This is a genomic window from Amycolatopsis sp. NPDC005232, from assembly GCF_040607795.1.
In the GTDB taxonomy this organism is placed as follows: Bacteria; Actinomycetota; Actinomycetes; order Mycobacteriales; family Pseudonocardiaceae; genus Amycolatopsis.
The window spans coordinates 1-57,671 of sequence record NZ_JBEXHL010000005.1; the positions used below are offsets into that span (position 1 = coordinate 1).

Here is a 57,671-nt window from a genome sequence, read left to right on the forward strand (position 1 = left end):
CGGAAGCTAAGCCTGGTAGCGCCGATGGTACTGCAACCGAAGGGTTGTGGGAGAGTAGGACGCCGCCGAACTAAATGTCAGGGTTAGGCCCCGGTTGAGAATCTTCATGGTTCTCCCGGGGCCTATCTCTATGTCGCGTGCTGTGCGGCGCCCGTGACGGAGCGCCATGCGCGCGCGGGGTGCTCCGAACGGCCCCGTAGGATGGACAGTCGGCCCCCATAGCGGGTGGCCCGTGACAACACAAGATTTTTCTATGGCAGGAGGCCAGGTGTCCGAGTTCGGTCGACGTGACTCAGAGGATGATGGGTCCGGCCGGTCGGCTCGCCGCGACCAGGGCTCCCGCGGCAACCGGTCGGACGCGCCCCGGGGAGACCGGCGTGGCGCGCGGCAGGACCGCGGCGGGCGTGACGGCGGCTACCAGGGACGCCCCCGGCGGGACGAGCACGGTGCGCGCGGCGGTGGGTACCAGGGCCGCCCCTCGGGTGGCGACAACCCCCGTGACCAGCGCAGCGGCGGATACGCCGGCAACCGCGACGGCGGCTCGCGCGCGGGCTCTGACGACCGCGGCTCGCGCGGTGGCTACGACAACCGCTCCGGCCGGCCGCAGGGCAAGTCCGCGTCCGGGCGTCGCTGGGAGGACCGCGGTTCGAGCGGCTCGACCGGCGGCTTCCGCGACGACAACCGCTCCGGCGGCGGCTCCCGCGATTCCCGTGGCTCCGGCGGCCCCCGCGACAACCGCGGCGGCTTCCGTGACGACCGGGGCTCCGGTGGGTTCCGCCCCAACCGCGATTCGAGTGGCGACGACCGCGGTTTCCGCGGCGACCGCGACAATCGCGGTGGCGGTTTCCGCAACGATCGGGACGACCGCAATTCCGGTGGTTTCCGGAAGGACCGCGGCGGCTCCGGCTTCCGTGACGACCGCGGTGGCTCCGGCTACCGGGGCGGTAATTCAGGTGGGTCGCGTGACGACCGCGGTGGCTACCGCGGCGGCAGTGGTTCGGGCTCGCGTGACGAGCGTGGTGGCTCGAGCTACCGGGGCAGCAACTCGGGTGGGTCCCGTGACGATCGTGGTGGCTCCGGCTTCCGCAGTGGCGGCAGCGCGGGTGGGTCGCGCGACGATCGTGGTGGCTCCGGCTTCCGCAGTGGCGGTGGCGCGGGCGGCTTCCGTGGCGACCGCAGTGGCGGCAGCGCGGGTGGGTACCGCAGCGACCGCGGCAGCAGCAGTTCCGGCGGCTACCGGGGCGACCGCGATGATCGCGGCGGCTCGGGCGGCTCGGGCGGCTACCGAGGCGACCGGGACAACCGGGGCACCTCGGGTGGTTACCGGGGCGACCGCGACGACCGTGCTCCGCGCACCGGTGGGTCGCGCGACGACCGCCGGCCGGGTGGCTTCCAGAAGGACCGTGACGACCGCGGCTTCCGCAGCGGCGGCTCGCGCGATGACCGTGGTGGCTCCGGCTTCCGCAAGGACCGCGACGACCGGGGCGGCTTCCGCAACGACCGCAACTCGGGCAGCGGCTTCCGCAAGGACGACCGCGGCGGCTACCGGGGCGGCTCGGACCGCCGTGACGATCGGGGCGGTCCGCGCAGTTCCGACCGCCGCGACAACGGCCCGCGCGACAACGGCCCCCGCGACAACCGCGGCTCCTTCAACCGCGACGACCGCGGCGGCTTCCGCGACCGCCGCGACTCGGGCGACTCCCGCGGCTTCGACCGCGCCGACACCCGCGGCGCTGCCTCCGACGACGACTTCGACATCACCGACGACGGCTTCGTCGCCGGCGACACCGCCGACCGCGAGGACTTCTCGAAGCCCGGCGACAGCGGCCGCGGCGAGCGCTCTGACGTGACCGCCGACGGCGACGCCGCACGCGACCACGCGAATGGGGACGACGCCGCGCCGTGCGCCGACCGTGCGGATGACGGCGACTCCGATCGCGAGGAGCCGGCTTCGCGCGACGTCGACCGGTCGCAGGCCGACGACTCGGCCGATCGCGACGGCGAGCGGTCCGCTCGGGACAACCGAGACGACGCCCCCGAGAGCGACGGCAACGGTGACCGCAGCAGTCGCGAGCACGCTTCGTCTGAAGACAGCGGCGACGACGGCAACGGTGGCGCGCAGTCCGTTCGCGAAGACCGCGACAGCGGCAACTCGGGCAGTGACAACTCGGGCGAGGACCGCGGAGACGATGGCGACGGCACCGCGGTGTCGGCGCGCGATGACCGCGCCGAGTCGTCCTCTCGCGACAACGGCTCGAGTGACGACCGCCGAACCGGTGGCGAGCGGTCCTCTCGCGACGACCGAGGCGACCGCGGCAGCAGCAGCGACCGTCCCCGTCGTGACTTCCGCGAGGGCCGGGACAACCGCGACAGCCGGGACAGCCGTCGAGACGACCGACCCCGTCGGGACGATCGCGACGCGCGCGGGGGCCGCGACTCACGGCCGCGCCGGGACGAGCGCCCGATGCGCGGCACGCGTGCCGGCGCGGAGGCGCTGGACGACGCGGCGCTGGCGAGGGAGCTGCTCGAAGCGCCGGAACTGCCGGAGGGCATCGAGTACTCCGATCTGGACGAAGAGGTGCGGCGTGAGCTGCGGACGTTGCCGAAGGGCCTGGCCGAGACCGTCGGGAAGCACCTGGTCGCGGCGGGCGGGCTGATCGACGTCGACCCTGAGGCGGCGCTGGAGCACGCGAAGTACGCGAAGCTCAAGGCGTCGCGCGTGCCGATCGTTCGGGAGGCGCTGGGGCTGGCGGCCTACCACGCGGGCAACTGGCAGGAGGCGCTGTCGGAGCTGCGGGCCGTGCGGCGCATGACGCGCAGCGACGAGCACATCGCCATCATCGCCGACTCCGAGCGGGCCCTGGGCCGGCCGGAGCGGGCGCTGGACCTGGCGAAGGAGACCGACACGGCGAAGCTCTCGAAGGCGACGCAGGTCGAGCTCGCGATCGTCGCGGCCGGGGCGCGGCGCGACCTCGGGCAGATGGACGCGTCGGTCGTCTCGCTGCAGGGGCCGGACCTGGTGCCCAGCAAGCGGGACCCGTGGAGCGCGCGCCTGTTCTACGCCTACGCCGACAACCTCGTGGCGGCCGGGCGCAAGGACGAGGCCGTGCGCTGGTTCCTCAACGCCGCCGAGGCCGACAACGAAGACGAGACCGACGCCGCCGAGCGGGCGGCGGAGCTCTCGAATGAGTGACGCGCTCCTCGCAGGCTACGACGCGGTGCTGTTCGACCTGGACGGCACCGTGTACCACGGCTCGCAGGTGATCGAGGGCGCGCCGGAGGCGGTCGGGGCCGTGCGGGAGCACGGCACGGCCGTCCGGTATGTCACGAACAACGCGTCGAAAGCGCCGGCCGACGTGGTGGCGCATCTCGAAGCTCTGGGCCTCGACGCGACCGTCGACGAGGTGCACACGAGCGCCCAGGCCGCCGCCGCGGTGCTCGGCGAGCGCCTGCCCGCCGGTGCGCGCGTGCTGGTCGTGGGCACGGACTCGCTGGCCGCCGAAGTGGAAACGGCCGGCCTGGGCACCGTGCGGAAGGTCGACGACGACGTCGCGGCCGTCGTGCAGGGGCACTCGCCGGAGACCGCGTGGGCCGACCTCGCCGAGGCGGCGCTGGCGATCCGCGCCGGTGCTCTGTGGGTCGCGTGCAACGTCGACGCGACCCTGCCCACCGAGCGCGGCCTGTTGCCGGGCAACGGTTCCATGGTTGCCGCGCTGCGCACGGCCACCGACACCGAACCGGTCGTCGCGGGCAAACCACAGCCGCTGCTGTTCCAGACGGCCGCACGGTCGGCCGGCTCGAGCCGGCCGCTGGTGGTGGGCGACCGGCTCGACACCGACATCGCCGGTGCGGTCGCCGCGGGCATGGACGTGCTCGCGGTGCTCTCCGGCGTCGCGACGCCCGCCGGTCTCCTGACCGCGATCCCCGCCGAACGGCCGACGCACCTGGCCGCCGACCTGACCGCTCTCACTCAGCGCGCCGAGGACCTCAAGATCGGTCCCCGGCCGGGCTGGGAGATCACGTCCGGCGACGTGCTGATCGTGCGCGGCAGCGGAGAAGCCCTCGACCTGCTGCGCGCGCTGTGCCACGCGGCGTGGGCGAGCGGCGTGACCGAGGTCCGTGCCGAAGGCGACGCGGCCGAGGCGGCGCTGACCGGGCTGCGGCTGGCCTGACTGGTAGTTTGAGCTCGTGCACCCGAACGTCCCGCGGCCCGTCCCTGGCCCTCCGCCGGTACCCGGACCCGGCCCGCAGCAGATCGATCCCCGCGCGGGGATCGAGGAAGCCGTGGCGGGCATCGACGACCTGAACTCGGTGCCGCTCGCCGAGCACGTCGACCGGTTCGAAACCGTGCACACCGAGCTCACCGTGGCCCTGTCCAGCATCGACAGGGTCTGACCGGCGTGCCCAAACGGGCCCGCCTCGACGCGGAGCTGGTTCGCCGCGGCCTGGCCCGCTCACGGGAACAGGCGTCGGCCCTGATCACCGGCGGCAAGGTCTCCGTGCGCGGCATGGTCGCGACCAAACCCGCCACCGGCGTCGAGTCCGACGCGCCCATCGTGGTGAGGGACGAGGACGACCCCGGCTGGGCCTCGCGCGGCGCGCACAAACTCCTCGGCGCGCTGGAGAAGTTCGGCCCCGGAGGCCTCACGGTCGAGGGCCGCCGCTGCCTCGACGCCGGCGCGTCCACCGGCGGGTTCACCGACGTGCTGCTTCGCAACGGCGCCGCCACCGTGATCGCGGCCGACGTCGGCCGCGGCCTGCTCGACTGGCGCCTGCGGACCGACGAGCGCGTGGTCGTGCTCGACCGCACGAACGTGCGCAACCTGACGCCGGAGACGCTCGGCGGCCAGGTCGACCTCGTCGTCGGCGACCTGTCCTTCATCTCGCTCAAGCTCGTGCTGCCCGCGCTCGCCGACTGCGCGCGCGAAGGCGCCGACCTCGTGCCCATGGTCAAACCGCAGTTCGAGGTCGGCAAGGACCGCCTCGGCAGCGGCGGCGTGGTCCGCGATCCCGAGCTGCGAGTGCAGTCCGTGGTCGACGTCATCGCCGAAGCCGCGAAGCTGGGGCTCGCGCTGCGCGGAGTCGTCGCGAGCCCGCTGCCCGGCCCCTCCGGCAACGTCGAGTACTTCGTGTGGCTGCGGCGAGATCTTCGGCATCAAGATCGGGGCGAACCCGCGGCCGCCGATGGCACTGTGGACGGTGTCGAGCGGCTCGTGCGGGCCGCCGTCCAGGAAGGACCCCAGTGACCAGTGAACGTGAAGTGCTTCTCGTGGCGCACCCGGACCGGGACCACACGCGGGAGGCCGCACGCGAGGTGTCCGCGCGGTTCACGAAGGCCGGGATCCGGCTGCGCGTGACCGACGAAGAGGTGCGTCAGCTCATCGACCCCGACGGCTGTATGGACATGCCCTGCACCGTCGTGGCGCCGCAGGACGACCCCGCGCGCGGAGCGGAGCTCGTGTTCGTGCTCGGCGGCGACGGCACGCTGCTGCGCGCGGCTGAGCTCGCGCGGCCGGCGGGCGTGCCGGTGCTCGGGGTGAACCTCGGTCGCGTCGGTTTCCTGGCCGAGGCCGACTCCGACGCGCTCGCCGACGCCGTGCAGCGCGTCGTCGACCGCGAGTACCAGGTCGAGGACCGGATGACGATCGACGTCACCGTCACCCACGGCGGCGTCGAGCTCTACCGCACGTGGGCCCTCAACGAGGCCAGCGTGGAGAAGTTCTCGCGCGAGCGCGTGCTCGACGCGCTGATCGAGGTCGACGGCCGGCCGGTCTCGTCCTTCGGCTGCGACGGCGTGCTGTGCGCGACGCCGACCGGCTCCACCGCGTATGCCTTCTCCGCCGGCGGCCCGATCATGTGGCCCGACGTCGAGGCGCTGCTCGTGGTGCCCAGCAACGCCCACGCCCTGTTCGCGCGTCCGCTCGTGGTCTCGCCCGACTCCGTGATCACCGTCGGCATCGACCCGTCGGGCCATAGCGCCGTCCTGACCTGCGACGGGCTGCGCAGCTTCGACATGCCGCCGGGCTCGCTCGTGCGCGTCGTCTGCGGCCGCCGGCCGGTGCGGCTCGTGCGGCTGTGGGATGGCGTGTTCACCGACCGGCTGGTGCATAAGTTCGGCCTGCCGGTGCGCAGCTGGCGCGAACGGCGCACCGGCGGCCGCTCGGTCTGAGCGGGTGCGGGCGTGCGGTGATCGACGATGTGCGGCGCTCTCCTTCGCAACGCAGGGTGTGCGCGAGGTGACCCGTGACACGCCCGGGCCGAACCGTCCGCACAGGTGTTCGACCAGCGAAAAGAACGTTTAGCACCGGTCGAGCGCACGGAAGGTCGGTGGGGGCGGCTACCGTAGGCGTCGTGCTGGCCGAGATGCGCATCCAGGGCCTCGGAGTCATCGAGGACGCCCTGCTGGAACTGCACCCGGGTTTCACCGTCGTGACCGGTGAGACGGGCGCCGGGAAGACCATGGTCGTGACCGGGCTGCACCTGCTCTCCGGTGGGCGGGCCGAAGCGTCCAAGGTCCGGAACGGAATGCTCAAGGCCTTCGTCGAGGGGCGCTTCACCCTCGACAAGGCCGACACCGCGAGCCGCATCGTCACCGACGCGGGCGCGGACATCGACGAGGACGGCAGCGTGATCGCGCTGCGCACGGTGGCCGTCGACGGGCGGTCGAGAGCCCACCTGGGTGGCCGGTCCGTGCCGGTCGGCGTGCTGGCGGACCTGTCCGAGCAGGTGATCGCCGTGCACGGGCAGAACGACCAGCTGCGGCTGCTGCGCCCGAGCGAGCAGCGCGCGGTGATCGACCGGTTCGCCGGCCCCGCCGTCGGCGAGCCGCTCACCGCCTACCGCGAGGTGCGCGAGGAGTGGCTGGCCGTGATCGGCGAGCTCACCGAGCGCTCTACCCGCTCGCGCGAGATGGCGCAGCAGGCCGACCTGCTCAAGCACGGTCTCACCGAGATCGACGCCGTCGCGCCCGAGCCGGGCGAGGACGTGGAGCTCACCGAGCAGATCAAGCGGCTGATGGCCGTCGACGAGCTGCGCGCTTCGGCGACCGAAGCGCACGTCGCGGTCTCGGGTTCGCAGGAAGGCGACCCCGACGCGCCCGGTGCGCTCGGCCTCGTCGGCGAAGCCTTGCGACGCCTGGCCTCGGCCGAGGACTCGGCGCTGCGGGAGCTCGTGCCACGGCTGGAAGAAGCTTCGATGCTGCTCACCGATGTCGGCGCGGAGCTGGGCGGGTACATCGAGGGCCTCGACGCCGACCCTGCGCTGCTGGAGAAGGTGCTGGCGCGCCAGGCCGACCTCAAGCGGCTCACGCGCAAGTACGCGGCCGACGTCGACGGAGTGCTGGTCTGGGCCGACGACGCCCGCCGCCGGCTCGAGTCGATGGACACCTCCGAGGAGGCGCTCGCCGAGCTGGCCCGCCGCCGCGACGAGCTCGCCGTGAAGCTGGGCGACCATGCCACGGCCGTATCGGCGGCGCGCGGCAAGGCCGCGGCCGAGCTGGCATCGGCGATCACCAAGGAGCTCTCCGGTCTCGCGATGGGGCAGGCGGAGCTGGAGATCACCGTCGAGCAGAAGCCCGCTGAGCACGGCGACCGCCAGGCGCTCGCGATCGACGGCCACGCCGTCCACGCCGGATCGGACGGCATCGACGAGGTCGAGCTGCTCCTGCGCGCCCACAACGGCGCGCCGCCGCTGCCGGTGCACAAGGCCGCCTCCGGTGGTGAGCTCTCGCGCGTGATGCTGGCCATCGAGGTGGTCCTCGCTCACGCCGACACGGTGCGGACGCTGGTGTTCGACGAGGTCGACGCCGGCGTCGGCGGGCGTGCGGCGGTCGAGATCGGCCGTCGGCTCTCCCGGCTCGCGCGCACGCACCAGGTGCTCGTGGTGACGCACCTGCCGCAGGTCGCGGCCTTCGCCGACCAGCACCTGGTGGTGGACAAGGGCACCAGCGGCGGCGTCACGCGAAGCGGCGTGAAGACGCTGAAGCAGCCCGACCGCGTGAAGGAGCTGGCCCGCATGCTCGCCGGCATGGACGGCACGGAGACCGGCCGCGCCCACGCCGAGGAGCTGCTCGCCGTGGCGGAGAAGGACAAGGCCGCCGCCGAGCCGAAACGCAAGCGCGCCAAGAAGGGCTGACCACACTCCATGATCTGGGCCGCGGTGGCCGACGTCGAGGCGGAGCTCGCCCGGGCTCGGCGCGACGGCGATCTCGACCGGTTCCTCGGGCTGCTCGGCGACGAAGAGCTGTTCGTGCCGATGCTCCGGGAAGACGCGGAAAAACTCGCGAGCGAGCAGGGCTGGTCGTCGGCCAAAGCCTGCTGCCGCGAGCGTTCGCTGCGGTTGTTCACGCGCGGCGCCCTGCCCGACCTCGGCGCCGACGTGGTGTTCCTCAGCGGCGACCTCGACTGGGCCCTGCACGGGGTCGACGCCGACGAGCAGGTGGTGTTCAACGCCGGCACCCTCGGCGAGTGGCGCGTGCCCGGTTCGGCCGTGCTGCCGTGGCTCGACGCGAACCCGCACCGCGTCACGGCGGTCGAGCAGCAGGTCGAGCGGCTCAACACCGCGCGCTACGGGCACTTCGAGGGCCCGCTGGCCCACGCGCTCGCGTGTGGCGCGCACCAGGCCGTGCTCACCGCCGAGCCGTGGAACGTGCTCGACGCGCGCTACCACGACTACGTCGCCGAAGTCAGAGGCCTGCGCGACTGGTGGGGCGTGTCCGACGCGGCCGGCTGGCGCGCCGCGATGAACGACCTCGTCGGCCCCGGCTACACGCTCACGCCCGGCAACCTCGTCCTCGTGCTGCGCGCCCGCTACGGCGCGGGGCTCGATCCGTGGTCCTGGGCCGAGCTCGTGGCGCGCTGGTGCGCGGACAACGGCGCGCGGGACCAGGCGCCCGCGCTCACCGACGTCCTGCGCCGCGTCGTGCGGTACGAACAGCGCTTCCGAGCCGACGAATTGCTGCCACCCTCCGGCGTCGTCGGCACCACGATCGGGTGGGACGTCGCCCGTGCGGTGGCGATGGCGCGGTGGGGTCTGGCAGTCGGTCACTGCGATCCGCTCACGGCCGAGCTGATGGTGCTCGAGGCCGGCGCGGTGGCGCGTCGCTACCACGAGTCATGGGCCGAGCTGTCCGCGAGCTACGTCATGGGCCGGGCCCTCGCGCTGGACGAGGAGGAGTTCGGTGAGGAGTACACCTCGGCCGTGCGAGTCCATCACCTGCTGCTTCAAGATCCCGCCAGTCCTTGGCTGAACCTCTCGTTCGCCGCGGCGGAACCCACCATCCAACCCTGAACGGACGCTCACGGCGACACCGCTCACCACAATGAGTCACGTCCCCTTCGGCGCGTCGGCGCTCGTCCCACCCACAAATTTGTCACCATCAGCCACATGAAGCTCACCGGTCTGCTCGCGCGAAACCACGAAGCCCTCCCCGGCATCACCGGCGTCGCGCGGGTCGACCGCCGCACCCGGGAGCTGCTGCGCCGCGTCAGCGCCGGCGACGTGGCGGTGCTCGACCAGCTCGATCTCGACCGCGCGACGGCCGACGCTCTGGTGGAGGCCGAGGTCGCCGCCGTGGTGAACGCGTCGCCGTCGATCTCCGGCCGGTTCCCGAACCTGGGCCCGGAGATCCTGCTGGCCGCGGGCATCCCGCTCGTCGATTCGGTCGGCGGCGAGCTGCTGCGCACGGTCAAGGACGGCACGAAGCTCCGTGTGCACGAGGGCGGCATCTACATCGGGGAGCGGCAGATCGCCTCCGGCGACGAGCAGACGCCCGAGAGCGTCGCCGACCAGATGATCGAGGCCAAGGCCGGGATGTCGACGCAGCTGGAGGCGTTCTCGGCCAACACCATCGAGTTCCTCCGCCGCGAGCGCACGCTGATCCTCGACGGGGTCGGCGTGCCCGAGCTGCGGCTGCCGATGCGCGACCGCCACGTGCTGGTGGTCGCGGGCGGCAACGGCCACGCCGAAGACCTCAAGCGGCTCAAGAAGTACATCGGGGAGCACCGGCCGGTGCTCGTCGGCGTCGACGCGGGGGCCGACACGCTGCGCGCGCAGGGCTACACGCCCGACGTGATCGTGGGCGACCCGACCGGCATCGGCACGGCGACCCTGCGCAGCGGCGCCGAGGTCGTGGTGCCCGCGCAGCCCGACGGCCACGCGCCCGGTGTCGAGCGCATCCAGGACCTGGGCATCGGCGCGGTCACGTTCCCCGCGTCGGGCAACTCCGAGGACCTCGCGCTGCTGCTGGCCGACGCCCACGGCGCGAGCCTCGTGGTCACCGTCGGGTTCCAGGCCACGCTGCGGGAGTTCCTCGACCACGGCCGGTCGGGCTCGAACCCGTCGACGTTCCTCACCCGGCTCAAGCTGGGCACGAAGCTGGTCGACGGCAAGGCCGTCGCGACACTGCACCGCAGCCGGGTGTCCTTGGGCGCCGTCGCGCTGCTCGTCCTCGCCGCCGTCGTCGTGGTGGTCGCCGCGCTGCTGGTCTCCGACGTCGGCTCCGTCTACCTGGACTGGATCCAGCACACCTGGACCACGTTCACCATCTGGGTGAAGGGGCTCTTCACGTGATTTCTCTGCGGTACCACATCGTTTCCATCACGGCGTGCTTCCTCGCACTGGCCGTCGGCGTGGTCCTGGGCTCCACCGCGCTCAACGGCTCGCTGCTCTCGGGCCTGTCGGACCAGAAGAAGGACCTCGGCACGCAGGTCTCCGACCTCGAGGCGCAGCGCAACGCGCTCAACGCGCGCCTGGCCGACTCGGACGCGTTCGCCGGGTCGATGGGCCCGAAGGTCGTGGCCGGCACGCTCGACAAGCGCACGGTTGTCCTCGTGACCACCGAGGACGCGCGCCCGGCCGACCGCGACGCGATCAAGCAGCTCGTGCAGCAGTCCGGCGCCTCGGTCACGGGGGAGCTGCAGCTCACGGATTCCTTCACCGACCCGGAGAAGGCCGACCAGCTGCGCGACGTCGTCACGCGCCTGCAGCCGGCCGGCTCGCAGTTCCCGACCGCGGGCGACTCCGGCACGCTCGCCGGCGCCCTGCTCGGTTCGGTGCTGCTGCTGGACAAGTCCACGGCGAAGCCGCAGTCCACGGGCGACGAGCTGGCCGCCGCGCTCGGCGGGCTCACCGACGGCGGTTTTGTGAAGCCCAGCCAGGGTGTGCAGCCGGCGCAGCTGGCGATCGTGCTCACCGGGTCGCAGCAGACGGGGGAGGGCGCGGGCGACCGCGCGGCCACGATCGCGCGGTTCGCGACGCAGCTCGACCGCTCGGGCGCGGGCACGGTGCTCGCCGGTGATCCGGGTTCCGCCGACGGCTCCGGCCCGATCGGCGTGGTGCGCGCGGACACCTCCGCGACGTCCATTCTGTCCACTGTGGACAACGTCGACTCCGCCGCCGGCCGCGTCGCGACGCTGCTGGCCCTGCGCGAGCAGCTCGACGGCGGCTCCGGCCGCTACGGCACCGGCGGCAACGCCCAGGCGCCGGCGCCGGGCGTCGGGTCTTCGGCCGGGAACTAGCACCACGCACGTCGGCGGCGGGCCGGGATCTCTTGGAGGGTGAGAGATCCCGACCCGCCGCCGATTTGCGCTCAGCAGGAGCCGTTGTCGGCCCAGACGCCCTGGCTGCCGCCGGGGGTGTCGCCCTGGGTCCACCACTTCGCGGTCCACTTGTGCCCGTTGTAGGACACGACCGCCCCGCCGTTGTAGGCCTGCGTGGCGCTCCACGCTGCCGGGCAGGCGCCGCCCGGCGACGACGTCGGGCTACCGCCCTCGGAGCAGACGCCGTTGTCGGTCCACACGTTCTGGCTGCCGCCGGGGGTGTCGCCCTGCGTCCACCACTTGGCCGTCCACTGGTGCCCGTTGTACGAGACGACCGCACCGCCGGTGTACGCCTGCGTCGCGCTCCACGCCGCCGCCGAGCACGAGCCGCCGCCCGGGGTGGTCGGGGTCGTGGGCGGAGACGTCGGAGTGGTTGGGGTCGTCGGAGTGGTCGGGGTCGTCGGGGTGGTGGGTGTGGTCGGCGGCGTGGTGCCGCAGCCGGCCGTGGAGCTCGCCAGCCCGTTGACGACGTCGTGGAACAGCGTCGCGTTGGGATCGAGGTCGTAGAGGGAGAACATCATCGCGCCGGCCAGGTTGTTGCAGTGGATGTAGTCGGTGCGGGCCTTGATGGACTGCGCCGACGAACCGCCGTAGAAGTTCGTGCCGTCGTAGAACCACGCCGACTGCGTGGTCGGGTCGTAGAACGTGTCCGCCGGGTTGTCGACGATCCCGCTCAGTTCCTTGTACATCGCGATGCCGGGCACGTTGCCGCTGAGCGTCTTCCCGGCCGAGGGCCCGGACGCCGACTGGTACAGCCCGTGGTTCGAACCGGCGGGCACACCCGTCCAGCCGCGGTAGTAGAACGGGATGCCGAGCGTGAGCTTGTTCGCCGGGAAGCCGCCGGGGATGCCGTACGCGGACGAGCCCTGGGTGTACGCCTTGATCACCGAGTCGGTTGTGTACTTCTCGGTGCCGGGCGGGATCGTGCCCGAGGGGTCGTTGGGTGAACCGTAGAGCGGGTCCTGGAAGTTCGTCGGCCCGGTCGCGTCCCACGCGCCGTGCATGTCGTACGTCATCGCGTCGGCGAAGTCCATGTACTGGCCGATTTTGTCGGTCTGCAGCTTCGCGATCTTGTCCTGCCCGCCCGGCAGCGCGGCGGAGACGGAGTAGTGCTTGCCGCCCAACGCGTCGAGCTCGGTGCGGAACTCCTTGAGCAGGGCGGTGAAGTTGGCCGTGTCGCCTGTGCTCACGTGGTTGCCGAGGTGACCGGTGTTCGAGCCGGGGTACTCCCAGTCGATGTCGAAGCCGTCGAAGATGCCGGCCGCGGTGCCGGGGCCGCCGTAGCCGCCCTGCGAAGGCAGGTTGCCCTTGATGAACATGTCGATGCACGAACTCACGAACTTCTTGCGCGACGCGTCGGTCGCCGCCACGTCGGAGAAGTACTTCGAGTACGTCCAGCCGCCCAGCGAGAGCACCACCTTGAGGTTCGGGTGGCGCGCCTTGAGCTCCTGCAGCTGGTGGAAGTTGCCGACGATCGGCATGCCGAACGCGTCGGCCGTGCCGTCCACGCTGATGTCCGAGCCGAAGGACTTCTGGTAGTCGGCGAAGGCGTCGCCCGCTCCGTCGCCCGCGTTCGGGTTGTTCTCGCCGGCGGGGTCGGGGTCGCTCGCCTTCGTGGCCTCGAAGCACGTGAGGTTCGCCGGATCGATGTTTTCGAAGTCGTAGATCAGGTAGTCGAGGTTGCCTGCGAGCGCGTCGACGTTCTTGGGGTAGTAGGCGTTCTGGTAGATGCTCCACTGGTCGTAGTAGGCGACGCGCAGACCGCCCGAGGCGGCGGCCTGCTGGCTCGCAGCGGGTGGGACGGCCGCGCCTTCGGCGGCCGGGCCGGCCAATGTCGTGAGACCGCCGACGACCACGGCCGCGGCGGCGGCCGAAAGCCACGCGGCTCTTCTGGATACCTTGTGCTGCATGGGTTCTCCCTCGCGCAGGCGAACGGTCCTCCGCGCCCGGGGAGTGCGCGGAGGACCGACGCGACGTGTGGATCACTGCCTGAGCGGTACCGGCCCGTTGCTGAATGTGAACCAGTGCACAGGGAGAGTCAATACTTTGGACTAGACCAATTTCGAGACCGTGGGCGCTATCGGGTGTTTCGTCCGGAAAAGCCCGCCGAAGGTCGGCCCGTCACTTGAGCGGCGGGTCGAGTGGGAAACACGTGACGCGCACCGGCCACGTGTCCCCGCCGGCGGGCAGCGGCATCTGCTTGAGCGCCTTCGCCGCGTCGGTGTCGTGGGCCTCCTCGGCCGCCGCGTGGAAGATGTCCGCGGCGATCGACTGGTCCAGCGGGGCGATCTGCGGGTACGGCCACGACGGCACGCCGTGCAGCGCCGCCGGGATGAGCCGGTCGACGACCTTGCGCAGCGTCACGCCGTTGTCCGCGCGGTAGCCCCACACATCGACGCCGAGGGTGTGCCCGACCTCCGCCATCCGGCCCCACGCTGTGAGGTTGAAGTTCACGTAGTGCCACGAGATCGTGCGCGTGAGCTCGAGAGGCTGGTTGCCTTCGGCGTCGAACTGCACCGGGAACCGCTTGTGCAGCGCGTCGGTCACGATCTTGCGCGCCTGGTCCGTCTTGCCGAGATAGGCGGCGATGGTGGCGTTCTGCATGTCGAGGAACGTGCCGTGGTTGTTGGTCGCGGCCAGCTCCAGCTTCGCCTGCGGGCTGGTCTGCATCCAGGTGAGGTACTGGCCGAGCCACGCGCGGATCGCCGAGCGGTCGTGGCCGGTCCAGCCGGGCGCGCCGGAGTCGAGTAGCGCGAACGCGTCGAGCAGCTGGCTGAACGACTGCGTGGAGTCGATGATCCCCGTGCCGCTGATCGTGTTCTTGCACGGCACGATCTGCGAATAGGTCATGTTCGGGTTCATCCGCGTCGCCGGGTCGAGGAACCACGTGCGGATGTCGAGGGCGGCGCGTTGGGCGTACTTCGCGTCGCCGGTGTAGTACCAGGCCGTGCTGAGGTAGTAGATCGCGTCCCACGCCACCATGCGGTAGGTGTGGTCGGTGATCGCGTCTGCCTCGGGGTTGCGCTCGCCGTCGCGGTTCACGTACGGGCAGCCCTGCGGGTTGTCCGGCGTCTTCGGCTGGCTGGCCCACTGGTAGGGCGCCTGGCTCTGGTAGTCGTGCTTGTCGCCGCTCGGCGGGGTGGTGGGCTTGTCCATGACCGACCACGGACCGGCGGTCAGCGCCTCGTCGGCCTTGCCCAGCAACGTCTTCAGCGCGGCTTTTTGCGCCGCGGTGGCGTGCCCGCTGTGCAACTCGGCGCGGATCTGCGCCAGCTTCTTGCCGTCCGTCACGATCGTGTGCGGCACCGGCTGCGCTGCCGCCGTCGTGCCGTTCAGCGGGACCACCGCGAGGACCGCGGTGAGCACGGTCGCGCCGAGAACGCGTAACTGCCTTCGCACTGTTTCGCCCTTCGAACTACCGGGGACGCCAGGGATCCCCACGGCAACCGGGCGGCGGTGCGGCTGTGGCGACGCGAATTGTGCGGGGCCATCCGGCGCCCTGTCAATCGAGCACCGGCGCCGGCGGCCCAGCTGCGCCTCAGAACCCGATGGCTTCGCGGAGCAACACGACGGTGCCGCGGCCCGGGAAGGGTTCCGAGTTGAGGACCAGCAGCCGGTTGACGGCGCTGGGCCAGCCGTAGGCCGCGAGGGCGCGTTCGCTTTCCAGCGGGAGGCAGTGGTCTTCGACGCGGCGCAGGGCTGCGTCCAGGTCGGGCACGACCTTCTGCGCCCCGACGATCCAGATCGCGCGGGCGGCGCCGCCGGACGACGCGGGCAGCTGGCTGCCGCTGCCGGAGGCGATCACGAGCGAGCCGGTTTCGGTGACGGCGGCGACGCTGCCCACGAGGAAGTCGGGGCTGGCGCGCAGCCGGCGGATGTCGTCGGCTTCGGTGGCGCGGTCCATGGCCAGGGTTCGGGGCTTGATCGCCTCGTACCGCCCGCTGGAGTTGAGGTCGTCGTCGATGCCGGACAACCGCAGCGTTTCGCTGGCCGCGGTGAGTACGCTGGCGCCCTCGGGGATCAGGGCGGAGATGCGGGTGCGGGCGGCGGCGACGTCGTCGAGGATCTCGACGGTGAAGCCGTGGGCCGTCAGCGCGGTGGCCGCGCGTTGCAGGCGCTGCGCGGAAGCCGGGGCGGTGAACGACGGAGCCGAGGTGGTCATGGTGTCTCCTGGTGGTGGTCGAGAGTGTCACCAGCTCGACAACACACGTCCCCGAAGTGTGAGGCGGCACGCCGGCCTCACAGTTCGGGTCGCTGTCGTGTCGTACTGCTGAGGGCAGCACGAGACCGAGGGAGCCGCCGCCACGATGACCACCCCACCCGAACCGGGCCTGAGCGCGATCATGAGCGAGCGCCGGCACCTGACCAACCTCGCCTACCGGCTGCTCGGCTCCCTGGCCGAGGCCGAGGACGCCGTGCAGGAGACCTATGCCCGCTGGTACGCGCTGTCGCGGGAGCAGCAGGACGCCGTCGAGTCTCCCGGCGCGTGGCTGACGACGGTCGCCAGCCGCATCTGCCTCAACCTGCTCGGCTCGGCGCGGGCCCGGCGGGAGACCTACGTGGGCGAATGGATCCCCGAGCCGCTGCCCGGACCGGCGGAGTGGCCCGGGCGAGCCGGCAGCGCCGACCCGGCCGATCGGGTCACCCTCGACGAGTCGGTCGGCATGGCCTTCCTCGTCGTGCTCGAGTCGATGACCCCGGCCGAGCGGGTGGCGTTCATCCTGCACGACGTGTTCCGCTACTCGTTCCCCGAAGTGGCCGGGATCGTCGGCCGTACGCCGGCGGCCTGCCGGCAGCTGGCTTCCTCAGCCCGCCGCCGCGTCCGCGCGGCGCAGGCACCCGCGAGCCCGGCGGCCCGGCAGGCGAGCGTCGTCAGGGACTTCAAGCAGGCGTGGGAAGCGAAGGACATCACTGCGCTGATCGGCCTGCTCGATCCCGACGCGACGGCGATCGCCGACGGTGGCGGACGCGCCCTGACCTTCCTGCACCCCATCGAAGGCGCCGGGCAGATCGCGCGGGCCTGGATCGAGCTCGCCCACCGTGCGCTCGGGACCACGACGCTGGCGGAACGCACGGTCAACGGTCAGCCCGGTCTCGTGGCCCAGCGGGACGGAATCACGCAGACGGTGTACGCGTTCGACGTCGCGGACGATCGGATCAAGCACATCTGGGTGATCCGCAACCCCGAGAAACTCCGGCCGTGGCTGACGGACTGAGGCTCGGCCGACAGCCGGGAGTGCTTCAGCTCTTCTCCCAGACCGACACGTGCTTGGTGCTGCCCGCCGTGAGCTCAGAACGATCCCAGTCCGCCCAGCGGTACTTCGGTTTCATCCCGGCGATGCGCGCCATGAGGTCCAGCTCGGCCGGCCAGACGTACCGGAAGGGGATGCGGCGAAACCGCCCCGTTCCGTCCGGTGACACGGTGAGGTGGTTCGAGGTGAACTCCTGGGTCACGACGTCGTACTGGTCGAACCCCACGTAGCCGGCGCCTTCGTGGTCGAGCGCCACCGCGAACGGGACGGTGTCCTGCCCGGGCGGCAGGCGGCGCAGATCCGGCAGACCCACCTCGACGAGGAACAGCCCGCCCGGCCGCAGATGCGCGGCCGCGTTCCGGAACACGTCGACCTGCGCGTCCTGTGTGGTCACGTTGCCGATCGTGTTGAACACCAGGCAGACCAGCGAGAACTCACCGGCCACCCGCGCCGACGTCATGTCGCCGATCGTGACGGCGACCGCGTCGCCGCCCGGCTTGCTCGCGATCCGCTCCGCCATGGCCCGGCTCAGCTCGATGCCGCTGACTCGCACGCCGCGCGTGGCCAGCGGGGCGGCGATCCGCCCGGTCCCGACGGCGAATTCGAGCACGGGGCCGTCGGCCAGCTCCTCGAGGACGTCCACCGCGGGCGTCACCACTTCAGGCGCGTTCGCGCCACCCGGATCGTCGTATCCCGCGGCCACACTCTCCGGGAACCAGCCGTCGGCCGGATCGTCTCGATCGCCCATGGCCGTCGGACGCTACGCCTGCCGTCGTGCGCTCCGCACTCCCTTTTCGGGACCTCAGGCGCGCAGGGCTTGAGTGGTATGTACCACTGCGGTGCGGCCGCGATCCCGGTCCGTGGACGGGCGTGATCTTCGCTACGCCCGTTTTCCAGCGGTAAAGCGGGTTCTCAGCCACTTCATGGCTGCTTCACAGGCAGTGCGGCAAATGTGGTCGCATGATCCACTCCGCACCCGGGCGCCCGGCCGCACGATGACCACGACCGAGATCGCCCCCGCCCCCGCGGCGGCCCCGGCGCGGGCGGCCCACGTGTACCAGCTCGACCTGTACCGTGTGATCACCTTCGCCCTGGTGATCTTCATGCATGTGCTGGGGGCGACGACCTTCCCGCAGGACGTGGTGTCCGACGCGCTCGAGATGCCGCTGCACCTCACCCGCGAGGCGTTCTTCGCGCTGACGACGTTCGTGCTCGTGTTCTCCTACCGCTCGCGCCCGCCGCGGCCGATGGCGTTCTGGCGCCGGCGGGTGCCGCTGGTCGCGGTGCCCTACGTGGCCTGGTCGGTGCTCTACTGGGGCTATTCGCTGGTCACCGCGGAGCAGCCCGTCGGCTCCGTCGCCGCGGCCCTGCGCGCGCTCGGGATCGAGATCGCCGACGGGACAGCGTGGTACCACCTGTACTTCCTGCTCGTGACGCTGCAGGTGTACCTGCTGTTCCCGGTGCTGATGAAGCTGGTGCGCACGTTCGCGCGCCGGCCGTGGCTCGTGTTGGGGATCTCCGGCGCGGTGCAGATCGCGGTCACGTGTTTCCTGAGCTACCCGCCGGAAGGCGTGGAGTACTCGACTGTGAGCCGGTTCTTCACGACGCTGCTGCCGTACCAGTTCTACTCGGTCCTCGGCGCCGTCGCGGCCGTGCACTTCGAGGCAGTGCAGGCGTGGGTGCGGCGGCACCGGTGGTTCGTGGCCGGCGGGCTGGTGGTCAGCCTCGCCGTGGCCGAGACGGGCTACTTCGTCAGTGTCCACAACGGACTGTGGCCGGAGCTGGCGAGCGACGCGTTCCGGCCCTACCTGGTGCCGTGGTGCGTCGCGGCCATCGCGGGCCTGCTCCTCGCGGGCACGCGCTGGGCGGAGGCGGGCCGGCCCGGCGGCCGTGTGGTGTCGTGGGCGGTGGACCGGTCGTTCGCGATCTTCCTGACGCACCCGCTCGCCCTGGCGCTGCTGAGTCCCCTGATCGCGCTCGTCGGCGACGGCGTGGGGGCGCCGTGGACGACCGTGGTCGTCTACCCGGCCACAGTGGCGCTGACGCTGGTGCTTGTAGAGGTGCTCCGGCGGCTGCCGTGGAGCAAAGCACTGACGGGCCGGCCGCGCCTGGAGCTCAAGCGGGTGGCCGCCACCGCAGCCGCTTAGGCAACGGGGCCGCGGCGAACCCAGCGCGCGAGGCCTTCACGCCGCGCCTGCTGCGCGCGCAGCCCAATCCGGCACGCACCTCCCTCGACGAGCCTGCCACCCGCCGCCCCTCGCCGCCTCCGCGAGATCGCCACCTGCCCAAAGCCGACCCACCCGCGAGATCGCGCCGGTTTCCGGATGTGGGCGGTGCGATCGGCCCCCGGCCGATCCGACCGTCCACAGCCGGAGGCCGGCTCAAAGGCGATCTCGCCGCCCCGGCGGAGCCGGGGCAAAATTACAGCGGAGCCGGGGCCAACAATTCCGTCCACGTCTCGACGAACGCCGGGAACGTTTTCCCCACCGTGGCGGGGTTTTCGACGCGGATGCCGGGCACGCGCAGGCCCAGCACGGCCGCGGCCATGACGAGGCGGTGGTCGTCGTAGGTGTGGAAGACGCCGCCGTGCAGTGGGGCCGGCGTGATACGCAGGCCGTCGTCCGTTTCGGAGACGTCGCCGCCGAGCGCCGACAGCTCCGTGGCCAGTGCTGTGATCCGGTCGGTCTCGTGGCCACGCAGGTGCGCGACGCCGCTGATCACCGACGGGCTGTCGGCGAAGCAGAGCAGCGCGGCGACCACCGGGGTCAGCTCGCCGACCTCGTGCAGGTCGAGCTCGACACCCGGGATGTGCGAGCCGCCGGTGACGGCGAGGCCGCCGTCCTCGAGCCGGACCGACGCGCCGAGCGCCGGCAGGAAGCTGCGCAGCCAGTCGCCGGGCTGGGTCGTGGTGCTCGGCCAGCCCGCGACGCGCACGGTGCCGCCCGCGGCCACGGCGGCGGCCACGAACGGCGCGGCCGTGGACAGGTCCGGTTCCACGACGTACTCGGGGCACGACAGCTTCGCCGGCGCGACGTGGAACTCCGCGCCTTCGCGCTCCACTCCTGCGCCGAAGCGGTGCAGCATGTCGAGCGTCATCGCGATGTGCGGCTCGCTCGGCGGCGCGTCGCCGACCAGGCGCACGGTCACGCCGCGGTCGAAGGACGGGCCGGCCAGCAGCAGCGCGGAGAGGAACTGGCTCGAGGCCGACGAGTCGAGGTCGACCGTGCCGCCGCGGACCCCGCCGTCGCCGTGGACCGTGAAGGGCGGGGCGCCGCGGCCGTCATCGTCGATGCGCACCCCGAGGCGGCGCAGCGCGGCCAGCAGCGGGCCGATCGGGCGGCGGCGGATGGCCTCGTCGCCGTCGAAGAGCACGGGGGAGTCGCCGAGCGCGGCGAGCGCGGGCGTGAAGCGTGCGACGGTGCCGGCGTTGCCGAGCGTGACCTCGACCGGCTCGCCGTGGCTGCTGCCGCCTGCGCCGAGGGGGTGGACGAGGAAGCCGTCGGCCGTCTCCTCCGACCGGGCGCCCAGCGAGGCCAGCGCGCCGAGCATGAGCCGCGTGTCGCGCGAGTCGAGCGGCACGCGCACCCGCGTCGGCGCGCCCGCGAGGGCGGCCAGCACGTAGGCGCGGTTCGTGATCGACTTCGAGCCCGGGACGCGCACCCGCGCGTCGAGTGCCGCCGCCGCGACCGGTGCGGCCCAGTGGTCGGCGTGGTCGTCCTTGTGCGCATCCGTCACGCACCGAAGCCTAGCGTGGCGGTCTCCGTCAACGCCGCCGCGCCGGGAACGGGCTCGAACGAGCGGATCGGCGTGCGTGCGATATGCTGGCGGCCCGTGGGACATCAGTCGCGGGCTACCAAGTTTGTCTTTGTCACCGGAGGCGTCGCCTCCTCTCTGGGTAAGGGATTGACGGCCTCGAGCCTCGGCCAGCTCCTTACCGCACGCGGGCTTCGCGTCACGATGCAGAAGCTCGACCCCTATCTCAACGTCGACCCTGGGACGATGAACCCGTTCCAGCACGGTGAGGTGTTCGTCACCGACGACGGTGCGGAGACGGATCTCGACATCGGGCACTACGAGCGGTTCCTCGACCGGGACCTCGACGGCAAGGCCAACGTCACGACCGGCCAGGTCTACTCGGAGGTCATCGCCAAGGAACGCCGAGGCGAGTACCTCGGCGACACCGTGCAGGTCATCCCGCACATCACGGACGAGATCAAGTCGCGCATCACCGCCGCGGCCGGTCCGGACGAGCACGGGAACACCCCGGACGTGGTCATCACCGAGGTCGGCGGCACGGTCGGCGACATCGAGTCGCTGCCGTTCCTCGAGGCGTGCCGCCAGGTGCGCCACGACGTCGGGCGGGACCACTGCTTCTTCCTGCACGTGTCGCTCGTGCCCTACCTCGCGCCGTCGGGTGAGCTCAAGACCAAGCCGACCCAGCACTCCGTTGCCGCGCTGCGCAACATCGGCATCCAGCCCGACGCGCTGGTCTGCCGGGCCGACCGGGAGATCCCCGAGGACCTCAAGCGCAAGATCGGCCTGATGTGCGACGTCGACTCGGAGGCGGTCATCGCCTGCCCGGACGCGCGCTCGATCTACGACATCCCCAAGGTGCTGCACGGCGAGGCGCTCGACGCCTACGTGGTGCGCCGCCTGGGGCTGCCGTTCCGCGACGTCGACTGGACGGTGTGGGGCGACCTGCTCAACCGAGTGCACAACCCGAGCGAGACGGTGCGGATCGCCGTGGTGGGCAAGTACATCGACCTGCCCGACGCGTACCTCTCGGTCACCGAGGCCCTGCGCGCGGGCGGGTTCGCCCACCGCGCCAAGGTCGAGATCGTGTGGGTCGCCTCGGACGACGCGCAGACCGCGTCGGGCGCCGCTTCGGTGCTGTCCGATGTGGACGGCGTGCTGATCCCCGGCGGGTTCGGCATCCGCGGCATCGAGGGCAAGGTCGGCGCCATCGAGTACGCGCGCACGCGCGGCGTGCCGCTGCTCGGGCTGTGCCTCGGCCTGCAGTGCATGGTCATCGAAGGCGCGCGGCACCTGGCGGGCATCGCGGACGCCAACTCGGCGGAGTTCGACGAGGACACCGAGCACGCGGTGATCTCGACGATGGCCGACCAGCGTGACGTGGTCGCGGGCGAGCGGGACATGGGCGGCACGATGCGCCTTGGCGCGTACCCGGCGAAGCTCAAGCCGGGCTCGCAGGTCGCGAAGGCGTACGGCAGCACCGAGGTCTCCGAGCGCCACCGCCACCGCTACGAGGTCAACAACGCCTACCGCAAGCAGCTCTCCGACGCCGGGCTCGTGTTCTCCGGCACCTCGCCCGACGACCACCTGGTCGAGTTCGTGGAGCTGCCGGCCGACGTGCACCCGTTCTTCGTCGGCACGCAGGCGCACCCGGAGCTCAAGAGCCGCCCGACGCGGCCGCACCCGCTCTTCAGCGCGTTCGTGAAGGCCGTGGTGGACCGCAAGGTCGCCGAGCGGCTGCCGGTGGAGCTCGCCGAGGCGCCCGTGGCGGCCCGGTGACCGAGCCCGGCACGCACGAGTTCACGGTCGCCGGCACCCGGGTCGTCCACATCGGACGCGTCGTCGGCCTGCGGGTCGACGAGGTGGTGATGCCCGGCGGCGGGACGGCGAAGCGCGAGGTCGTGGAGCACCTCGGTGCCGTCGCGATCCTCACGCTCGACGGCAGTGGTGTCGATGCCGCGGTGACGATGGTCCACCAGTACCGGCACCCGCTCGGGCACCGGCTGTGGGAGCTGCCGGCGGGTCTGATCGACAAGCCGGGGGAGAACCCCGTCGACGCGGCGAAGCGCGAGCTCGTGGAAGAGGTCGGGCTGGCGGCGGACGAGTGGTCGACGCTGGTGGACGTGGCCGCCTCGCCAGGGTTCACCGACGAGGTGGTGCGGGTGTTCCTCGCCCGCGGCCTGTCCGAAGTGGACCGTGAGGTGCTCGGCGAGGAGGAGGCCGACCTCGTGGTGAAGAAGTTCCCGCTCGCCGAAGCCGTCGCCATGGCGCTCTCGGGTGAGCTGGTGAACGGCGCGACCGTCTCGGGTGTGCTGGCCGCCCACGCGGTGGTCACCGGCGCGGCGAAGGCCCGCCCGGCCGACGCGCCGTGGCGGGACCGGCCCACCCGCTTCGCCCGGCGCCGAGCGGAAGGCTGATCTACCCGTCCGTGCCCGCCGCGCGTCGGCGGGCACGGACGGCCCGGCGGCCTAGAGTGTGACCCCGTGACGGGCACGGGCGGGACGGCGGTGGCGGAAGTGATCGCCGCGTACCTGGACCACCTCGTGGTCGAGCGCGGCACCGCCCGCAACACGCTCGACAGCTACGCCCGCGACCTGCGCCGGTACGCCGCGCACCTCGCCGCCGCGGACGTCACGCGGTTCCCGGACGTGACGCCGGCGCACGTCACGTCGTTCGGCGCGGCCCTGCGCGAAGGCGACGAGGAGCACCGGCCGCTCGCCGCGTCCTCGGCCGCGCGGGCGCTGGTCGCCGTGCGCGGGCTGCACAAGTTCGCCCACGCCGACGGCAACACCGAGCACGACCCCGCGCGCGAGGTCCGCCCGCCTGCCGCGGCGAAGAGGCTGCCCAAGGCGCTGCCCGTGACCGACGTCCTCAAGCTGCTCGAGACCCCGCCGCCCGACGGCGAGCGCGCACTGCGCGACCGGGCGCTGCTCGAACTGCTCTATTCCACCGGCGCCCGGATCTCCGAAGCCGTCGGGCTCGACGTGGACGACGTCGACGACACCGACCGCACCGTGCTGCTCGACGGCAAGGGCGGCAAACAGCGGCTCGTCCCGATCGGCCGGCCCGCGGTCGAGGCGCTGCACGCGTACCTCGTGCGGGCGCGCCCGGTGCTCGCGGCGCACGGGCGCGGCACGTCCGCGATGTTCCTCAACGCCCGCGGCAGCAGGCTGTCCCGCCAGAGCGCGTGGCAGGTCCTCAAGGACACCGCCGAACGCGCGGGGATCACCGCCGACGTCTCGCCGCACACCCTGCGCCACTCGTTCGCCACGCACCTGCTCGAAGGCGGTGCCGACGTGCGCGTCGTGCAGGAGCTGCTGGGCCACGCCTCGGTGACGACGACGCAGGTCTACACGCTCGTCACGGTCAACACGCTGCGCGAGGTCTACGCCACGGCGCACCCGCGCGCGCTGGGCTGAACCGGCCTCAGAGCATCAGCCACCAGTGGTGACTTCGCGCGCCCGGCCCGGCGCGGCGCTTTGCCGGGGCTCCGACTCCGCGCATAGGCTGCCGGGGACGCCGAAACAAGGAGCTTTCCCGCCATGTCGACACCGAACCAGCCGGAGCGCCCGGCCGCGTCCGCCGGTTCGGCCGCGGCTAGCCTCTCCCAGGCGCGAATCGCCACCCCCGCCAACCACGACGGGGACGAGCCGTCCGACGGCCCGCGCCTGAGCCGCGCCGAGAGAGCCCGGCTGCGCGCGAAGGAGCGCGAAGAGAGCGGCATCGGTCCCACGGGCCGGCCGCTGCGCGAGATCCCCGAACCCGCGCCGCTCGACCACCACGGTCCGGCCAAGGTGCTCGCGATGTGCAACCAGAAGGGCGGCGTCGGCAAGACCACGTCGACCATCAACCTGGGTGCGGCGCTCGCCGAGTGCGGGCGCCGCGTGCTGCTCGTGGACTTCGACCCGCAGGGCGCCCTGTCGGTGGGTCTCGGCATCCAGCCGCACGAGCTGGACCAGACGGTCTACAACGTCATCATGGAGCGCTCCGTCGGCATCGAGGACGTGCTCCGCAAAACCCGCGTCGACGGCGTTGACCTGCTGCCGAGCAACATCGACCTGTCCGCGGCCGAGGTCCAGCTCGTCGCAGAGGTAGGGCGCGAACACACGTTGTTACGGGTCCTTCGTCCGGTCATGAACGACTACGACTATGTTCTTGTCGACTGCCAGCCCTCGCTCGGCCTGTTGACGGTGAACGCATTGACCGCTGCGGACGGTGTGATCATCCCCTTGGAGTGCGAGTTCTTCAGTCTGCGAGGCGTCGCGCTCCTGATCGACACGATCGAGAAGGTGCAGGAACGCCTCAACCCCAAACTGGACATCACGGGGATTCTCGCCACGATGTACGACCCGAGAACCCTGCACTCGAAGGAGGTCATGGCTCGCGTGGTGGAGGCATTCGGCGACATCGTGTTCGACACGGTGATCAACCGCACCGTGCGGTTCCCCGAGACGACAGTCGCGGGTGAGCCGATCACGACCTGGGCCCCCAAGTCGGCCGGCGCGGCAGCCTATCGCGCGCTGGCTCGCGAGGTGATCGCTCGGTGAGCAGGCGCGCTTCCCTGCCCGGAGCGTCGGAACTCTTCCGCCTCACCTCCAGTCCTGTCAGCCCGGCACTCGACCGCCCGGCGGCGCCCGCACCGGCCGAACCGCTCCCGAGGAAGAGCGAGGACGCCGACCAGCTCAGCCGCGCCGCGGCGCGCAGCGGCTCCGGCCGCACGAAGCACGACGCGAAGATCACGGTGTACGTCGCGGGCGACGAGCTGCTCGCGATGGAGCAGACCCGGCTGAACCTGCGGGCCAAGCACAACCTCGTGGTCGACCGCGGCCGCCTGGTGCGCGAGGCCGTGGCCGTGCTGATCGCGGACTTCGACCAGCGCGGCGAAGATTCGGTGCTGGTCCAGCGATTGCAGGCGATGGAAGAAGAAGGCGGAACCGAGGGCTGATGGACGAACCGGCATCGGCCGAGCAGCCGGAGCCGGACGCCGCGGCCCCGGGTACCGAGACGCCGATCCAGCAGGAAACTCCCAGCCCGGACGAGACTCCGAGCCAGGACGAGACGGCGGGCCAGGGCGAAACTGCGACAGCGGAGGAAACGCCGGGCCAGGAGGAGAAGCCCGTCGAGCACGAGACCGTGCACGGCGGGACGATCCCGGAGGGCTACGCCGAGGAGCTCAGCACCTCGAAGTTCAAGGTGCGCCTGAAGAACTTCGAGGGGCCGTTCGACCTGCTGCTGCAGCTGATCTCGCAGCACCAGCTCGACGTCACCGAGGTCGCGCTGCACACGGTCACCGACGATTTCATCGCCTACACGCGTGCGCTCGGGTCCGACTGGAACCTCGACGAGACCACGGAGTTCCTGGTCATCGCCGCGACCCTGCTGGACCTCAAGGCCGCGCGGCTGCTGCCCTCGGCGGAAGTGGAGAACGAGGACGACCTCGCGCTCCTGGAAGCCCGCGACCTGCTCTTCGCGCGCGTGCTGCAGTACCGCGCGTACAAGCAGGTGGCGGCGCTGTTCGGCGAGCTGGAGCAAGGCGCGCTGCGGCGCTACCCGCGCTCGGTGGCGCTGGAGGAGCGTTATGTCGGGCTGCTGCCCGAGGTGATGCTCGGCGTGACGCCGCCGAAGTTCGCGGACATCGCCGTCACGGTCTTCAAACCGAAGCCGCCGCCGACGGTGTCGCTCGCGCACTTGCACATGGGCCACGTGTCCGTGCGCGAGCACGCGGCGCTGTTGCGGCTGAAGCTCGCGGAGGCGGGACAGGCCACGTTCAAGGAGCTCGTGGAGGACTGCGAGTACACCGTGGAGATCGTCGCGCGGTTCCTCGCGCTGCTGGAGCTGTACCGCGAGTCGACGGTGCAGTTCGAGCAGCTCGAGGCGCTCGCCGAGCTCCACGTGCGCTGGACCGGCGGCAGCGTCGCGGAGGCCTCGGCCGCCGCGGCCCACGACCGCACGGCGGCCGACGAAGAGGAGTACGGGTGAGCACCGAAGACGACCGCGCCGCGACGCCGGCCGTGGAAGCGATCGACCTCGACGAGGTCGTGGCGCCGAACGCGTCGGTGTCCGAGCTGCCCGAACCCGGTGTCGCGCCGGAAGGTTCTCCGCAGGAGGACGTTGCCGAGGCTTCGCCCGGCACGACCGGCGAAGGGGCCGAAGGCGACAGGGCGCCGGAAGAGGCCGAGTCGAGCGCGGACGAGGCGAACACGGACGAGGCCGAGCCGGAGCCCGGGGCGACCGAGGCCGCGGCAGAACCCGAGCTGGAACCCGAGCCGGAACCCGAGGCCGTTGTGGCGAGCGAGGTTCGGGCCGACACCGAGGCCGAAGCCGAGGAGGAGGGCGAGGCACACCCGGAGCCCGAGTCCGCCGAGCCGATCGCGCAGCCGGAACCCGAGTCCGGCGCCGAGAGCCCCGAAGCCGAATCGGGCGAGGGGGAGCCGGTGGACGCGGCCGCCGGAGCCGACCAGCCGGGCTCGGAGGAGGGTGTCGAGCCGGTCAGCGACCTGCCCGACGTGACGTCCGACGAGGCGCTGGAGGCCGCTCTCGAGGCGCTGCTGCTCGTCGTCGACTCGCCGGCGGGCGAGCAGATGCTGGCCGAGACCGTGGGGCAGTCGGTGGCGCGGGTCACCGTCGCGCTGCGGACGATGGCGCAGCGGCTCACCGAGCGGGGGAGCGGGATCGACCTGCGGCGCGTCGGCGAAGGGTGGCGGTTCTACACTAGGGATACGTACGCCCCGTTCGTGGAGAAGCTCCTGCTCGACGGCCAGCGGTCGAAGCTGACCCGGGCCGCGCTGGAGAGCCTCGCCGTGATCGCGTACCGGCAGCCGGTGACCAGGGCCAGGGTCGCCGCGGTGCGCGGGGTCAACGTCGACGGCGTGATCCGCACCCTGCTGGCCCGCGGCCTCATCGAAGAGATGGGCACAGACCCCGAGACGACGGGCACGCTGTACGTGACGACCGAGCTGTTCCTGGAGCGACTGGGGCTGTCGTCGCTGAATGACCTGCCCCCGATCGCTCCGCTGCTACCCGAAGTGGACACCATCGATGACATCTGACCAGCACCCCGACGGCGTCCGGCTGCAAAAGGTCCTCTCCCAGGCCGGCATCGCCTCGCGGCGCGCGGCCGAGGACCTGATCGTGGAGGGCCGGGTGGAGGTGGACGGCCAGATCGTCACCGAGCTGGGCCGCCGCGTCGACCCGGTCGAGGCCGTGATCCACGTCGACGGCACGCGCGTGAACCTGCGCGACGACCTCGTGTACCTTTCCTTCAACAAGCCCAAGGGCGTGCACTCGACGATGTCGGACGACCGCGGCCGCCCGTGCGTCGGCGACTACCTGCGCGGCCGCTGGGAGGAGACCCCCGGCGTCGTGCACGTGGGCCGGCTCGACGAGAACACCGAGGGCCTGCTGCTGCTCACCAACGACGGCGACCTCGGCCACCGGCTGATGCACCCGTCGTACAACGTGCTCAAGACCTACTTCGCCGAGGTCGAGGGTCTCGTGCCGCGCGGGCTCGGCAAGGAGCTGCGGGCCGGCTGGGAGCTGCCCGACGGCATCGTGAAGGTCGACCAGTTCCGCGTGAAGGACATGCACTCGGGCCGCAGCATGATCGAGCTCGTGATCCACGAGGGCAAGAAGCACATCGTGCGCCGCCTGATGGCCTCGACCGGGCACCCGGTGCGCAAGCTCGTGCGCACCGCGGTCGGCGACGTGCAGCTGGGCGCCCAGCGGCCGGGCACCATCCGCCGGCTCAACCGCGGTGAGGTCGGTTCGCTCTACCGCAACGTCGAGCTGTAAACACCGGCGTTCCACCCTGGCGACCTGATCGACGCCCCGGCTTCGCCGGCGGCGTCGAGCCGGTCGGGTCGAAGGTGCGGCGACCGGCCGCATCGGTGGATCGCCGTGGCCCCACGACGGGCTGAACCGAAGTCGGCACGGACGAGGTCACGCCGCGGCTCGACAGCGGGCTTCGTTCAAGAGCCGCTCGTCCGCACCTGCCGCGGCGCTCAAGCCCCGGACGGGGAAAGGGTGACTCCGAGCCCGGCCCCGTCCCGCGAGTGCTGCACACCTTCCGATCGTTTCGCGCGACGCCAGCCGTCGCCGGCGACCAGACGCTGGAGCCCGATCACGTAGCCGGCCTCGCTGCGACACGCACGAGGCTCGGCGTCGAGCTGCGATCGCCCCGTCATCAGCTCTGCCGGGAGCCATGATCCCGTTGTGAGACAAGGCCACGCCGACGATTTCGTCCCGTTGGGACACCGGATCGCCGAGGCCCCGGCGCGGCCGTCCTTCTCCTTCCCACCGGACACCGCCGGACCAGTACGGCTCCGTGGCGCGCCGGCCAGACGAGGCCGGCGCCGTCGAGCCGCCGCGCCTCCCGGTCGCCGGCCGCGCAAGTGGTGGGCCTGCCGCTCGATCACCTACCGGCGTCGGGGTGCTCGCCCACCGTCGTTCCGGCAAGCGGAACGTGATCGACAGGGAAGTCAGTGATCCGACCGCGGGTGATCGCAGCGGTCGGGTCGGGCTTGCATGTGGGGATAGCCTCAATGTCTGCAGATTCGACTCGACCTCTTCAGGTGGACGCCCGTTCCGGCTACAGTCGTCGCCAGATGGAGTGTTTCTTCTGACGGAACGAGGTTCGAGTGGCTTCAGCGGCAGCTCTCGACGGACTACGCGTGCTCGACGTGTCCACGATCCTGGCGGGCCCGTTCTGCTGTCAGATCCTCGGTGACTTCGGTGCCGACGTGATCAAGATCGAGCACCCGCGCAACGGCGACAACATGCGCGGCCACGGCCGGAGCAAGAACGGCGTCCCGCTGTGGTGGAAGGAGATCAGCCGCAACAAGCGGACCGTCGCCCTCGACCTCAAGGACGAGCGCGGCGGCGAGGTGTTCCGTGCTCTGGCGAAGACGGCGGACGTCGTCGTCGAGAACTTCCGTCCGGGGACCCTCGAGCGGTGGGGCATCGGCCCCGACGCGCTGTTCGCCGAGAACCCCGGGCTGGTGCTCGTGCGGCTCACCGGCTTCGGCCAGACCGGTCCCTACGCCGGCCGGGCCGGCTTCGGCACGCTCGTCGAAGCCATGAGCGGCTTCGCTTCGCTGACCGGGCAGGCCGACGGCCCGCCGACTTTGCCGGCCTTCGGCCTGGCCGACAGCATCTGCGGAATCGCCGCGTCGTCGGCCGTGATGATGGCGCTCCGCCACCGCGACCGGACCGGCGAGGGACAGGTCGTCGACATGAGCCTGCTCGAGCCGATCATGGCAGCCGTCGGGCCGGGTCCGACGATCTATCAGCAGCTCGGCGAGGTCGAGCAGCGCCATGGCAACCGGTCGACCAACAACGCGCCGCGCAACACCTACCGGACCTCGGACGGCGGGTGGGTGGCCGTTTCCACCAGCGCCCAGCGGATCGCCGAACGGGTGCTGGAGCTGGTCGGCCATCCCGAGGTGATCAGCGAACCGTGGTTCGCCACCGGCGGCGGCCGGGCGGCGCACGTCGACCTGCTCGACGACTACGTCGGCAGCTGGATCGCGCAGCGCAGCCGCGACGAGGTCATCAGCGCCTTCACCGAGGCCGGTGCCGCCATCGCCGCCGTCTACGACGCCCGCGACCTGGTCGAGGATCCCCACGTGCGGGAGACGCAGATGCTGCTGGAGGTCGACGACGCGGACTTCGGGCCGCTGCTGCAGCACAACGTGATGTGGCGGATGAGCGCTTCGCCGGGGGCGATCAGGTTCACCGGCCGCGGGCTGGGCGAGAACACCGACGAAGTCTTGACCGAGGCCGGCCTCGAGGCCGGCCGGATCGCCGAGCTCAAGGAGAGTGGGATCATCCGATGACCGATGCATTGCTCAGCGCGGTTCAGGGCGGGCTGGACGTGGTCGACCTGGGACGACAGCTGCGGGTCGGCATGCCCCAGTCCCCGAACCACCCCCAGTTCTGGCACACCCTGCCGCGCCGCCACGGCGACATGACGCGTGCCGACGGGGGCAGCGCCGCCAATGACATGATCACGATGGGCTGCCACGTGGGCACGCACATCGACGCGCTGGCGCACGTCTCGCACGACGGGCTCATGTTCGGCGGCGTCGACGCGATGCAGGCCGGGGTCGGTGGCAAGTACGACGCGCTCGGCGTTCACTCCATCGCGCCGATGATCCGCCGGGGTGTGCTCCTCGATATCGCGGGACTGCACGGAGTCAGCTGCCTCGACGGCGGCTACGAGATCACCGTCGGCGACCTGGAAGCGGCCGCCAAGAACTCGGACGGCGGTGTCGGCGAGGGAGACGTGGTGCTCATCCGCAGCGGCTGGGGCACGAAGTTCGCCGAGGGCGGCGCCTACGTGGGCGGGCCGTCCGGGGTCCCGGGGGTCGGCGAGGCCGGCGCTCAGTGGCTCGCCGAGCGGCGCATCCACGCCGCCGGCGCCGACACCATCGCGTTCGAGCGGCTCGCCCCCGGCGGTGGGCACGCGCTGCTGCCGGCACACCGGGTCCTGCTCGTCGAGAGCGGGATCTACCTCATCGAGGCGCTCGACCTCGAGGAGCTGGCCGGCCGCGGGTGGGCGGAGTTCACGCTCGTGCTGGTGCCGCTCAACATCTACGGCGCGACCGGGTCGCCGGTGCGCCCGCTGGCGGTGCGTGCCGCGTGAGCGAGCAGACCCTGGCCCAGCAGCTCGGGGCCTTCGCGGCCGGCACGTCCTACGACGACCTCCCGGCCGAGGTCGTGGAGAGCGTGAAGATGCGGGTGCTCGACATCCTCGGCATCGCCGCCGCCGCCAGCACGCTCGAAACCAGCCGCTCCGCGCGGGAGTGGGCCGGCAGCCAGGCCGGCACGGGCGCCGCCTCGGCCGTCGGTGTGCCCGGCCGGCTGCCCGCCAACATGGCCGCCTTCGTCAACGGGGTCCTCGCGCACTCCCTCGACTATGACGACACCCATCTGCCGTCGGTCCTTCATCCGAGCGCCTCGGTCGTCCCTGCGGCACTGGCCGCCGCCGAGCGCGCCGGCGCGGACGGTCGTGAGCTCATCCGGGCGGTCGCGATCGGGATCGAGATCTGCGTCCGGCTCGGCATGGCCGGTTACGACAAGGCGAGCAACAACTCCGTCTTCTTCGAGCACGGCCAGCACGCCACGTCGATCTGCGGCGCGATGGGTGCCTCGGTTGCGGCGACGCTGCTCGCCGGCGGCGATGAGCAAGCGGTCGTCGATGCGCTCGGCGTCACGGCCTCGCTGGCCTCGGGCATCATCGAGGCCAACCGCACCGGCGGCACCGTCAAGCGGATCCACTGCGGGTGGGCGGCGCACGCGGCGGTCTCCGCGGCGGAGCTGGTCAAGCTCGGCCTGACCGGTCCGCCCACGGTGCTCGAGGGCCGGTTCGGCTTTTTCCAGGCCTGGCTGCACGGCATCTTCGACCCGGCGGCCATCGTCGACGGGCTGGGGACCGAGTGGTCGGTCCCGGGCATCTTCTTCAAGCCCTACCCGGCGAACCATTTCACGCACGCCGCCGTCGACGCCGCCGCGCAGCTGCGCGCGGACGGCGTACGGGTCGAGGACATCGTCTCGCTCCAGCTCGGCGTACCGGCGCAGAACCTGCGCACGGTGGGGGAGCCGATCGAGGTGAAGCGGACGCCGCAGACCGGCTACATGGCCCAGTTCAGCGGTCCCTACGCGGTCGTGCTCGGCCTGCTGGGCGGCTCCGGTCTCGGTGCCGGGCTCGACGACTACACCGACGAACTCGCGCAGGACCCCGAGCGAAGAGCGTTGATGGCGAAGGTGGACGTGACGGCCGACGAGCGGTGCACGGAGATCTTCCCGCACCAGTTCCCCGCGGTGCTCACGGCGCGGCTCAAGGACGGCCGCGAGGTGGTGGCCGAGGTGTTCACGAACCGCGGTGGCCCGCAGCGACCGCTCTCGTTCGAAGAGTTGGCCGCCAAGTTCCACGACAACGCCCGGCGGGTGCTGCCTCCCGATCGGGCCGACGAACTCGCGGCGGCCTGCCGCACGCTCGAGGACTGCACCGACCTCATGGAGCTGCTCGCTTCCCTGACGAGGGTCGACGACCCCGCTCGCACGTAGGACGAACAACCGAAGGATGAGGGAAAATGGCTGAATTCGACTTGGTGATCCGTAACGCCCAGGTGGTGCGCCCCGCGAGCGATGCCCCCGAGCGCCTCGACGTCGCCGTCAAGGACGGCAAGTTCGCCGCCTTCGAGCCGAGCATCGACTCCGAGCGCGGAGCCGAGACGGTCGACGCCGCCGGCAAGCACCTCTTCCCCGGTGTGGTGGACGTCCACCAGCACTGGGGCATCTACAACGAACTCGGCGAGGACGCCGGCTCGGAGAGCCAGGCGTCGGCGCAGGGCGGTGTCACGACCGGCATCACCTACATCCGCACCGGTGCTTACTACATGAACCGGACCGGGCCGTACCGCGAGGTGTTCCCCGACGTGCTGGCAGCCGCCGAGGGCCGCTCCTTCATCGACTACGCGTTCCACGTGGCGCCGATCCTCAAGGAGCACATCGACGAGATCCCCGACCTGATCGGGGAGTTCGGGGTGCCCTCGTTCAAGATCTTCATGTTCTACGGCAGCCACGGGCTGCACGGCCGCTCGAGCGACCAGAGCTCGTTCCTCATGATCCCCGAGGACGAGTCCTACGACCTGGCCCACTTCGAGTTCGTGATGCGGGGCATCGAGAAGGCGCGTCGCGACCCCCGGTTCGCTGCCGACCGCGAGCACATCTCGCTGTCGCTGCACTGCGAGACGGCGGAGATCATGCGGGCCTACACCAAGCTGGTCGAGCAGGAGGGCAAGCTGACCGGCCTCGAGGCGTACAGCGCCTCGCGGCCGCCGCACTCGGAGGGCCTGGCGATCACCATCGCTTCCTACCTGGCCCACGAGACCGAGCTGCCCAAGATCAACCTGCTGCACCTGACCTCGCGCAAGGCGATCGAGGCCGCCATGATGATGCAGGAGACCTTCCCGCACATCGACTTCCGCCGCGAGGTGACTGTCGGCCACCTGCTCGCCGACTTCACGACCGCCAACCTCGGCGGCAAGGTCAACCCGCCGCTTCGCTCCCGCGAAGACGTCGAGTCGTTGTGGGAACACCTGCTGGCCGGCCACTTCTCGTGGGTCACCTCGGATCACGCGTGCTGCCGCGACGAGACCAAGTTCGGCGAGCCCCGCGAGGACGTTTTCGTGGCCAAATCCGGCTTCGGCGGCACCGAGTACCTGCTGGCGGGCATGGTCAGTGAAGGCCGCAAGCGCGGTCTGTCCTACCCGCGCATCGCCGAACTCGTCGCCAAGAGCCCGGCCGAGCGGTTCGGGCTGCGCGGCAAGGGTGATCTCGCCGTCGGGTACGACGCCGACTTCTGCCTGCTCGACGACACGGTCGACTACACCGTGCACGCGCAGGACTCGCTCTCCACGCAGGAGTACACCCCGTTCGAGGGCTTCGAGCTGACGGCCAAGGTGACCGACAGCTGGGTCCGCGGCACCGAGGTCTTGCGTGCGGAGAAGATCGTCGGCACCCCGACGGGCCGGTTCGTGAAGCGCTCGGGTCTGGCCTGACGCACCGAGATCCAAGAGCTGACAGAGGGACCGGCCGGCGCCGTCAGGCACCGGCCGGTCCCTTCAGACCTGGTCTCAAAACTCGGCGTGTCGCTAGGTGAACCAACGGCCCGCCCCTGGCTCCGCACCGCCCGCCTGTGGGCCCGGCGCGACGGACCGCAGGTCTGTCAGAGAGACTGGGGGCCATTGCCCGCCCTCTCGACCTGGAGTCTTTGATGCCGCAAGGGACCGTCCGTTGGTTCGACGCCGAACGGGGTTTCGGCTTCCTCGCGCCCGAGGACGGCTCGCCGGACGTGTTCGTGCACGCCTCCGAGATCGTCGGGGACGGCGGCGCGAAAGTGCTCCGCGAGGGTCAGGCCGTGGTGTTCGAGGTCGGCGAGAACGACCGAGGGCCCCAGGCGCTGCGCGTTCGCGTCACCGCCGATGCGGCCACCGGCAGCGCCGTGGGCCTGCTCGGCACCGTCAACTGGTACGAGCCGGGCAAGGGGTACGGCTTCGCGTCGCCGGACGGCGGCGGCGCCGACATCTTCGTGCACAGCTCCGCCATCGTGACCGGCGGCGTGGTCACCGAGGGGCAGCGGGTGGCCTTCCTGATCGTCGAAGGCGAGCGCGGCCCGCAGGCCGGGCACGTGATCCCGCTGGGAGCAGGGGCAGGCTCACCCGCTGCGGCTGGTATCGCGGACGGTGCCGACGGCACGGTGGCCTGGTACGACGAGGACAAGGGTTTCGGCTTCATCAACCCCGACTCCGGCGCCGGGGACGTCTTCGTTCACGCCCGGGCCCTGGCCGAGGGGCTGACGTGGCTCGCGGAGGGCGACCGCGTCGCCTACGAGGTGGCCAGTGGAGACAAGGGCCCACAGGCCCGCGACGTGCACCTGGTCCGGGGCGCCGAGCCCCAGACGGCGCCGCAGCGGTCGGCACCTGCCGCGGCCGCAGGGCCGGCGGCGCGGGACGTGCCCGTACGAGGCGGCGAGGGCGTCGTCGCGCGCTACGACGACGACCGCGGCTTCGGCTTCATCACCCCGGACGCAGGCGGCGACGATCTCTTCGCTCACGCGTCCGTGATCATGGGGTCGGAGCCGCTGCGGAAGGGTGACCGGGTCCGGTACGCGGTGCGTCAGAGCGACCGGGGCCCGCAGGCCGACCGCATCGAACGCCTCTGAAGAGGCGGCCTCACCGATGGCTGATCACTTCCCGACGAGAGTGCTCGTTCATCCCCGTCGATGGTGCCGTCAGCAACGCGGCCGCAGCCTCCTCCAGGAGATCGATCTCCCTCGTGGTGACGGGGGCCCCGTGCCGACCCGAGGACGTGCTCCGCGCTCAGAAGCTCACCAGTCACCCCCACCCAACGACACAGAGCTACCGATGTATCCCCAACGAGTGAATGGATGCGTTGGACCTGGTCGCAGAGCTCGATCTTTATGAGCCGGCGGACGTTGATCACGGTGCAGGCCGGCGTGAGTAGCGCCGGCGTGGTGCGTTCGGTCCGGTCGTAGCGCAGCCCGAGGCGTTTGAACCGCAGCGGCTCGAACAGCATGCTGTCGTGGGTGTTTGCCGCCGACAACATGATGTGCAGCGGTAGCCCGTTCGCGTCGCACAGAACGTGGTACTTGGAGCCGGCTTTACCCCGGTCAGTGGGGCTGCGGCCGGTCAGCTCGCCCCCTTTTCGACCGCACCGACACCGCGTCGATGCAGCCTCTGGTCCAGTCGAGCTCGTCGATGTTGGACAGCTCGTCGAGCACGAGCTGGTGCAGCCGGTCCCACACGCCGGCGTCCTGCCACTCACGTAACCGCCGCCATGCGGTGTGCCCGGAACCGCATTCGAGCTGCTCGGGTAGGTCTCGCCAGCGGCAGCCGGTGTCGAGCACGAACAAGATCCCCTCTAGCGCGGCACGGTCATCGATCCGGGGCCGTCCACCCGGACCGCCCGGCGCTGGTCGGGACGGGATCAGGGGTTCGATCAGCTCCCAGAGCCGGTCTTCGACCCGCCGCTGCTGCGTCGTCTTCGCCACGACTGCCCACGATCGACGACCAGGACCGGCAGGTTACGCAGTGACACACCCTTGAGTATTGAGACCAGGTCTCAGTCATCCCGACGGCGGGCGAGCGTCTCCCGGGCCGATCTGATCACGGCTGCGTCGATCAACCGTCCCGCGGCGTCCAGCGTCACGCCGCCCTGGGCCGCCGAGAACCGATCGAGGACGTCACGCGCCGCGGCCACCGCCTCGGCGGTGGGGGCCAGCACCTCGTGGATCACGGCGACCTGGGTGGGATGGATGGCGGTTCGTGAGCGGAAGCCGAGGTCGGCCAGCTCCCGGGTCGTTTGCCGGAAGGCGTCGAGGTCGCGAAAGTCGACCGACGTGGGCGCGACCGGTGCGGCGAGGCCCGCGGCGGCGCAGTGGAGCACGACCTGGAGTCTGAGCTGGGTGATCGCGTCGGCGGTCGCGGTGGTGCGGGCGATCCGGAGGGCGGCGAGCAGGTCCACCTCGCCCAGGCCGAGTGTCGTGAGGCGGGGATGGGCGGCGAGCTCGCCGAGGGCAAGCACCGAAGCCGCGTCCTCGACCAGCCCGACGACGGGAACCGGGGGCAGGTCCTGCTCGGCTTCGGCTTCGTCGAGCCGCGCGGCGAGCTCGCTCATGGACATGGGGGAGCACTTGGCCAGCACGATGCCGTCGAGGCCAGGACGGACGACGGCTTCGAGATCATCGGCGAGCCGATCCGCGTCGACCCGGACCCAGGTCTGGGCGCCGGCCCCGGCTCCCGGGGCCCGGCGGTCCCGGCCCAGCCAGGCGGCGACCGCGCCGCGGGCCGCGCTCTTCTCGGCGACCGGCACCGCGTCCTCGAGGTCCAGGATGACGGCGTCGGCCGCCCCGGTCGAGGCCTTGGCGAACAGCGACGGGCGTGAGGCGGGAACGTAGAGGAACGAGCGGGGCAGCACGGTGTCTCCTGCTGGGCTGTCGGGTCAGGGGCTGGGTCAGCCGCGCAGACGCTGGGTGATGGCGCGCGACGCCTCGACCACAAGCGCCGCGTGCTCCTCGTGGTCCTCGATCGCGTAGCGGAAGGCCGGACCGGAGGAGCTTATGGAGCCCATCACGTTGCCGGCCGAGTCGAAGAACGGTGCGGCGATGGAGGCGGCGCCGGTGTTGCGCTCGTTGATGGACGTGGCATATCCGTGCTCGCGTACCCGGTCCAGGCCGTCGCGGTAGGCGTTCTCGTCCAGACCGGCGCGCCGTGCGAGCAGCTGGCGGACCGCCTCGTCGATGAGGGAGAGCGGGAGGAAGGCGAGGATCGCGCGACTCGAAGCACCGGAGTGCAGGGGGTAACGAGGCCCGATCTCGATGACCATCTTCACCTCCTCGGGAGATTCGAACTGGTCGAGGTAGATCCGCTCGTTGCCGACGAGCACCGAGAGGGTCGTGGTTTCCCGGGTGGTGTCTCGCAGCCGACGAAGGATCGGCGAGGCGATGCTGCGCACGTCGATCTGGCTCCACGCCCGCGCCGAGAGACCCAGCGCTGCCGGTCCGAGCACATAGGACGACCCACCGGGCACCACCTTGGCCAGTGAGCGGGAAACCAGGGACTGCAGGATCCGGTGGACGACGGCCTTGCTGAGCGACAGGTCACGGGCGATCTGGGATACCCCGAGCGGACTGTCGGACCGCGCGAAGAGGAGGAGGACGTCGGCGACCCGGTCCGCGGCCTCGGTACCGCCCGGAGTCTCGACCGTCCGTTCGCGAACCACAGGATCCCCTTTTCTTCCGGACAAGTTCGGCCTCACGAAACGAGGCAAGGTCGGCGCAGATCACGTTCGCCCGTCAGATCCGCGGATCGCGCCCCCGGCGCGATACCCGAGGGGCCCGGGGGCCGGCCGGTGCGGCCGGGGTCGATTTTCACGACGGCCGTCGTACGTCGAGCGTGCGCAGCACGAGGCCGAACGGGATCGGGCCGTCCTGGCCGAGAGAGGCCACGGCCGCGAGCACTGCCCGCGCCCCGCTCTCACCGACGGCGTCGGTCAGCAGCGTCGCGGCCTTTTGACCGACCACCGGGTCGTCGACCGCGTCAGGCCCGTCACCGCGGGGGGCGCCGTCGCGTGACGCGGTGAGCTGGGTGCCGTCGGTGAACCGCACGGTGACCGTGGCCGGGCGCCCCGCCGGATACCCGGCGTCGAGGGTCCGGTCGTGCTCCACCCGCACCCGAGCCGCCAGATCCCGCACCGCGGTGACGCGGAGGGTGCCGGACTCGAACGCGTGGGTCCGCAGTGTGCCCAGGACCAGACCGGCGGCCACGCTCCACGGGATGCTGAACCGGGCGGCCATCTCACTGCGGGGCAACACGTTGTCGAACGCGGCCGCCGCGGCGTAGGTGCGGACCGTGACCGCGGCGATCTCTTCGGGTCGGTAAGGACGGGTCGCGAGGTCCTCGACGGCATCGTTGACGCCGTGCAGCAGGGCGCAGGTGGGGTGGCGCTTGAGGTACCCCTGGGTAATGGTCCAGTCGCCGGCGGAGACCAGTGCGATCAGCCGCTCGGAGAATCCTTCCTGGTCGGCCGCGACCCAGCGGGCGAAGTGGCGTTCCAGCGTTCCCGGCTGCGCCCGGAGGCCCGCCGCGGCCGCCTGGCCGTGGATGACTGCGGTCTGTGCCGCGCAGGCGAGGTAGAGGTTCTGGCTGGTCCAGCCGTCGAAGACGCCCGGCGCGTCGGGCACCGTGGTCAGTGAGGCACACGAGTCGATGGCCCCGGCAATGGTCTCCGCGTCGCCACCGCTGAGCACGTGGGCAACGCCGGTCGCGGCCCCGAGCGTCGCCCAGGTCCCGATGTCGTGGACCCCGGCCGGGGTCCCGCCCATCGCGAGGCCGATCCGCACGCCCGTCTCGTAGCCGGCCAGCACGGCCGACAGCGTCGCCGGGCCATCGGCGCCGCAGGCCTCGGCGGCAGCGAGAACGGCCGGCACCACGTGGGACGCCGGATGGCCGCGAGCGCGCCGGTGCCCGTCCTGGAGCTGCTCGCGCGCGACCGGCATCGCGTTGAGGAATGCCGCCTGGGCCGGTGGGAAACCCGTCCGGTGGCCCAGCACGCTGCTGGGGCCGGCACCGATCGCGTAGGTGGCCTGGAGAACCGCGATGTCGGGCCGGCCCAGACCGGCGGCCGCCGTGGCCACCACGTCGGCGACGAGCGCCCGTACCCGGTGCCGGACCGCGTCCGGGGCCGCGGGCTCGCGGATACTTGCCGCGAAGGTGCCCAGGCGCGCGGCGAGGCCGGCGCCGGCTGTCGGCACGGGCGGTGACGCGCTCTCCACGGGGATCTCCTCGATAGCCGGGGCACAGGCGCGCGGCGGGCGCCGCACGCGGGACGGGCGCGGCCGGCCGCCACCGCCGGAAGCCACTGTAACAACTGCGTTTCTGTAGACGGAACGAGTCTGGCTGCCGTCCCGTCGGGAGTCAATGCCCAGGCGAAACCTGCGCTCTGGCCGGAGTGCGGCTCTTCGGTCGCGAAGTGCACGTGACCTCAATCATCGATGTACCACTTGACGTGAGTACGACCACATGCCACAGTCAGCGGAACTTGACGGGGGCGTTCCGATTAGCGGAACGATCACAGCGCCACTCTTCATCAAGATCAGGAGTCATCAGGATGCGTACAAGATCCTTCGTGAAGCTGGTCGCCGCGGTCGGCTCCGGGGCCGTCCTCCTCGCCGGCTGTGCGGGCGGCGGCAGCGGCGGCTCGAGCGGGGACGCCAAGGTCATCAAGATCGGCACGCTGCACCCCCTCTCGGGTGCCAACGCGGGCGACGGAACCCAGCTCGAGAACGGCGTGAAGCTCGGTATCAAGGCCATCAACGACGCCGGCGGCATCAAAGCGCTCGGTGGCGCCAAGCTCGAGCTGGACGGGGGCGACACCAAGGGCACGCCGGACACCGGCCAGAGCGAGGCCCAGCGCCTCGTCGGTGACGGCGTCGTCGCCCTGGTCGGCACCTACCAGAGCGCCGTGAGCGCCAATGTCGCCGCCGTCGCCGAGCGCAACAAGGTCCCCTTCGTCATGGACGTCTCGGGCGACGACGCGATCCTCTCGCACGGCTACAAATACTCGTTCCGCATGCAGCCGCAGAACTCGCGGTTCGGCACGACCGCGGCCCAGTACGTCAAGGCCATCTCCGAGGCGGCGAATCGCCCGGTCACCAAGGTCGCCTACCTGCACGAGGCCACGGCGTTCGGCACCGGGGTCTACCAGGCGTTCAAGGCCGAGGCCCAGAAGAGCGGCCTCCAGATGGGTCCGGAGATCACCTATGACGCGGCCAGCGTCTCCGATCTGACCACCCAGATCGCCCAGGTCAAGGCGAGCGGCGCGAACGTCCTCGTCGTCTCGGGCTACTACCGCGACGGCGTCCTCGCCGCGAAGGCGATCCAGACGGTCAAGCCGGCCCTCGATGCCGTGGTCGGCGCAGCCGACGGTGCGTTCGACCAGCCGCAGTTCCCGACCGACGCCGGTTCGGCTTCCCAGGGGTACTTCGACGTGAACTACCACTTCGACGACAAGAGCGCCGACGCGAAGGCGTTCACCGCCCTGTACAAGTCGACCTACAAAGACGAGGCGCGCACCGGCGCGGCCCTCGCCTACGACTCGGTTCGTGTCATCGCAGCAGCGCTCGAGAAGGCCGGCTCGACGGACGCGTCGAAGGTCCGCGACGCCATCGCACAGACCAGCCTGACGCCGCTGACTCTCTCCGACGGCCCGATCAAGTTCAGCGACAAGGGCGAGAACTCCACCTCGCTGCCCGTGCTGACCCAGGTCCAGAACGGTGCTCCGGTCGTGGTCTATCCGAAGTCCGCTGCGGTCAAGAGCCCCGTCTACCCCGCGAACCCGGGCCAGTGACCGGCCAGACGAAAGCCGGAGGGGCGGTTCCGTCGAAGGACGGGACCGCTCTCCGGGGCGGTAGCCGCGCCGCGTCGCGGCTGAGCCTGCGCCATTCGACGCCGCTGATCGTGACGGGCGCGTTGCTGGTCGTTCTCTTCATCGCCGCGCTGCTGCGCTCGGGCAGCATGGGCATCACCGGCCAGGCGCTGCTCACCGGCATCATTTCCGGCGGTGTCTACAGCCTGCTCGCGATGGGCCTCACCCTCGTCTTCGGCGTACTCGACATCGTCAACTTCGCGCACGGCGCCTTCCTCGCCGTTGGTCTCTACGTCACTTACGAGGTGGCGCACCAGGCCGGGCTGAACCCCTACATCGCCCTCCCGGTCGCGATCCTCGGGCTCTTCGTGCTCGGCGTCCTGATCCAGCTCCTGCTCCTCAACCGCACGATGGGCGGCACGCTCGAGCGCCAGCTGCTGATCACCCTCGGCCTGTCGCTGCTGATCAGCAATGTCCTCCTGCTGGTCTTCGGCGGCGACCCGCTGTCGGCGAACCTGAAGAGCGACCCCGGCGTGCACGTGTTCGGCGCCGTCGCCAACCTGTCCCGGGTCATCGCCCTCGGCGGCGCCCTGGTCCTGGCCGTGCTGGTCTTCGTGCTGCTCGAGCGCACCTCGTTCGGCCGGGCGATCCGCGCTGTCGCCGCCAGCCGGCAGGGGGCGGGACTGGTCGGCATCGACGTGCGGCTCGTCTACGCGGTCACCTTCGGCCTGGGCACCGCCTGTGCCGGAGCGGCCGGCATGCTCATCGCGCCGTTCACCACGATCACCCCGACCGCCGGCGACCAGTTCAACATCCTCGCCTTCGTCGTCGTCGTGATGGGCGGGCTGGGCAACGTGATGGGCGCCGTCATCAGCGGTGTGATCGTCGGCCTCGTCGAGCAGCTGGGCGGTGTCGCGATCGCCGGTCAGAGCCCCCTGCTGGGCGTGTTCATCCTGTTCCTGCTCATCCTGCTGATCCGTCCGCAGGGCATCTTCGGAGCCGCGTCATCATGACCATCACCACCGAGACGCGACCGGGATCAGCGGCGGTCCAGAATCGCCGCCAGTCGATCCAGCGGTCCGTGATCATCCTGGTCGTCATCACCGTCCTGGCCGCCTTCGCTCCTGCACTCCTGCCCGAGTCGAGCCAGACCATCGCGGTCCGGGTGCTGATCTTCGCGATCATGGCGATCGGCTGGAACCTGATGAGCGGCTACGGTGGCATGTTCAGCTTCGGGCACGCGGCGTTCTTCGGCATCGGCGCGTACACCGACGTCTACCTCCTGGTGCACTTCGGCTGGTCGCCGTGGATCGCGCTGTTCGTCGGAGCGATGCTGGCGGCACTCGTGGCCATCTGCATCGGCTACCTCGCCTTCCGCTACAAGCTGCGCAGTGCCTACTTCGCGCTCGCCACGTTCGCCTTCGCCGAGATGCTGCGGTTGCTCGCGACCAACACCAGCTGGGTCAACGGCACCACCGGGTTCCACGTCCCGCTGCTGCCCGACAACTCGTGGTCGATGCTGCAGTTCGCCGCCAACGCGCCGCAGTACTACTACATCGGCCTCGCGCTGGTCGTGATCTGCCTGCTGATCACGATGTTCTACCTTCGGTCGCGCACCGGCATCCACACGGTCGCCGTGCGCGACAACGAGGACGCGGCCGACGCGCTGGGCGTCAACGTCATGCGGGTCAAGCTGACCACGATGGCGCTCTCCGCGGCGATCACGTCCGTCGCCGGCATGTTCTACGCGCAGTACTTCATGTTCGTCGATCCCGACATCGCGTTCGGCCAGGCCCAGTCGGTCCAGGCCATCGCCCCGGCGGTCATCGGCGGCGTCGCCACCCTGTGGGGCCCGCTCGTCGGCGCACTGATCCTCGGCCCGCTCTCGGACCTGACGGCCGGCTGGCTGCGCAACCCGCCCACTTTCCTGGAATTCCTCTCAGGCCGGGGCGGGCTGGACGTGGTGCTCTACTCGATCCTGCTGATCGTGATCGCCCTCGTCCTGCCCAAAGGCATCGTCGGATCGATCCGCGATTGGTGGAAGCGTCGATGAGCACCGCTCTCGAAGTACGCGACGTGAGCAAGTCCTTCCGTGGCGTCCATGCACTCAGTGAGGTCGAGATCGACGTCGCCGAAGGTTCGATCGTCGGCATCATCGGGCCGAACGGTGCGGGCAAGACGACGTTCTTCAACGTCATCGCCGGCGCACTGCGGCCGGACACCGGCCATGTGAAGCTCTTCGGCAAGGACGTGAGCGGGATGTCGCCGCACCGGATCTCGCGGCTCGGCATGGCGCGAACGTTCCAGCTGATGCGTCCGTTCGGCTCCATGACGGTCCGGGAGAACGTCGTCGCGGCAGCACTGTCGCGGGGCGGCAATCACCGCAGCGCCCATCACCACGCGCACGAGGTCATCGAAGCGACCGGCATGGCGGCCTGGGCGGACGTGGTGTCCGACTCCCTGCACACAGCTGCGCTGAAGCGGCTCGAGCTGGCCCGGGTGCTCGCCACCCGTCCGCGGCTGCTGCTGCTCGACGAGGTCCTGGCCGGCCTCGTGCCCGCCGAACGGGCGCCCGTCGTCGAACTGCTCGCCCGCCTGCGTGAGTCGGAGGGCCTGACGCTCGTGTTCGTCGAACACATCATGCAGGCCGTCATGCAGCTCTCCGACTCCGTCGTCGTCTTCGACCGCGGACGGGTGATCGCCTCGGGCGAGCCCGCGGAAGTGGTCGCGGACCCGACGGTCGTGGAGGCCTACCTCGGACAGGAGCTGCCCGGTGCTTGAGCTCGACAACATCGCCGCCGGCTACGGCAAGCTGCAGATCCTCCACGACATGAGCCTGCGGGTCAGGCCGGGGGAACTGGTCTCCGTCGTCGGCGCCAACGGTGCCGGCAAGACCACCACGCTCCGCGTGATCAGCGGACTGATCAGTGCGCTCTCCGGTGCGGTCACCTACGAAGGCGAGTCGCTGACCGGGCTGCGGCCGCACCAGATCGTGCGGCGCGGGATCGTGCAGGTGTCCGAGGATCGCGACCTCTTCGGCCCCATGAGCGTCGAGGAGAACCTCGTCCTGGGCGCGTGGACGCGCCGCGGCGTGCGGATGGCGCAGGAGCTGGAGCGGGTCTTCGAGCTGTTCCCGATCCTGGCCGAGCGCCGCAAGCAGGCGGCCCAGAGCATGAGCGGCGGCCAGCAGCAGATGCTCGCCATCGGCCGGGCCCTCATGGCGAAGCCGCGGCTGCTGATGCTCGACGAACCGTCGACCGGCCTCTCGCCGAAGCTGACCTGGGACGTGCTGAAGGCCGTCGCGGCCATCCGCGACACGGGTGTCTCGGTTCTCCTGATCGAGCAGAACGCCGCTCAGGCGCTCTCGATCTCCGACCGGGCCTACGTGCTCGAGAGCGGCACCATCGCGCTCGAAGGCCCGGGCAAGGAGCTGGCCGGCGACGAGCGGGTCAAGAAGGCCTACCTCGGCCTGTGAACGAAACGACGGAGAAGGTGGGGAAGACGGTTACCGTTGATCCCGGTACGGATCGAGCGAACGAAGTCGGGCTCGACCCGGATCAGCAGGCGGCGCTCGAGGCCCTCGACCGGCTCGCCGGCTGGGCCGGCGCGCTGAGGTGGGACGCCGTGCCCGAGAACGTGCGAGAGCGGCTGCGTCTGGTCCTGCTCGACACCTTCGGAGTCACGTTCCTGGGTGCTCGGCTTCCCGAGCGCGCCGCACTCGTGGACGCCTGGGCGCCCTCACCCGGACCGGTACCGGTCTTCGGGACCGGGGTCGAGACCACGGTCGAGGCCGCGGCCTGGCTCAACGCCACGGCGCTGGTGAGCCTGGAGATGGACGAGGGCAACAAGTTCGCGGCCGGCCACCCCGCCGCGCACGGCTTCCCGGCGGTCCTGGCACTCGCCTGCGCGCTCGACACGGACGGTCCGGCCACCGCGACGGCCCTGCTCGTCGCCTACGAGGTCGCCGCGCGGTACGGCCGCGCCAGCCGCGGCGCGCCGGGTCTGCACCCGCACGGCAACTGGGGCGTCACCGGCGCAGCCGCGGGCTGCGCCAAGCTGCTCGGTCTCGACACCGCGGGGATCGCCGCCGCCGTCGACACCGCGAGTGGCATGCCGATCGCCGGGCCCTTCTCCGCGGCACTCGACGGCAACGTGGTGCGCAACGAGTGGATGGGCGCCAGCAACGTGGCCGGGCTCGCCGCCGCGCGGTTGGCCAAGGCCGGGCTCGCGCACGCCACCGGCATCGCCGCCCACAGCCTGGGCGGGTTGCTCGGCACGTTCGACCCGGTCGCCCTGGTCGAGCAGCTCGGCCTGCGCTGGGACATCGGGCTCGGCTACTTCAAACGGCACGCCTCGTGCGCCTTCACCCACCCCAGCGCGGATGCCACCCTCGTGTTGCGAGAACAACTGCACCGGGACGGGCTCGCCGACCGCGACATCACCCGGGTGCGGGTCACGACGTACTCGATGGCGGCGGCGCTCGGCCGCACCCGATGGAGCAACCGGCTGGCCGCCATGTTCTCGATTCCCTACGTGGTGACGACCGCCCTGCTCGATGGCCGCGTCGCTCCCGACGGCTTCGACCGCTCGCGGGAGGACCGGTTCGCCGCACTGGCCGAGCGGGTCGAGGTCGTCTCGGGCACCGAGTTCGACGCCCGCCTGCCCGACGCCCGCGGCGCGGCCGTCGAGCTGACGCTGACCGACGGCCGGGTCCTGCGGCACGAGGTCGCCAACCCGGTCGGCGACGCCGCCCACGAGCCCTTCGACCACGAGCGGACTCTCATGCTGCTGCGTGACCTGCTGGGCGATGAGGCGGCGCTCCAGCGGGCGGTCGACTGCGCCGCCGCACTGCCCGAGGCGAGGGGCGTGCGAGACGTCCTGCGTGTGCTCGCCACTCCGTGATCCTCACCTGCCGCACCCTGCCCGTCCTCGAGGAGGAGCCACCACCCATGCGGATCTTCGCGACCACACCCCTGCACGTCGGCGTCGAGGAACTGGCGCGGCGACAACAACGTTACGACGCCATCAGTCCGGCCGGGGTGACCGTCGAACTGCACGATCTGGCGCAGGGTGCGCCCGAGCAGCTCGACAACGCCGAGGACATCGCACGTTCGGACGACTACGTCCACCGGGCCCTCGCCGCCGCCCCCGCGGGGTACGACGTCCTGATGGCCGACTGCGTGCTCGACCCCGCGGTCGCCCGGCTGCAAGAGGAGACCGACCGTCCGGTGGTCGGCATCCTCAAGCTCAACCTCGCCCTCGCGGCCGCGCTCGCGGCGCCGATGGGCGCGGTGGTCCGCAACGAGGCCATCGCCGCCGAGATGCGCCGGGTCGCGGCCGCGTACGGCTGGGAGCGGTGGCTCGGGCAGATCGAGATCCTCGACCTGCCCTTCGACTCGATCAGTGACGGGCCGGGGTGGCAGCAGCGCCTCGACGAGGCGGCCGAGGTGCTGGCCGCGAAGGGGGCCCGCACGCTGCTCAACGGCTGCTCCGCCGTCGACGTCGATCCAGAGCACCCCTCGGCGGTGCCGGTGTTCGACCCCGTGCTGCGCGCCCTCGAACTGGTCGCGGCGGGAGCGGGCCGATGAGCGCACAGGGACCCGACCTCGTCGTCGCGGGCGCCGGCGGTGGGCTCATCGCTGCCCTTCGCGCCGCCCAGCTCGGCCTCGACGTCCTCGTGGTCGAGGCGAGCGAGCACTTCCTTCGCGGCAACAACACGTCGATGTGCACGGCGATGGTGCCGGGCGTGAACAGCCGCTGGCAGCGGGAGCAGGGGATCGAGGACTCGGTCGAGGTGTTCGCCGGCGACGTCGACCGCAAGACCAAGGGCAGCGGCGACCAGCGGCTCGCCCGGGCGCTGGCCGCCGTCAGCGGCGAGCTGGTCGAGTGGCTGGCCGACGAGGCCGGCCTGGAGATCTCGCTGATGACCGACATGCACTACCCGGGGCATTCCGTGGACCGCTGCCACACCATCCCCGAGCGGCACGGCGCCGTGCTCATCGACCACCTGGCCCGGCAGGCGCGGGCCCACCCGCGGATCGATTTCCTGGTGCCGGCCCGGCTCACCGAGGTCGAGCTGGACGCCGAGGGCCGGGTCGCCGCGGTCGTGGTCACCGACCCGAACGCCGACGAGGAGCGCATCGAGACCCCGGCCGTCCTGCTCGCCACCAACGGTTACGGTGCCGATCACGAGCTGGTCGCCGAGCACATGCCGGAGATCGCCACGGCCACCTACCACGGCAGCGAAACGTCGCGCGGCGATGCGCTCCGGATCGGCTCCCGGCTGGGCGCCGCGACCGACTTCCTGGACGCCTATCAGGGCCACGGAGCGCTGGCGGCGAAGTCCTCGACGCTGCTGGGCTGGGCCACGATCATGCACGGCGCCGTCATGCTGGACACCACGGGCCGCCGCTTCGCCAAGGAGACCACCGGCTACTCCGAATTCGGCCCCTCCCTGGCGGCCCGGCCGGAGGCGACCGGCTGGGTCGTGTTCGACCGCCGGGTGCACGAACTGTGCATGCCGTTCACGGACTTCCGGCAGACCGTCGAGTCCGGCGCCGAAGTGTGGGCCGACGACGCGCGGGCGCTCGCCGTCGCGACGGGCCTGCCCGAAGATGCCCTCACCGCCGAGCTCGACGAGTCCGCGCGGGCGGCGCGAGGCGAGATCCCCGACCGGTTCGACCGCGACTACGAGGCACCGCTCGAGCCGCCGTACGCCGCGGTGAAGGTGGTGCCGGCTCTCTTCCACACCCAGGGCGGCCTGGTCGTGGACGGGTCGGCGCGTGTCGTCGACGGCGACGACCGGCCCATTCCCGGCCTCTACGCCTCAGGTGGGGCGGCCGCCGGGATTTCGGGGCACGGCGCCTCGGGCTACCTGGCAGGCAACGGCCTCCTGCCCGCCTTCGGACTGGCCTACCTCGCCGCCACGGCCGTGGCGGCGGAACACCGCGCCGCGGGCTCGGACACCACGGCATGACCGACGAGGCGGCCGCCCGGTCCCGGGCGCTGGACTTCGTCCGGCACGAGGCCGGATTCGCCCAGCTGGTCACCCTCGGCGCGGGCGGCGCCCTGGTCGGACGGACCACCAGCGCGTTCCTGACCGACGACTGGGCCGTCGAACTGGTGCAGCGCCGGACCCACCGCAGAGTCGAGCAGCTCCGCCACGACGACCGGGTGCTGGCGGTCTGGGGTGGCACGCCGGCCGACGACTCGGTCAACGACTCGCCGTGGACCTTCGACCTCGGCCTGACGATCCCGCGGGTGGTCTTCGTCCGCGGCGTCGCGCGGCCGCTGGACGCGAAGGCCACCTGGGAGGTCTACGACCGGCACACGACGCGGCTGCGGGCCGCGGGCCACACGAAGGCGCCGTTGCGGGACCGGGCCGACCTCGACGCCAACTTCGCCGGAGTGCGGATCGAACCACGCCGGGTCCGGCTCGAGGGCTTCGGGACGGGCGCGCAGGCGTTCAGCTGGAGCAACACACCACGGAGGACAGACACGTGATCAAGGCGATCCTGGGGTACGACATCGTCGAGGGCGTGAGCGAGCAGGAGTACGAGCGCTGGCTTTTCGACGTGCACGCACCCGACCTGCTCGCCAACCCGAACCTCGACCGGATCGTGTTCAACAAGGTGCTTCGTCCGGTGACGACGGCGTCGGGAGGGACAGCCGCGGTTCCGCCGAGCATGATGTTCTACCGGATCGCGGAGATGCACTTCGCGGACGAGGCGGCGTATCAGGCCTACCGCGACTGGTTCGCGGACAACCCGCTGCCCGCCGAGCGGGGACCGGGCGGTCGGACGGACTTCCGGTTCTACCTCATCACCGACAGCGTCACCGTGGACAGGAACCGGTCGTGACCCACGCGGGCATCCTCACCCCACCGGCGCCAGGGCTCACCGGTGAGCTCGCGCGGGCCGCGCACGCGGTCTACGCGCTGGAGGCCGCGGCGCCGATCACGGTCGGCGAGCTGCGCACGCTCTCCGCCGGAGCACCCGAGGGTGTGCTGGCGTCCTGGGCCGAGGAGATCGCGACGGCCGGCGGCTTCCCTCTGCTCGGCACCGGCCTCGTCGCGCCCACCTATCCGGCGTTGCTGTGGAACGGAGCCCGGCTCGACAGTGCGCGCCCCGACCTCGACTGGGCTCCGCTGCTGGCCGCCCTGGCGGCCGCGGACGCGGCCTCGGCCGGCCTCGACCGCGTCGCGCGCGCGGTCGCCGCCGGCAGCTGCGTGCGCAGCCTCGCCGCGGGTCTCCTGACCGACGACTCTCCGGCGGCCGCCTTGCCGACCCTCGCGACGCTCTGCGCCGCGACGGCCGCGGCGTTCGCCGGACCTGCGGAGGGCGAGGGGCTGGAACGGGTTCTGGACCTGGCGGCCAGTCTCACCGTGCTCACTCCCGGCCCGGAGCGGCGTGCTTCCTCGCCCCTGTGGGCAGGGCACGGTGCGGCTTCGGGCTGGCTCGCCGCCACCCTCCCCGCCGAGGTGGCCACGCCGATGTCGGGCAGCGTCGCGCATACGTTGTCGGTGGCGGCCGGTCACGCGGTACCGGCAGCCGGTGCCACCGGCACGGTCGCGGACCTGCTGGAGTCGATCCGGTGAGCGGCGCAGAGCCGAGGCTCCTGCTGAACCTCGCCCGGCCGCGCGGCGTGCTCGACCACCTCGCCGCGGCGAGAACCGCGCTGGGCGACGGCGTCGACGGTGTCGGGTTCGCGGACAGCCCACGGCTGTTCCCGGACCCGTTCCTGGCGGCCGGCCAGGTGCTGACCCGCACCACGGCCGCCTTGTCCGGGCCGTGCGTGATGGGGCTCGGGCTGCACCATCCAAGCGTCGTCGCCCAAGCCCTCGCGACGCTTGCGGGCCAGCACCCCGGCCGGACGTTGCTGGCGGTCGCACGGGGCGAGAGCTCGCTGCGCAACGAGGGGCTCCCGATCCCGTCGCTCTCTTCCTATCGCGTCCTGCTGGAGCAGCTTCGCGCTCGACTCGACGAGCTGTCGGCCCAGCTGCCCGGCGGGTTCGGGCCGGTGCTCGGCGCCGCGTCCGGCCCACGGACCATCGAGCAGACCAGCGCGACCCTCGGTGGGGTGCTGCTCGACGTGGGCGTCGAGCCTGCCGTGATCGAACGCGCCGTCGGTATCGCGCGGGCCCGGCGCCCCGACGTCCGCTGCTGGCTGTTCCTGCGCGCGGTGGTGACCGACACCGACGACGAAGCGGCAGCAGCCGCGGCCCCGATCTTGGGCTCCTGCGCCGCACGGATCACCAAGTCGCCCGACTGGTACGGCATCGCGCCGGAGCTCGTCGCCCGGGTCGCCGCGGTGGCCTCGGCCCACGACTACCGCCGCCACGGCACCTCGGAGTCCGCGGGCGCCCGCGACGCCGACCCGGAGATCGACTCGCTGATCCGTGACCGATTCGTGCTGACCGGCGACCCCGCGGCCCTCGCCGCCCGGCTGCGGCCCCTTGCCACTCTGGGCATCGAGGGGGTCGTCATCGCCGGTGCCACTGCGGGCGTCGAGCGCCGGCTGGCGCAGACGGCCGGCGCGCTGCGGGCAGGGCTGGCGACGGCCCAGCCGGCGAGCTGACGTGCGCCGGTGGGTCTCGTACCGGCACTGCGGACCGACCGCGAGCAACCCGAGCAAGAAGGAGCGATGATGGAGACCTTGGACCTGGATGTCGATGCGCTCGGCGAGTTCGCCTCGACGCCCGCGGCAGCGATTCCCGCGCAGATCTGGGATTTCGGCCGGCTGTTGCTGCTGGACTCGCTGGGCGCCCTGCTCGGCGGACTGCGTTACCCGGCCGTGCACGGCCTCGGTGCCCTGCTCGGCGCCGAAGCCGCCGACGAGTCCGCCCCGTTCGGGCGGCTGACGACGCTCGGCGCGGCGGCCACCTGGCTCGACGCCGACTCGGGCGGGTCGTTCCACCCGGCCGGCGGCCGCATCCCGCCGGTACCGACCGCACACCCGGCGCCCCACGTGCTGCCGGCGCTGCTGCACGCACTGAGCCGCCAGGGTGTGGACGACGTGGTCGCCGTCCGCGCGTTCGTGCTGGGCTGCGAGGTGGGGCTGCGCTTCGGGGCCGGCACTTCACTGCGCCCCGGTCTGCACCCGCACGGTATCCACGGCCCCATCGGGGCCGCGGTCGCGGCGTCGGCCCTGACCGGCGCCGACGCGCCCACCACCGCCCGGGCCATCGAGCTGGCCGGCTCACTGCCACTGGCCGCCACGCTGGCCGTGCCGATGCAGGGCGGCACGGTGCGCAACGTCTGGACCGGGCTCGGCTCCTACTACGGCGCGCTCGCCGCCCGGCTGGCCGCCGCCGGCCACGAGGCCGACCCGGGGCTGCTCGCCACGCTCTACGGGGGCGTGGTCACCACCGAGGCGGATGTCGAGGAGATCGGCGGCGGGCTCGGCCACCGCTGGCGGGTCGCGGACAGCTATCTCAAGCCCTACGCCTGCGCCCGCTGGGTCCACCCGGCACTGGACGCGCTGCGGGAGGCACTCGTGCGCGCCGGCTCGCCGAAGCCGGCCTCCATCACCGAAATCGTGATCGAGACGTTCGCCTTCGCCGCCTCACTCGACAGCCTCGGCAGCGAGTCCGACCTGCACGCACGGTTTTCGGTGCCGCGCTGCGCGGCGTCCGTCGTCGTCGACGGGCACCTGGACGCCGGCGGCTTCCTGCCCGGGCAGTTCGAGCGGCTCGACGTCGTGGACCTGGCCGCCAAGGTCCGGTTGGTCGAGGTGGCGGAGTACACCGGCGCGCTCCCGGCCGAGCGGCCGGCGCGGGTCACCGTCGTCTCCGCGGACTCTTCGGGGACCGCGGAGGTGCGCAACGCGCGGGGCAACCCGAGCGATCCGCTCTCCGTCGACGAGATCGTGGCGAAGTTCCGTGGCAACGTCGGGCCGTTTCTTCCCGGCGACGTGCTCGACCCGGTGGTACAGGCCCTGACGACCGCGGACCTGCTCCCGGACGGCAGGAGCCTGCAGGCCCTCGCCGACGCGATCGCCCACCGGCTCTGATCCGTCCCGGCCGTTTCCGATCGACCGAAGGAGATGTTGCGATGACACTGGAGAGAGCGGCCGAGTGGGTCGGCGGGCTCGGCTACGAGGACCTTCCGGAGGAAGTCGTCGAGCAGGCCGTCCGCATCGTCTCGGACACCGTCGCAGCAGGCCTCGGCGCCGGCGCCGAGAAAGAGGTGGCCGGTGCGGCGCGGGCAGCACTGGCCATCGGAGGCCCTGGCGCCGCAACGGTGCTGGCGACCGGGGAGGGCACGACGTCCTATGCGGCCGCGCTGCTCAACGGCCAGGCGTTCGTCACCTACGAGCTCGACGAAGGCAACCAGTGGGCGACGAACCACCCCTCGGCGCATGTGCTGCCCGCCGTCCTCGCCACCGCCGAGGAGCTGGGCAGCAGCGGCCGGGAGTTCCTGGTGGCCTTCGTCGCTGCCTACGAGACGGCTGCGCGGGCCGGGCTTGCGCTGACGCTCCGAGCCCCGGTCCACCCCTTCGGCACCGCCATGGTCGTCGGAGCCGCCGCCGGCGTCGCCCGGCTGCGGGGGTTCTCAGTCGCCGAGATCATCGAAGCCGTTCGCGTGGCGGCGGCGATGACCCCCGCTTCGACGCAGCGGGCGGCCAACATGGGGGCCACCGTGCGCAATCTGCTGACCGGCGTGTCGTCGGCCGCGGGTGTGCTGGGCGCGCACGCCGCCCGCGGCGGCGTCACCGGTGAGACGCAGGCCTTGGAAACCGTCTACGGCCAGGTGCTCGGCGAGCACTTCGAGCCCTCCGTGCTCGGCGATGGTCTCGGACAGCGGTGGCTGATCCTGGAGAACTACTTCAAGCTGCACGCCTGCAGCCGCTGGAACCACGCTCCCATCGAGGCCATGGGCAAGCTCGTGGCCCGCACCGGCGTGACGAGCGCCGACATCGAGCAGGTCACCGTCTTCACTTACGCCCCCGCGACGCGCCTCGACGAGACGGCCCCGGCGAACGGGTTCGCCGGCAAGCACTCCATTCCCTACAACGTGGCGGTACAGGCTGTGCTCGGCCACAACGGGATGGAGGCCTACCGGGGAGACGTCGTGGCGGATGACGAGGTTCGCGCCCTGGCCTCGCGGATACGGGTCGTCGAGGACCCGGACTACACCCGGGTGCAGCCGGCCGTCCGCACCGCACGCGTGGAAGTGCTCACCACCGACGGGCGACGTCTGTCCGAAGTGGAGGATCGTGCCCCCGGCGGCTTCGACAACCCCTATCCGGCGGCGGTCCTCGACGCGAAGTTCGACCAGCTGGTGAACCACGGCAGGTCGGCCGAACTCGTGCACCCGCTGCGAGAGTGGCTGGGTGCGCTCCCGGCCCACCCCAACCTCGGCGGCCTCGCCCGCCTGCTCCGGCCGGCAGGAGGGACGGACTCCGATGGTGAGTGACGGTTCGACGAACGGCGGGCCGACCGAGGCGTCTGCGGACGTCGTCGGACAGCTGGCTCGGGCGGTGGCCACCACGACCTGGGACACCGTTCCGGCGGCCGCGCAGGTCAGTGCGCTCGACCTCCTGCTCGACTCGGTCGCCGTCATGGCCGCCGGCTCCGCCCATCCGGACATGCGGGCGCTGCGCGGCTCCGTCGCGCCGGTCGCGGGACCGAGCACCGTGTTCGGGGAGAGCCGTGGCGCAGGCGTCCAGGACGCCGTGCTGCTGAACGGTGCCACGATCTCGGTGCTCCAGCGGCAGGACGGCTACTCGAGGATGAAGGGGCACCCCGCCATCCAGGTCGCCGCCGTCCTGCTGGGCCTCGGCGAGGAACGACAGGTGGGAGCTCTTGAGTTCCTCAACGCGTTCGTCGGTGGTTACGAGCTGGCGGCTCGCATCGGGCTCGGCATCGGGGGCGTGCCCGGCCACCTCCACGACATCGGCAACTGGGTGACCGTCGGCGCCGCCGGAGCGGCGACCTCGCTGGTGAGCGGGGCCGATGACCGAGCGGTCGCGGCCGGCATCGACGGCGCCGCCTCGCTCGGTCTCCACTTCGACCGCTGGACCACCACGTCCGGCGCCACGCTCCACCATCTCTACCCCGCGACGGCCTGCACGACAGCGCTCAACGTGGCCCGCGGAGCCGCGGCCGGTCTCACAGCGCGGCCCGGGGCCTTGAGCTCGTTCTACGGGCCGTTCCTGGCCGAGGACTTCCACGCCGAGGCGATGCTCGACGGTGTCGCGGACGGGACCTGGGCGAGCTATGAGATCGTGAACGGCTACTTCAAGCTCCACCCCTCGTGTGCGCACTTGCACGGCGTGAACGACGCGGTGTCCGCCCTGCTGGCGGAGGAGCGCTTCGGCGAGGACGACGTACGCCGGGTCGACGTGCGGATCTTCGACGAGGGCATGGCGATCGACTGCGCCGAGCCGAAGAACGACCTGGATGCCCGGTTCAGCGCTCGGGCCACGGTGGCCGCGGCCATCCGGTTCGGCGCGCTCGACGACGAAGGTTTGCTGGACCTCGGCACCCTCCGGCCACTGATGGACCGGATCAGCGTCTCGCACGACCCCGAACTCGACGCGCACAAGCCCACCGGTCGGGCCGGCACAGTGCGCGTCGAGCTCGGCAACGGCCGTGTCGTCTCCCGCACGGTCATCCACCCGCGTGGTACGCCCGAAGTCCCTGTGACCGATGAGGAGCGGCTGGCCAAGGCAACGAGCCTTCTGAGCCGCGTCTACGGTGCCGCCGGCGCCGAGCGGGTCAGGGAAGAGATCTACGCACTGCCCCGCGCCAAGTCCCTGCACACGCTGACCGAGAGCCTGCGTACGACACAGACGCCGTAAGGCGTCATAGGTGCTGAGCGCGGCTCACGCGGGTGCTTCGCTGTGCTGGGTCCGGGGTTTCCGTTGCACAGCCTTGGCGACCGGCTCCACGATCCGGGCCGCCGTGGGGCCGAGGATCGCCATGAGCAGGACGTATGCGGTGGCCAGGGCGGCGAGCTCGCCGTCGACCGCGCCGGCGGTGACGGCGAGCCCGGCGATCACGATGGAGAATTCGCCGCGTGCCACCAGGGCCGCGCCGGCGCGGGCGCGGCCCAGTTTGCCGATGCCCTGTCTTCGCGCGGCCCACCAGCCCGTGCCGACCTTGGTCAGCGTGGTCACCGCGGCCAGCACCACGGCCCAGCCGAGCACCGGCGGGATCGACGCAGGGTCGGTGTTCAGGCCGAACACCACGAAGAACACCGCCGCGAACAGGTCGCGCAGGGGTTCGAGCAGGCGCGTGGCGTTGTGGGCCGTCGAGCCGGAGACGGCGATGCCGAGCAGGAACGCGCCGACGGCGGCCGAGACCTGCATCGCCGAGGCGAGGCCCGCCACGAGCAGCGCGGCGCCGAGGATCTTGAGCAGGAACACCTCGCGGTCGTCGCTGTCCACGATGGCGGAGACGTAGCGGCCGAACTTCAGCGCGATCACCAGCACCACGGTGATCACCATGAGTGAGATGCCGACCGCTTCGAGGCCGCCGAGGAAGCTGACGCCGCCGAGGATCGCCGTGAGGATCGGCAGGTACAGGGCCATCACGAGGTCCTCGAACACCAGGATCGACAGCACCACCGGCGTTTCGCGGTTACCGAGGCGGCCGAGGTCGCCGAGCACCTTCGCGACGATGCCGGACGACGAGATGTACGTGACACCCGCCATCACGATCGCGCCGATCGGGCCCCAGCCCAGCAGCAGCGCCACGGCCGCGCCGGGCAGCCCGTTGAGCACGATGTCGAGCACGCCCGCCGTCCACGAGCGGCGCAGGCCCGTGAACAGCTCCGCCGCCGAGTACTCCAGCCCCAGCAGCAGGAGCAGCAGCACCACACCGATCTCGCTGGCCAGGTGCGTGAAGTCGCCGATGTCGGCGAGCGGGATCAGGCCGCCGGAGCCGAAGCACAGGCCGCCGAGCAGGTACAGCGGGATGGGGGAGAGCCCGATCCGGCCGGCGACCCTGCCCAGCACGCCGAGCACGAAGAAGACCCCGCCGAGTTCGATCAGGGACAGCGCGGTGTGGTCCATCAGCCTTGCTTGAGGATCTTGGCGGCAGCGTCCAGACCTTCGGACGTCCCGACCGCGACGAGCAGGTCGCCCGCGGTGAAGGTGAAGTCGGGCGTCGGTGACGGGTGCACCTGGCCCGCGCGCGCCACCGCGACCACCGACACGCTGGTGCGGGTGCGCATCGCCGTGTCGCCGAGCGTGCGGCCGTCGAACGGCCCGTCCTCGGTGATCGGCAGCTGGCGCGTGTGGATGCCGGGTAGCTCGCGGTGCTCTTCGGTCAGCTGCGCGACGAGCTGCGGCGCGCCGAGCAGGTTGGCCAGCGCGCCGGCCTCGTCCGCGGTGAGCGGCAGCGAGGCGAGGCAGGCGTCGAGGTCGTCGGCTTTGGACACGATCAGCTCGATCTTGCCGTCCCGCTGGGTCACGACACCGATGCGCCGTCCCGCACGCGTGGCGAAGTCCTTCCGGACACCGATTCCGGGCAGGGGGGTCACTTCCACGTTCACACCGGCCACGGTAACCCATTGTCCGATTCGCGAGGCTCAGGCGAGCTTCGGCAGCCGAGTGGTCACGACCACCGCGCGCGTCGCCGACCGTGGCGGCCCGGTGAAATTCCCGGCTCGCAGGAGGTCTGGAGCACCACGGTCGTGCTCGCCTAGGGTTCCCCGTGGTGGGAGGAGGCCACGATGGCCGAGTTCGCGCGGGACCGCGTCACCGCCAACGGGATCACGTTCGAGTACCTCGAGGCCGGCGAGGGCCCGCTCGCGTTGTGCATGCACGGGTTCCCGGACACGCCGTTCACCTACCGGCACCTGCTGCCCGCGCTCGCCGCGGCCGGGTTCCACGCGGTCGCGCCGTTCGTGCGCGGGTTCGCGCCGACGGAACTGCCGCCGCTGCGCCACTTCGTGCACTCCAGCGTGATGGTCGCCGACCAGATCGCGCTCACGCGCGCGCTCGGCGGCGGTCCGGACGCGCTGCTGGTGGCGCACGACTGGGGCGCGGTCGGGGCGTGGGGCGCGCTCGGGCGCGCTCCCGAGCTGTGGGGGCGCGCGGTGATCCTCAACATCCCGCCCTTCGAGATCTTCGGCGAGAACCTGGGCACCTACGCGCAGATCAAGCGCAGCTTCTACTTCTGGTACTTCCAGATGCAGCGGGTGATCGAGGACCGGATCCGCCAGGACGACTTCGCCTTCATCCGCGACATCTGGGGCGACTGGTCGCCCGGCTACTCGGCCGACGAGGACCTGGGCTACCTGCGTGCCGCGCTCGCCGATCCCGACCACCTTCACGCCGCGCTGGGTTACTACTGGGGCCAGTTCGACCCGACGCGCTTCGGCACGCCCGAGTGGGTGGCCGAGCAGGCCGCCGCGTGGGGTGGCAGCGCGCCCCAGCCGCTGCTCTACCTGCACGGCACCACCGACGGCTGCCACGGGATGACCGCGGCCCAGGTCGAGCGGGTGAAGGAGTTCGGCGGGCCCGGCTCCGAGTCGGAGCTGATCGAGGGGGTCGGCCACTTCATGCTCGTCGAGCGGTCGAAGGAGCTCAACGACCGCATCAGCGGCTGGCTGAACCGCACCGGCTGACCGGCCTCGCCACGTGCGGTGGCGCAGCCCCGCGGTGCTGCGGG

Annotated in this window: 50 protein-coding genes and 2 pseudogenes; 41 read left to right on the top strand and 11 right to left on the bottom strand. The window is 71.5% G+C overall.

Going from position 1 to position 57,671, the window contains the following annotated elements; genetic code table 11:
- Positions 1 to 268: 268 nt before the first annotated feature.
- From ABZU76_RS11460 to ABZU76_RS11500, 9 genes are all read left to right on the top strand, one after another.
- The gene (locus ABZU76_RS11460) at positions 269 to 3,193 is read left to right on the top strand and encodes a hypothetical protein (protein ID WP_354867638.1); all 2,925 of its coding nucleotides are present in this window, start codon (positions 269 to 271) and stop codon (positions 3,191 to 3,193) included.
- Complete coding sequence (locus ABZU76_RS11465; RefSeq protein ID WP_354867641.1) at positions 3,186 to 4,172, top strand: HAD-IIA family hydrolase; 987 nt, start codon at positions 3,186 to 3,188, stop codon at positions 4,170 to 4,172. Before ABZU76_RS11460 ends, ABZU76_RS11465 begins: the two co-directional genes overlap by 8 nt.
- Positions 4,173 to 4,188: 16 nt before the next feature.
- Positions 4,189 to 4,395, top strand: coding sequence for a hypothetical protein (locus tag ABZU76_RS11470; protein ID WP_220241941.1), 207 nt, complete (start codon positions 4,189 to 4,191; stop codon positions 4,393 to 4,395).
- A gap of 5 nt (positions 4,396 to 4,400) precedes the next feature.
- Complete coding sequence (locus ABZU76_RS11475; RefSeq protein WP_354867643.1) at positions 4,401 to 5,246, top strand: TlyA family RNA methyltransferase; 846 nt, start codon at positions 4,401 to 4,403, stop codon at positions 5,244 to 5,246.
- Positions 5,243 to 6,169 carry an NAD kinase gene (locus ABZU76_RS11480; protein WP_354867646.1) on the top strand — a complete coding sequence of 309 codons (927 nt, stop codon included), beginning with the start codon at positions 5,243 to 5,245 and terminating at the stop codon, positions 6,167 to 6,169. The genes ABZU76_RS11475 and ABZU76_RS11480 overlap by 4 nt, the downstream gene beginning before the upstream one ends.
- Positions 6,170 to 6,351: 182 nt before the next feature.
- On the top strand, positions 6,352 to 8,133 hold the full coding sequence (recN, locus tag ABZU76_RS11485; RefSeq protein WP_354867648.1) for a DNA repair protein RecN: 1,782 nt from the start codon (positions 6,352 to 6,354) through the stop codon (positions 8,131 to 8,133).
- A gap of 9 nt (positions 8,134 to 8,142) precedes the next feature.
- Positions 8,143 to 9,288, top strand: a complete 1,146-nt coding sequence (locus ABZU76_RS11490) for a DUF1266 domain-containing protein (protein ID WP_354867651.1) — start codon at positions 8,143 to 8,145, stop codon at positions 9,286 to 9,288.
- A 96-nt stretch (positions 9,289 to 9,384) separates the two neighbouring features.
- Positions 9,385 to 10,569, top strand: coding sequence for a putative cytokinetic ring protein SteA (gene steA / locus ABZU76_RS11495; protein WP_354867653.1), 1,185 nt, complete (start codon positions 9,385 to 9,387; stop codon positions 10,567 to 10,569).
- Positions 10,566 to 11,516, top strand: coding sequence for a copper transporter (locus ABZU76_RS11500; protein ID WP_220241935.1), 951 nt, complete (start codon positions 10,566 to 10,568; stop codon positions 11,514 to 11,516). The genes steA and ABZU76_RS11500 overlap by 4 nt, the downstream gene beginning before the upstream one ends.
- Positions 11,517 to 11,587: 71 nt before the next feature.
- Here the strand turns inward: ABZU76_RS11500 and ABZU76_RS11505 are convergent, their stop codons facing one another.
- The 3 genes from ABZU76_RS11505 to ABZU76_RS11515 all read right to left on the bottom strand — a co-directional run bounded on the left by ABZU76_RS11505 (position 11,588) and on the right by ABZU76_RS11515 (position 15,759).
- On the bottom strand, positions 11,588 to 13,507 hold the full coding sequence (locus ABZU76_RS11505) for a glycosyl hydrolase family 18 protein (RefSeq protein WP_354867656.1): 1,920 nt from the start codon (positions 13,505 to 13,507) through the stop codon (positions 11,588 to 11,590).
- Positions 13,508 to 13,718: 211 nt separating this feature from the next.
- Positions 13,719 to 14,996, bottom strand: coding sequence for an alginate lyase family protein (locus tag ABZU76_RS11510; protein WP_354867658.1), 1,278 nt, complete (start codon positions 14,994 to 14,996; stop codon positions 13,719 to 13,721).
- 139 nt (positions 14,997 to 15,135) lie between these two features.
- Positions 15,136 to 15,759, bottom strand: coding sequence for an LUD domain-containing protein (locus ABZU76_RS11515; RefSeq protein WP_354867661.1), 624 nt, complete (start codon positions 15,757 to 15,759; stop codon positions 15,136 to 15,138).
- A gap of 145 nt (positions 15,760 to 15,904) precedes the next feature.
- Here ABZU76_RS11515 and sigJ point away from each other — a divergent pair, with 145 nt between their 5' ends.
- Positions 15,905 to 16,813 carry an RNA polymerase sigma factor SigJ gene (gene sigJ, locus ABZU76_RS11520; protein WP_354867663.1) on the top strand — a complete coding sequence of 303 codons (909 nt, stop codon included), beginning with the start codon at positions 15,905 to 15,907 and terminating at the stop codon, positions 16,811 to 16,813.
- Positions 16,814 to 16,838: 25 nt separating this feature from the next.
- Here the strand turns inward: sigJ and ABZU76_RS11525 are convergent, their stop codons facing one another.
- Positions 16,839 to 17,597, bottom strand: coding sequence for a class I SAM-dependent methyltransferase (locus tag ABZU76_RS11525; RefSeq protein WP_354867665.1), 759 nt, complete (start codon positions 17,595 to 17,597; stop codon positions 16,839 to 16,841).
- A gap of 247 nt (positions 17,598 to 17,844) precedes the next feature.
- On the opposite strand from ABZU76_RS11525, the gene ABZU76_RS11530 reads away from it, so the two are divergent.
- Complete coding sequence (locus ABZU76_RS11530; RefSeq protein ID WP_354867667.1) at positions 17,845 to 18,996, top strand: acyltransferase; 1,152 nt, start codon at positions 17,845 to 17,847, stop codon at positions 18,994 to 18,996.
- A 274-nt stretch (positions 18,997 to 19,270) separates the two neighbouring features.
- Here the strand turns inward: ABZU76_RS11530 and aroA are convergent, their stop codons facing one another.
- Complete coding sequence (aroA, locus tag ABZU76_RS11535) at positions 19,271 to 20,584, bottom strand: 3-phosphoshikimate 1-carboxyvinyltransferase (RefSeq protein WP_354867669.1); 1,314 nt, start codon at positions 20,582 to 20,584, stop codon at positions 19,271 to 19,273.
- 96 nt (positions 20,585 to 20,680) lie between these two features.
- Here aroA and ABZU76_RS11540 point away from each other — a divergent pair, with 96 nt between their 5' ends.
- The 14 genes and pseudogenes from ABZU76_RS11540 to ABZU76_RS11605 all read left to right on the top strand — a co-directional run bounded on the left by ABZU76_RS11540 (position 20,681) and on the right by ABZU76_RS11605 (position 35,327).
- Positions 20,681 to 22,381, top strand: a complete 1,701-nt coding sequence (locus tag ABZU76_RS11540; protein ID WP_220241927.1) for a CTP synthase — start codon at positions 20,681 to 20,683, stop codon at positions 22,379 to 22,381.
- Entirely contained in the window at positions 22,378 to 23,019 is a 642-nt protein-coding gene (locus ABZU76_RS11545) for an NUDIX hydrolase (protein ID WP_354867671.1), read from the top strand. The genes ABZU76_RS11540 and ABZU76_RS11545 overlap by 4 nt, the downstream gene beginning before the upstream one ends.
- Positions 23,020 to 23,118: 99 nt before the next feature.
- The gene (gene xerD, locus ABZU76_RS11550) at positions 23,119 to 24,021 is read left to right on the top strand and encodes a site-specific tyrosine recombinase XerD (RefSeq protein ID WP_354868404.1); all 903 of its coding nucleotides are present in this window, start codon (positions 23,119 to 23,121) and stop codon (positions 24,019 to 24,021) included.
- Positions 24,022 to 24,144: 123 nt separating this feature from the next.
- Positions 24,145 to 25,149, top strand: a complete 1,005-nt coding sequence (locus tag ABZU76_RS11555) for an AAA family ATPase (protein WP_220241925.1) — start codon at positions 24,145 to 24,147, stop codon at positions 25,147 to 25,149.
- Positions 25,146 to 25,547: a cobyrinic acid a,c-diamide synthase gene (locus tag ABZU76_RS11560; protein ID WP_220241924.1), complete on the top strand. Its 402-nt coding sequence runs from the start codon at positions 25,146 to 25,148 to the stop codon at positions 25,545 to 25,547. The genes ABZU76_RS11555 and ABZU76_RS11560 overlap by 4 nt, the downstream gene beginning before the upstream one ends.
- Entirely contained in the window at positions 25,547 to 26,581 is a 1,035-nt protein-coding gene (locus ABZU76_RS11565) for a segregation/condensation protein A (RefSeq protein ID WP_354867673.1), read from the top strand. Before ABZU76_RS11560 ends, ABZU76_RS11565 begins: the two co-directional genes overlap by 1 nt.
- A 389-nt stretch (positions 26,582 to 26,970) precedes the next feature.
- Positions 26,971 to 27,651 carry an SMC-Scp complex subunit ScpB gene (gene scpB, locus ABZU76_RS11570; RefSeq protein ID WP_354868406.1) on the top strand — a complete coding sequence of 227 codons (681 nt, stop codon included), beginning with the start codon at positions 26,971 to 26,973 and terminating at the stop codon, positions 27,649 to 27,651.
- On the top strand, positions 27,641 to 28,393 hold the full coding sequence (locus tag ABZU76_RS11575; RefSeq protein ID WP_354867676.1) for a pseudouridine synthase: 753 nt from the start codon (positions 27,641 to 27,643) through the stop codon (positions 28,391 to 28,393). Before scpB ends, ABZU76_RS11575 begins: the two co-directional genes overlap by 11 nt.
- Positions 28,394 to 29,238: 845 nt before the next feature.
- Positions 29,239 to 30,435: a CoA transferase gene (locus ABZU76_RS11580; protein ID WP_354867678.1), complete on the top strand. Its 1,197-nt coding sequence runs from the start codon at positions 29,239 to 29,241 to the stop codon at positions 30,433 to 30,435.
- Positions 30,432 to 31,244 (top strand): cyclase family protein, encoded by an 813-nt coding sequence (locus ABZU76_RS11585; protein WP_354867681.1) that lies wholly within the window; start codon positions 30,432 to 30,434, stop codon positions 31,242 to 31,244. Before ABZU76_RS11580 ends, ABZU76_RS11585 begins: the two co-directional genes overlap by 4 nt.
- Positions 31,241 to 32,668, top strand: a complete 1,428-nt coding sequence (locus ABZU76_RS11590; RefSeq protein WP_354867683.1) for an MmgE/PrpD family protein — start codon at positions 31,241 to 31,243, stop codon at positions 32,666 to 32,668. The genes ABZU76_RS11585 and ABZU76_RS11590 overlap by 4 nt, the downstream gene beginning before the upstream one ends.
- Positions 32,669 to 32,694: 26 nt before the next feature.
- On the top strand, positions 32,695 to 34,164 hold the full coding sequence (locus tag ABZU76_RS11595) for a dihydroorotase family protein (protein ID WP_354867685.1): 1,470 nt from the start codon (positions 32,695 to 32,697) through the stop codon (positions 34,162 to 34,164).
- Positions 34,165 to 34,379: 215 nt separating this feature from the next.
- Positions 34,380 to 34,577, top strand: a pseudogene (locus tag ABZU76_RS11600) (cold shock domain-containing protein); the annotation flags it as partial.
- A gap of 30 nt (positions 34,578 to 34,607) precedes the next feature.
- Positions 34,608 to 35,327 (top strand): cold shock domain-containing protein, encoded by a 720-nt coding sequence (locus ABZU76_RS11605; protein ID WP_354868409.1) that lies wholly within the window; start codon positions 34,608 to 34,610, stop codon positions 35,325 to 35,327.
- A 260-nt stretch (positions 35,328 to 35,587) separates the two neighbouring features.
- On the opposite strand, the pseudogene ABZU76_RS11610 reads toward ABZU76_RS11605, so the two are convergent.
- The 4 genes and pseudogenes from ABZU76_RS11610 to ABZU76_RS11625 all read right to left on the bottom strand — a co-directional run.
- A pseudogene (locus ABZU76_RS11610) lies at positions 35,588 to 36,176 on the bottom strand (IS5 family transposase); the annotation flags it as partial.
- Between the two features lie 71 nt (positions 36,177 to 36,247).
- Positions 36,248 to 37,102, bottom strand: a complete 855-nt coding sequence (locus ABZU76_RS11615) for an aldolase/citrate lyase family protein (RefSeq protein WP_354867688.1) — start codon at positions 37,100 to 37,102, stop codon at positions 36,248 to 36,250.
- 36 nt (positions 37,103 to 37,138) lie between these two features.
- On the bottom strand, positions 37,139 to 37,906 hold the full coding sequence (locus ABZU76_RS11620) for an IclR family transcriptional regulator (RefSeq protein WP_354867690.1): 768 nt from the start codon (positions 37,904 to 37,906) through the stop codon (positions 37,139 to 37,141).
- 148 nt (positions 37,907 to 38,054) lie between these two features.
- Positions 38,055 to 39,458, bottom strand: a complete 1,404-nt coding sequence (locus tag ABZU76_RS11625) for an MmgE/PrpD family protein (RefSeq protein ID WP_354867692.1) — start codon at positions 39,456 to 39,458, stop codon at positions 38,055 to 38,057.
- Positions 39,459 to 39,793: 335 nt separating this feature from the next.
- On the opposite strand from ABZU76_RS11625, the gene ABZU76_RS11630 reads away from it, so the two are divergent.
- The 15 genes from ABZU76_RS11630 to ABZU76_RS11700 all read left to right on the top strand — a co-directional run bounded on the left by ABZU76_RS11630 (position 39,794) and on the right by ABZU76_RS11700 (position 54,853).
- Positions 39,794 to 41,032, top strand: a complete 1,239-nt coding sequence (locus tag ABZU76_RS11630; RefSeq protein WP_354867695.1) for an ABC transporter substrate-binding protein — start codon at positions 39,794 to 39,796, stop codon at positions 41,030 to 41,032.
- A complete protein-coding gene (locus ABZU76_RS11635) occupies positions 41,029 to 42,063 on the top strand; it encodes a branched-chain amino acid ABC transporter permease (RefSeq protein WP_354867697.1) in 1,035 nt (344 codons plus the stop codon). Before ABZU76_RS11630 ends, ABZU76_RS11635 begins: the two co-directional genes overlap by 4 nt.
- Positions 42,060 to 43,103 (top strand): branched-chain amino acid ABC transporter permease, encoded by a 1,044-nt coding sequence (locus tag ABZU76_RS11640; protein ID WP_354867699.1) that lies wholly within the window; start codon positions 42,060 to 42,062, stop codon positions 43,101 to 43,103. Before ABZU76_RS11635 ends, ABZU76_RS11640 begins: the two co-directional genes overlap by 4 nt.
- On the top strand, positions 43,100 to 43,831 hold the full coding sequence (locus ABZU76_RS11645) for an ABC transporter ATP-binding protein (RefSeq protein ID WP_354867701.1): 732 nt from the start codon (positions 43,100 to 43,102) through the stop codon (positions 43,829 to 43,831). Before ABZU76_RS11640 ends, ABZU76_RS11645 begins: the two co-directional genes overlap by 4 nt.
- Positions 43,824 to 44,525, top strand: coding sequence for an ABC transporter ATP-binding protein (locus ABZU76_RS11650; protein ID WP_354867703.1), 702 nt, complete (start codon positions 43,824 to 43,826; stop codon positions 44,523 to 44,525). The genes ABZU76_RS11645 and ABZU76_RS11650 overlap by 8 nt, the downstream gene beginning before the upstream one ends.
- Entirely contained in the window at positions 44,522 to 45,952 is a 1,431-nt protein-coding gene (locus ABZU76_RS11655) for an MmgE/PrpD family protein (protein ID WP_354867705.1), read from the top strand. The genes ABZU76_RS11650 and ABZU76_RS11655 overlap by 4 nt, the downstream gene beginning before the upstream one ends.
- A gap of 47 nt (positions 45,953 to 45,999) precedes the next feature.
- The gene (locus ABZU76_RS11660) at positions 46,000 to 46,638 is read left to right on the top strand and encodes an aspartate/glutamate racemase family protein (RefSeq protein ID WP_354867707.1); all 639 of its coding nucleotides are present in this window, start codon (positions 46,000 to 46,002) and stop codon (positions 46,636 to 46,638) included.
- Entirely contained in the window at positions 46,635 to 48,026 is a 1,392-nt protein-coding gene (locus ABZU76_RS11665) for an FAD-binding protein (RefSeq protein ID WP_354867709.1), read from the top strand. The genes ABZU76_RS11660 and ABZU76_RS11665 overlap by 4 nt, the downstream gene beginning before the upstream one ends.
- Positions 48,023 to 48,553, top strand: coding sequence for a hypothetical protein (locus tag ABZU76_RS11670; protein ID WP_354867711.1), 531 nt, complete (start codon positions 48,023 to 48,025; stop codon positions 48,551 to 48,553). Before ABZU76_RS11665 ends, ABZU76_RS11670 begins: the two co-directional genes overlap by 4 nt.
- Positions 48,550 to 48,909, top strand: a complete 360-nt coding sequence (locus ABZU76_RS11675) for an EthD domain-containing protein (protein ID WP_220241905.1) — start codon at positions 48,550 to 48,552, stop codon at positions 48,907 to 48,909. The genes ABZU76_RS11670 and ABZU76_RS11675 overlap by 4 nt, the downstream gene beginning before the upstream one ends.
- A complete protein-coding gene (locus ABZU76_RS11680) occupies positions 48,906 to 49,646 on the top strand; it encodes a hypothetical protein (RefSeq protein WP_354867713.1) in 741 nt (246 codons plus the stop codon). The genes ABZU76_RS11675 and ABZU76_RS11680 overlap by 4 nt, the downstream gene beginning before the upstream one ends.
- Positions 49,643 to 50,626: an LLM class flavin-dependent oxidoreductase gene (locus ABZU76_RS11685; RefSeq protein WP_354867716.1), complete on the top strand. Its 984-nt coding sequence runs from the start codon at positions 49,643 to 49,645 to the stop codon at positions 50,624 to 50,626. Before ABZU76_RS11680 ends, ABZU76_RS11685 begins: the two co-directional genes overlap by 4 nt.
- A gap of 69 nt (positions 50,627 to 50,695) precedes the next feature.
- The gene (locus ABZU76_RS11690; protein ID WP_354867718.1) at positions 50,696 to 52,060 is read left to right on the top strand and encodes an MmgE/PrpD family protein; all 1,365 of its coding nucleotides are present in this window, start codon (positions 50,696 to 50,698) and stop codon (positions 52,058 to 52,060) included.
- Positions 52,061 to 52,101: 41 nt separating this feature from the next.
- The gene (locus ABZU76_RS11695) at positions 52,102 to 53,466 is read left to right on the top strand and encodes an MmgE/PrpD family protein (protein WP_354867721.1); all 1,365 of its coding nucleotides are present in this window, start codon (positions 52,102 to 52,104) and stop codon (positions 53,464 to 53,466) included.
- Positions 53,456 to 54,853 (top strand): MmgE/PrpD family protein, encoded by a 1,398-nt coding sequence (locus ABZU76_RS11700; protein ID WP_354867724.1) that lies wholly within the window; start codon positions 53,456 to 53,458, stop codon positions 54,851 to 54,853. Before ABZU76_RS11695 ends, ABZU76_RS11700 begins: the two co-directional genes overlap by 11 nt.
- Before the next feature lie 24 nt (positions 54,854 to 54,877).
- Here ABZU76_RS11700 and ABZU76_RS11705 read toward each other — a convergent pair whose 3' ends face one another.
- Positions 54,878 to 56,068, bottom strand: coding sequence for a cation:proton antiporter (locus ABZU76_RS11705; RefSeq protein ID WP_354867727.1), 1,191 nt, complete (start codon positions 56,066 to 56,068; stop codon positions 54,878 to 54,880).
- Positions 56,068 to 56,550: a cation:proton antiporter regulatory subunit gene (locus ABZU76_RS11710; protein ID WP_220241898.1), complete on the bottom strand. Its 483-nt coding sequence runs from the start codon at positions 56,548 to 56,550 to the stop codon at positions 56,068 to 56,070. Before ABZU76_RS11710 ends, ABZU76_RS11705 begins: the two co-directional genes overlap by 1 nt.
- A gap of 180 nt (positions 56,551 to 56,730) precedes the next feature.
- On the opposite strand from ABZU76_RS11710, the gene ABZU76_RS11715 reads away from it, so the two are divergent.
- Positions 56,731 to 57,627: an alpha/beta hydrolase gene (locus tag ABZU76_RS11715; protein ID WP_354867730.1), complete on the top strand. Its 897-nt coding sequence runs from the start codon at positions 56,731 to 56,733 to the stop codon at positions 57,625 to 57,627.
- The last annotated feature ends 44 nt before the right edge of the window (positions 57,628 to 57,671 follow it).

Bases quoted from the DNA above. Each gene is read 5' to 3' on its own strand.
- ABZU76_RS11465 (WP_354867641.1), top strand. From the start codon at position 3,186: ATGAGTGACGCGCTCCTCGCAGGCTACGACGCGGTGCTGTTCGACCTG.
- ABZU76_RS11490 (WP_354867651.1), top strand. From the start codon at position 8,143: ATGATCTGGGCCGCGGTGGCCGACGTCGAGGCGGAGCTCGCCCGGGCT.
- steA (WP_354867653.1), top strand. From the start codon at position 9,385: ATGAAGCTCACCGGTCTGCTCGCGCGAAACCACGAAGCCCTCCCCGGC.
- ABZU76_RS11505 (WP_354867656.1), bottom strand. From the start codon at position 13,507: ATGCAGCACAAGGTATCCAGAAGAGCCGCGTGGCTTTCGGCCGCCGCC.
- ABZU76_RS11515 (WP_354867661.1), bottom strand. From the start codon at position 15,759: ATGACCACCTCGGCTCCGTCGTTCACCGCCCCGGCTTCCGCGCAGCGC.
- sigJ (WP_354867663.1), top strand. From the start codon at position 15,905: ATGACCACCCCACCCGAACCGGGCCTGAGCGCGATCATGAGCGAGCGC.
- ABZU76_RS11525 (WP_354867665.1), bottom strand. From the start codon at position 17,597: ATGGGCGATCGAGACGATCCGGCCGACGGCTGGTTCCCGGAGAGTGTG.
- ABZU76_RS11530 (WP_354867667.1), top strand. From the start codon at position 17,845: ATGACCACGACCGAGATCGCCCCCGCCCCCGCGGCGGCCCCGGCGCGG.
- ABZU76_RS11555 (WP_220241925.1), top strand. From the start codon at position 24,145: ATGTCGACACCGAACCAGCCGGAGCGCCCGGCCGCGTCCGCCGGTTCG.
- ABZU76_RS11565 (WP_354867673.1), top strand. From the start codon at position 25,547: ATGGACGAACCGGCATCGGCCGAGCAGCCGGAGCCGGACGCCGCGGCC.
- ABZU76_RS11575 (WP_354867676.1), top strand. From the start codon at position 27,641: ATGACATCTGACCAGCACCCCGACGGCGTCCGGCTGCAAAAGGTCCTC.
- ABZU76_RS11585 (WP_354867681.1), top strand. From the start codon at position 30,432: ATGACCGATGCATTGCTCAGCGCGGTTCAGGGCGGGCTGGACGTGGTC.
- ABZU76_RS11595 (WP_354867685.1), top strand. From the start codon at position 32,695: ATGGCTGAATTCGACTTGGTGATCCGTAACGCCCAGGTGGTGCGCCCC.
- ABZU76_RS11630 (WP_354867695.1), top strand. From the start codon at position 39,794: ATGCGTACAAGATCCTTCGTGAAGCTGGTCGCCGCGGTCGGCTCCGGG.
- ABZU76_RS11640 (WP_354867699.1), top strand. From the start codon at position 42,060: ATGACCATCACCACCGAGACGCGACCGGGATCAGCGGCGGTCCAGAAT.
- ABZU76_RS11645 (WP_354867701.1), top strand. From the start codon at position 43,100: ATGAGCACCGCTCTCGAAGTACGCGACGTGAGCAAGTCCTTCCGTGGC.
- ABZU76_RS11660 (WP_354867707.1), top strand. From the start codon at position 46,000: ATGCGGATCTTCGCGACCACACCCCTGCACGTCGGCGTCGAGGAACTG.
- ABZU76_RS11665 (WP_354867709.1), top strand. From the start codon at position 46,635: ATGAGCGCACAGGGACCCGACCTCGTCGTCGCGGGCGCCGGCGGTGGG.
- ABZU76_RS11670 (WP_354867711.1), top strand. From the start codon at position 48,023: ATGACCGACGAGGCGGCCGCCCGGTCCCGGGCGCTGGACTTCGTCCGG.
- ABZU76_RS11690 (WP_354867718.1), top strand. From the start codon at position 50,696: ATGGAGACCTTGGACCTGGATGTCGATGCGCTCGGCGAGTTCGCCTCG.
- ABZU76_RS11695 (WP_354867721.1), top strand. From the start codon at position 52,102: ATGACACTGGAGAGAGCGGCCGAGTGGGTCGGCGGGCTCGGCTACGAG.
- ABZU76_RS11700 (WP_354867724.1), top strand. From the start codon at position 53,456: ATGGTGAGTGACGGTTCGACGAACGGCGGGCCGACCGAGGCGTCTGCG.
- ABZU76_RS11705 (WP_354867727.1), bottom strand. From the start codon at position 56,068: ATGGACCACACCGCGCTGTCCCTGATCGAACTCGGCGGGGTCTTCTTC.
- ABZU76_RS11715 (WP_354867730.1), top strand. From the start codon at position 56,731: ATGGCCGAGTTCGCGCGGGACCGCGTCACCGCCAACGGGATCACGTTC.